Source organism: Halobacteriovorax sp. JY17, assembly GCF_002753895.1.
GTDB lineage: Bacteria > Bdellovibrionota > Bacteriovoracia > Bacteriovoracales > Bacteriovoracaceae > Halobacteriovorax.
In genome coordinates this window covers 922,741-980,411 of the sequence record NZ_NJER01000001.1, presented here as the reverse complement: position 1 = coordinate 980,411, position 57,671 = coordinate 922,741, and the positions used below count along the sequence as shown (strand labels likewise).

Genomic DNA, 57,671 nt, shown 5'->3' with positions numbered 1-57,671 from the left:
TTTTGAGAGATAATTCTTATAGAGCTCACCTAAGAAGTTTTCATTATAGATATGATTTAGCATATGCTCTTTATAGAGTTTTAAACTATAAGTCGGAGCAACTCCCATCCATTCTTTAATCAGCGTTTCATTGTGATCTTGAGTAAGCCATTTAAAAATACAGGCCTGTCTTAGAGCCTTAGGAGTCAGAGTAATTTGAAGCTTCTTTCTATAATCTTCAAAGATAACCTCTAGTCCTCTAGGGCTTAGTGAACCAGAGAGAATACGATAAGGGTTAGCGTTAAAGAGAAGCTCATCAAAGTTTGTGGCAGACTTTATTTTCATGTCGCTTAGTTTTAATAAGTACTCTTCTAAAACGGTCTTAAAAATAGGTGGAAGAGGAATTGTATAAGGGTCTCTCTTTGGATGATTAATAAGCACTCTTGGAGAGTCCCCATCTAGAAAGATATTACTTGTTTTGAGTTTACTTAAGTCTGAAACTTTTAATCCCGCTCCGTAAATAAGAAGCATCACGATTTGATTTCTTCTTGCAATCAGAGCGAGCATTTCGTTCTTAGAAGTCGATTCCTCTAGAAGAGAGACCCATAGAGTTTTTACATCAATGAATGGAGTAGGTCTTGGTATATCTAGAAACTTAGGAGATGTTGGAAGCTTTCTCACAGGGTTTGATTCAAATAAGTTTTGCTCGACTAAGTAGTCAAAGAAAATTCTTAGGGCCTGAACGCGTCTTCTTCTTGAGTTATCAGAATTATACTTTTCTTCAAGATAGGTTCCATAGAGTTGTACTTGGGCCATATTGAAATTTGTAATATCAGTGTCTTTATCATTCTTTAATAGGTAGTGATTGAAGCAATCGAGATCAGTCTTATAATTTTTGAGAGTATTTTGACTTCTTCCCATGGACTTTAGCTTTAAAAAGAAATCTCTTTGGAGCTCATTTAAATCTAATTCATTATATGATCTATTCTTTTGCATATTCATTCCTATTTCTAAAAGACCTTTATTGTAGCGCTGGTAAATCTATCTTGTCCAATGACAGGGATGTATAAATTACAAAATATATTTACAATTTTCTGCATCGTGTTATTTTGCTGTTCACAGAACTAAGAGAGGAGTTTAAATGAAGAAGTTAATTCTAGGAATGGTAATTGCTACTATTTCAATTGGTGCCCAGGCCGGAAGATTTGATATTGATGTGAATATCAACGCTAACGATAGACTTAAGAATTGTCGTGAAAATGTTAGAACTTTAAAAGACGAAAACGTTACATTGAAGAGTATCCTCTCAACTACTGAGTCTCGTTTATCACAATGCCAAGTTGACTTGAGAAATCAGGGAAATAACGGTGAAGTGAGAAGATTGCAACAAGACCTAAATCAAGCGAATCAAGCAATTACTAGACTTGAAAATACAGTTGATAATAAGAACGCTAAGATTCAAGATTTAAAGCGTGAGATCCAAGAGCTTCAAGACCAACTTAATCCAAGAACTCCAAGATTTGATCTTGCTGATTCCATCAGAGCTTGTGGACTAATTAAGAATTCTTCTTACTCTTCATATTGCGCGGCAAATGCTCGTAAATATCAAGTTAGAGCAAAAGTTATTGAGAATTGTGCAAAAATCAATAACGCATACTACGCTTCTGAATGTGTAGAAGATGCAGGTGAATTTAATGCTAATGCTCGTCAAGTTGAAGAGTGTGCGAAAATTTCGAACACTTCTTATGCGGGTCAATGTGTTGTTTCTGCCGGTAAGGGAAAAGTTCCTGCTGACGTGATTGCAGCTTGTAGAGCTACTTCTAGTAATTCTTACTACCAGGCTCAATGTGTTGCAGACTCTGGAATACAGTAATAAGAATCTTGTCCTGACACCCACACCGTCAAATAAGATTTAATCACTATATGGCTCGACTTAAGTATTCAAAATTGCTTAAGTCGAGTTTTTTTGTTGGTGGCAGGATTCTGTCATCATCTATAAAAAGTTCACTCAGAATTAATAAAGGGTGAAATTAAGTTAATATTTTCAAAACTATTGAAATCAATCAGCTTATTTGCTATTTATAAGCCAAATTTGAATATGAGTGAGAAACCGATGACCTTTAATACGAACGAGACTTTGTCTGCTGTTTTTATGCACGATAATTCCAGCGAGAATTTTGATAAGTTTTCAGACTTAAGTGCTGTATTAGAGAGTCACCAATTACTTCTTACTCTTCAAGAAAATATCTCCCATAAATTTAAAAATCAATCATTACTTATAGAGGCCCTTGCTCATTCTTCATTTGGTCATGAAAAATTAGGCGACTCTACGAAGTCTTATGAGCGCTTAGAGTTTCTTGGAGACAGTGTCCTTGGACTAATTGTCACTGATTCTTTACAAGAAAAATTTCCAACTCTTGCTGAAGGACAACTTTCTAAGCTTAGAGCGTCCCTTGTTAATGAACAGAGTCTAGGGAATCTTGCGAGTAGTATTTCACTAGAGAAAATGATCCTTCTTGGAAAAGGTGAACTCCAAAATCAGGGCCATACGAGAAGCTCAATTCTCTGTGATGTTTTTGAAAGTATTATCGGAGCAATTTATAAAGACTCTTCTTTTGAACAGGCCAAGAAGAGTTTTAGCGAAATCATTTCAAAATTTGAAAAAAATAATAATACAAAATTCTTCGATCAAGAGAATTTATTCGACTTTGATGGAAAGACGAGACTTCAAGAATTAACGATGTCTCTCTATAAATGTCTCCCTGTATATAAGTCGACACAACTTTCAAATGGACACTTCGAAGTCGTCGCGACAGTGGAGGATAGATTCTCTGCCTCCGGAGAGTTCTCTTCGAAGAAAAAAGGTGAACAAAGTTTAGCAAAGAAATTAATAGAAGAAATAAATAAAAACGCGAAAAGGAGCACACATGTTAATTGAGCATCAACACCCAGACAATAAGACTATTATGGTTGCCGTTCTTGGGGCACCAAATGTTGGAAAGAGTTCGATAGTAAATTACTTACTAGGAATGGATCTTTCTGTTGTAACGAGCAAGGCTCAAACAACGAGAAATAAGATTCACTGTGTATTCACAGTTGATCGTACTGAAATTGTTTTAGTTGATACTCCGGGTCTGCATAAGACTAATCAAGAATTAAATAAGAGATTAAATGAGCAAGCGAGAGAAGGTGTTGATGGTGCTGATTTAAACTTACTTTTAATTGATTTAACAAGACCAGTTCTTGGACAGCTTCAAGACTTTAAAGACAATATGGAAAGTGAGAAATTTGAAAAGACATGGATCATTTTTAATAAGTGCGACCGTGTTGAGAATTACCAAGAGCTTCCTCTCTCACTTGTTATGGATAAGATGCAAGAGATCATGCCAGAGATTGAAAGAGGAATTGTTGTTTCAACTAAAGATGGAACAAATATGCACAAGCTTACAGGTCTCTTAGTAGATGAAGCTCAACCAGGTCCTCATTACTATGACGATGGTTCAGTATCTAATAAGAATCAAAGATTCTTTGCGACTGAATATATTAGAGAACAAGCGTTTGAATTACTCAATGCTGAACTTCCATATGAGCTTGCTGTAGTTATTGATGAATATAAAGACATGAAGCCTAAGCACGGTGAAGAGAATCCAAAGGTAAAGTCACATATCTCTGCTTCGATTCTTGTTAACCGCCCATCGCAAAGAGCAATCGTTGTTGGGACAAAAGGCGGAATGATAAAAGAAATTGGTACACGCTCAAGAAAGAAAATTGAAGCGATGGTCGGTGGACAAGTTCACTTGAATCTTCACGTTAAAGTTTCTCCTAAGTGGATGAAGAATAACCTTATCTTAGAAGAAATTGGTCTTCCAAGAGCGAAGGATTCTAACAGAGTATGGCGTAGTAGATAGGAAATTATTATGAAAAACAGATCAATGGTAGTGTCATTAATCGGTAGACCAAATGTGGGAAAGAGTTCGCTCTTTAACCGAATAATGCAAAAACAACATAAAGCGATCACTCATGATCAGCCAGGTGTAACTAGAGATAGACATTATGGGATCACAACAATTGATGATCTTCATGCTATTGCGCCGGCCGACGTTATCTTAGTTGATACAGGAGGTTTCTATCCTGAGAGAATCGATGAGAGAGGAAAGAATACTGAAGAGCAGAATGCAAATAAGTTCTTCAATATTATGACTGATCACGCTCGTATGGCGATTCAGGAATCAGACCTTGTTTTATTTGTAGTAGACGTTAGAGAGGGAGCACTTCCTTTTGATAGAACTATTGCAGATTATATTAGAACGACAAAGAAACCTTTCCTTGTAGTTGCTAATAAGTACGATACTGATAAGCAAATGGGTGAGGAAGTTGATTTCTATTCACTAGGAATTAATGGTGATGAACTCTTTACAACAAGTGCTACTCACGGACGTGGGGTAACACTTTTAAAAGAAAAAATTCAGACAATGTCACATGAATTTTCTAAAGAGAAGCTGAAGAATGCTCCTGAAATCTCTAAAGGTGTAACTCCAAGAGAAGAAGTTGTAGCAAAGATTGCTCTTATTGGTGCACCTAATGCAGGAAAATCAACTCTTTTAAATTTACTTGTTGGTTCAGAGAGAGCTCTCGTTAGTGATATTGCAGGAACAACAGTCGATCCAATTGAAGGGTTCTTTGATCTCTACTTTGGGCATGATGCTAAGATTCTTGAAGAAGATCAGGGCCTATCATCAAATGATGGAATGCTCTTTCGTCAGTACGAAGAGTTTAGAAGAAATAATGCAGATGTTTATCAACAAATGGTTGATGCTTATGCAATTGAAGAAGATGATGACAAGAATGTTGGAATGGAACACTTTGAGGTGGACTATGAACTTACAAGTCTTGTGACTGAAGAGCTTGAAAACCAAAAGAGCGAATCTTTTGAGAAGAACTTTGAACAAGTCTTTGCTGAAGAAGAAGAAGATTCTCTTGAAGCAGAAGAAGTTGAAAGCAATATTGAAGAAGACGAAGGAAGTTTTTGGCGTTCAATTCATATCGTTGATACGGCAGGGATAAGAAGACAGAAGACCGTTAGTGGATTTATCGAATCTCAATCAGTTTATCGCTCTCTAAGAAGTATCACAGAGTCTGATGTTGTCGTTGTGATGGTTGATGCAACAAACGGAATCGGTCACCAAGATAGACGTCTCATTGATATCTCTCTTGAAAAAGGGAAGTCTGTTGTCGTTGCTCTTAATAAAATGGATCTCATGAAAGCTGAGCTTCCAGATGAGAAAGCGAAGAGAGATTGGCTAGAAAATTTAAGACGTGATGTTCCTTGGTTAGATTTTTGTGATCTCATTACAATCTCAGCGAAGCAAAATAAAGGAATTAAGCAATTAAGAGAGTCTATTAAGAAGACCATCTTAGTTAGAAGTAAGAGTATTCCTACTGGTGAGCTAAATAGATACGTTTTTGATCTCGTTGAGAGAAATCCTGTTATTGCCAAGAGTCATGGGGCGAAGAGATTTAAGGTGAAGTATACTTCGATGATTAAATCTGGGCCTCCAACATTTCTTATGTTTACGAATAAGTCTCAAGGTATTCCTGAGCATTATAGAAGATACCTTGTCAATGCGATTAGGTCTGGGTTTAAGTTGTACAACACTCCTGTTCATTTAATTTTTAGAACGGGGAATGACTTAGCAGATAGAATGAAGAAGTCTAAAATGGCAATGGCATTAGACGATAGATAAATAAGGATAGGAAGACTATGAAATTATTATTGACGATTTTATTAATAGCAAATTTTAGTATTCAGGCGAAGACTCTCGTTATTTCAGATATCGATGATACTTTGAAGCGAACTAATGTTCTTGGATATTTTACTGGTGGAATTAGCGCAACTAATCCTTTCATCGGTCTTCCTGAGCTTTTTAATGATTTTCTTTGCAATGAAGAGCCGACTCAAGAAGCCGCCGACTATTGTAGAAAATTTAGAGGGCATAATCATTCGGCAAAGAGATCTCTTATCTACGTGACAGCGGCAAGTGGACGACTGCAGTTGTTTGGTCGTGAGTTTATCTCTAGATCAAATTTTCCTCAAGTAACTGTCGTGGGGAAAGATTCTGGTGAGGATACTCTGGAGTATAAAACTCGTACGGTTAAAGAAATCATCCAAGGTGGTGAATATGATGAAATTATCTTAATTGGAGATAATGGACAGCACGATGCTCGTGCTTATAAAGCGGTTTCAGACTTCTTTCCTAATAAGAAAATTACAACTTATATTCATCAAGTTTATAATCCTTATGGTTTTTATAAAGATGATGAGAAGAAAGGGGTTGAACTTGAAGAGGGGCAGATCGCATATTTTACTGCTAGTGACCTAGGCTTAGAATTTTTTTCTAAGGGATTAATTACTGAGAAGCAATTAATTTCTATTTCAAAAGAAGTCAGTAAATATATCTTATCTTCAAACGATGAACTTTACGAGCAAGTTATTCCGGAGTGGTCTAGCTGCAAGCCTTTTATTGCAAACTACCAAAGACCTAAGGTTGAAGTTTCTAAAGAGACGGCCATTATTTTAAATTCAATTGAAAAAAGAATGAAGAGGCTTTGTAGATAGCCTCTACCAATTCCAAATATAGGACAACATAGTGGTGAATGCATCACCACTTAAGTCTTCAATGACTGGTCTATAAGCGCCAGTATTCTTATCAAAGAAATTTACATTGTGATAGAGAACTTCAAGACCTAGGTAAGACTCTTTAAGTTTTATAGGAAACTCTAGCCCACCACCAAGGCCAACGCCAAGTCCTCCACCATTTCTATTTGGGATATTCTCGTTATCGATAAACTTATTTGTGGTGTACCAGTATTCAAGCCTTGCTGTCATATAAGGATTTGAGTAAGTAATGGCCGTTCCAAGGTTTGCTGTGTCTATATAGTACTTATAACCAGTGTAGACGCGAAGCTGACTCACTTGCACAAAGCTTGGAGCTTCTCCGTTAAATCCTTCAAGATTTGTTTGATCAAAGTACATATTATGTCTTGAGAAGCCAATTCCAATGGAGATAGCTGTTTGAAAATCTCTAAAGACACTTAATTGAATTCCATAACTAGGATGTTCGTTCTCGTAAACCACTCCTCTATTTCCTGTGAAAGAAGTGATTCCAAGGCTAAAAGAAAAAGTAAAGAACCTTCCATAACGATAAAATCTCTCATCTTCCATGACTTGATTACTTTCAATATCTTCATTAAAGTCAGAGAAGATATCTCCACCAATACTTAGGTCTTCCTCTTCAATACTAAAGCCATCGTTAACACCTGCTTGGGCAAAAGCGGCAAAAGATAGTGTGAAGCAAATTAAAATCTTTATTAAATTATTTAAAAACATCTCTTCCTTATAAGTAGAAGTGTGCAGCAGCTACGACAAAAGAGTCGCCAACTGTTTGTACTCTAAACTCATTCACCTTGTTAAAGGAAAGTCCAAATTCAAAACTAAAGCCAATACTTGCAAGGCCTGTAAAACTGAATTCACTTCCCATTGTTAAATCAAATTGAAATCCAGACTTTGAAACGCCAACTCCTTGCTTCTCATTTATAAGGCCTGCTAGAATAGCGCCATAGAAGTTAAGTTGAGGCTCTTCAAAAATATTTCTGTAAAGTTTAAAACCAGCTCCCCAGCCACCTGAATTTTCATCGGTATCAACGGCGACGAGGGCCCCGATAGCAGTTGACTTTGATTTCTGTATTTTAAAAGAAATTGCAGGTAGGTCAGTTTTAAATTGATTAGACATTCCAATTCCTAGTCTTCCGATGCGATCTAGCGCCATAGATGCCGTACTTCCCAGTAATAGAGTCGAAATTAGAATAACTTTATATACAATTGCTCTTCTCATTATGCTTCCTTGCACAAAACGTTGAAATTTTCTTATATTTTATCATAAACCATTCTTTCTATTTTTGACAACTTAGGGCAAGAATTCTAAAATTTCAAAGTATTAAAAAACGTAATAAATTTTGGCGGTGCGGCGCACCTGCCCAGACCATTAGGATAAGGAAGTAACTATGGCCACAGCAACAACACCACATAACCCTGTAGATGAAGCATTATATGAAACAGAGCTTGGAGCTTTCATTGCGAAAAATAAATCTTCTGTCATTGGCCTTGTTGTCTTAATCATTTTAGGAGTTTTCGCTTGGGGCGGATACGTTGCTTATAAGAGTAGTCAAAATGATAAATTAGGGGCTGTCGTTTATGAATTTAAAGCGAAGAGCTTTGATTCTCTTGTGACTAAGAAGATAGCGCCAGCTGATTATACAAAAGGTTATCTTGAAATGGCTTCCAAAGTTGGTAGCTTTGTAGGTTTAACTCCTCTTGCAATCAATAGTAGTGATGAATTAACAAAGCAGGGAGACTTGGAAGGTTCTTTAAAAGTTTTAGAGACTGTAAAAGACCAATCTAACCCGTATATTATTTACTTCATTCATTCAAGAATGGCGGTAAATCATGAAGACCTTGGCAATGTTGATAAGGCGATTGCTGATCTGGAAAAAATTGTTAAAGCAAATGTTAAAGTTATGGAGTCTAAGACTTACTTAGACCTTGGACGTCTCTATCTTAAGAAAGGTGAGAAAGCTAAGGCGAAGACTAATTTTCAATATGTCATTGATAATCTTGGACAAGCTGAATTTGTAAAACTTGCTAAGTTATACTTAGCTGGAATGGAGTCTTAGTGCATAAAATACTTTTAATCTCTATCGCTCTCTTTTTCGTTTCTTGCTCTTCTATAAAGAATTTAGAAATTGAGGGAGTGAAGGAAGAAGAAACTGCTTTTAGAGTGATGTGGAATAAGAATCAGGATCCAGTTCATCAAACGGGCAATCTTCCTATCGCTTTGAATTCACCACTTATTCATGATGGGATTCTCTACGTTGGTCATAACCAAGGTTATATGAAGGCCTATCAATTAGATAATGGTAAAGAAGTTTGGTCTAAGTATGATGATGGAGCTTATCACTCTAAGCCTGTGGTCTATAAAGATTGGGTTATTTATGGAAATGCGAAGGGGAGAGTTTTTGCTAGACATTCTCTGACAGGAAAAGCTGAGTATATGGTAGATCTTGATGCGGCCATTGAAACTCAAGGAGTTGTTTATAAAGATAGAATTATTTTTCATACAAGAAATCATAAAATTTTCTGTCTTGATGTAAATACGGGGAAAATCCTTTGGTCATATAAGAGATCAGTTCCATACTTGACAACAATTCAAAGGGCTTCTAAACCACTTGTTTATAAAGATAAGATTTACGTTGGTTTTTCTGACGGTCAAATCGGAGCCTTTAGCTTAGAAGAGGGAGTTATTCTTTGGGAGAGAAGATTATCAACTGGGAATAAGTTTGTTGATGTAGATTCGACACCGACTCTTTTTAAGTCAAGTATTCTAGCAGGCTCAATTAATGGTGATCTTGCTATGCTAGATCCAAACTCTGGAGAAATTCAAAGAAGGCTGCCATATAAAGTTTCAAGAGCTCCTATTCTTTATAAGGGACAACTTCTCGTTCCTACAATCTTTGGAGATATTGCTGTTCTTGATAAAGACTTAGTAGAAAAAGAGCTGATTAGCATTTCAAAAGTTCCTGTGAGTAGTATTACTCCTTGGAAAGGTGGATTAGCTGTAAGTTCTGTGGGAGGAGAAATCCTTCTCTTAGATGATGTTACTTTTAAAGTGAGAGATCACTTTCAACTTGGGCATGCCTATAGTGGTGTTCATGGTGAATTAGATAATTCAGATAGCTATCTTGCAGCATTAAGCTCAAGAAATAGATTGTACGTATTTAAGTAAGGTGTTTTTTATGAAGAAAATTTTATTACTTTGCCTTCTCTCTTTAGCTGCTTCTTGTGCAACGGCAACTAAGCAGGCCATAGAGTCTGATCGAGTAAAAGTTGGAAAAGTTAAAAATGAAAAAGATGTTGTTAAGAAGGCCAGAGAAGTTCTTGCGAAGTCTAAGATTTCAGAAAAACAGAAACAACAATTTGTAGACTTGTATAGAAGCCATAGAGCAGAAGCAGATTCTATTGAAGAGAAAATTAGAGAGTATAGGGTTGTTCTTCTAAAAACTCTTGTTGCAAAGAACTTTAGTCAGAGAAAATTTGATATCGTAGCAAATAAGATTAAGAAATTAGTTTTAAAGCGATATGATTTATCAATGAAGCAGTACAAAGAAGGAAAGAAAATTCTCGGTGTAGACGCTGGTAGCGTTTACGATGATCCTTGGTTTGAAATTATGCATAAATTCTAAAGAAAATGAGAAGAAGCTCTATGCTTCTTCTCTCTCGTTTCCTTTGATGAGCCTCGCTCCTCGTTGTTCCGTAATATAACTATAGACCCAGTCAAAGAAGATAAAGACTCTATTTCTAAATAGAACGAGAAAGAGTAGGTGGACTAAGCACCAAGCGCACCAAGCGATAAAACCTGAAATGCGAATTTTTCCAAGTTCTAGAATTGCTTTACTCTTACCAATTGTCGCCATTGAACCTTTATCAATATATTTAAAGGACTCTCTCTTTCCTTTAGGAAGTTTCTTGTTGATGAGTTGAGCGACATACTTCCCTTGTTGAGCGGCAACTGGAGCAAGTCCTGGAAGAAACCCTTCTCCTCGCTTAAAGGCCGAAGCATCGCCAATGACGAAAATATTGGGAAATCCTTCAATACTACAATCGCTTTCAACCATAGCTCTTCCCATTCGATCAAGACTTGTATCTAGTTTTAAAAGAATTGGGTTGGCCTTATTTCCTGCTGCCCAAACAATATTCTTCGTAGGAATAAACTCTTCGCCGACAGTTACACCTTCTTCAGTAATTTCTTTAACAAAGGAGTTTAGTTTGACTGTGACTCCAAGGGACTCTAGGTCGTCTTTTGATTTCTCTGATAATGAAGGATGAAAAGTACTTAAAACTCTTTGGCCACCTTCAATGAGATAAATTTTAGAAGACTTTGGATCAATATTGCTGAAGTTCTTTGCAAGTGTTTTAGTCGCAATCTCTGCAATGGCCCCCGCCATCTCAACACCGGTCGGTCCTGCTCCAATAACAACAAAAGTAGTGAGAGCTGAAATTTTCTTAAGATCAGTTTCAAGCTCACTTTTTTCAAAACTTCTTAGAACATTTTCTCGAATACTAAGAGCGTCGTCTAAACTTTTTAGGCCAGGGGCGAGTTTCTCCCATTGATCATTTCCAAAGTAAGAATGCCTTGCTCCAGTAGCTAGAATTAAGTTTTTAAAGGAGACTTGATTACCTGAACTTATAGTTACAGTAGAGTTCTCCTTAGATATTTCAATGACTTCGTCCATTATGATTGTAATAGACGAATATTTCTTTAGAATTTCTCTTATAGGTGTCGCAATATCAGCAGGGGATAAGCCTGCTGTTGCTACTTGATAGAGTAAGGGCTGAAAGAGATGGTGATTCGTTCTATCTATTAGAAGAACTTCTTTATTCTTCTTTCCTAGTTTTATAGCAGCATTTAATCCACCAAAACCACCACCAACAATTATTGTTTCAAATGTCTTCTTCACTTACTGATCCTAGATCAATTTAAACTTTCTTTACAGAAAGAGCGATCCCTTGTCCAACGCCAATACACATTGTCGCGAGTCCCTCTTTAAGGTCATCTCTATCTTTCATAATATGAATAAGTGTTGTGAGAATTCGAGCCCCTGAACAACCGAGAGGGTGCCCTAGTGAAATAGCACCACCATTAAGATTTACCTTACTCTCATCAATTCCAAGCTCTCTCATACAAGCGAGAGATTGAGCAGCGAAGGCCTCGTTGAGTTCAAAGACGTCGAAGTCTGAAACTTTCTTATTAAAGTCTTTGCAAAGCTTCTTTGTTGCTTCAATTGGGCCAAGTCCCATTACACTTGGATGAACTCCTCTTACGGCAGCTCCAGTTATTTCAACTAGAGGAGTAAGATTGTGCTTTTTTAGAAAATCTTCTGAAACAACAACTACAGCACTCGCGCCATCATTCATCTGGCTCGCGTTACCTGCTGTTACAGTTCCACCATCTCTAAAGACTGTTTTAAGTTTTCCAAGAACTTCTAGGTTTGTATCAGGTCTCGGACCTTCGTCTCTAGAAACTATATGTGAGCTCTTTCTAAGCTTTACTTCTATTGGAAGAACTTCTTGTGTAAATCTTCCTTCTTCCCAAGCACTATGGGCCTTTAGGTGAGAATTTAGAGCAAACTTATCTTGATCTTCTCTGGATATTTTATATTGCTCGGCCACTTCTTCTGCGGTCTCTCCCATGCCAAGAAGAGGGAAGAGCTCTTTCATTTTTGGATTTGGAAATCTCCAACCAAAAGTTGTGTCATACATTTTAGAGTCTCTACCAAAAGGAGTAGAGCCTTTTGAAATGACTAAAGGCGCCCTTGTCATACTCTCGGCACCACCAACTACAAAGCAATCTCCAAAGCCTGCGCTTATTCTCCCTACTGCGTCCATGACGGCATCTAGAGAAGAACCGCAGAGGCGGTTAATTGTTGTGGCCGGAACTTCAAATGGAAATTCTGCGAGTGTCGAGGCCATTCTCGCAAGGTTTCTATTGTCTTCCCCTGCTTGGTTGGCACAACCTGCGATCACATCATCAATTTCAGTTAAATCAAAGTTTGCCCAAGACTTAATATCTTTAAAGAGGTGAGCTAGCATGTCGTCAACTCTTACTTGAGAGAGTGCTCCGCCAAGTTTTCCAATAGGAGTTCTCTTTGCATAAACGATATAAGATTTTTTCATAAGTATCCTTAAAGTAAATTCGCTTCTAGACGAAGTTTTTGACTAGGTCTGTAGCGAGGATCGGCTGTCTCTTTATAGAGTTCTTCTAAGAGGCGAAGAATATTCTTGTGGCCAATTTTTGCTGCCCATTCAAATGGCCCGAGAGGGTAGTTCACACCAAATTTCATGGCCGTATCAATGTCTTTTGGACGAGCGAGATTATCTTCTAAAGAAAAGTAGGCTTCATTAATTATCATTGAAACCACTCTAGGATAGGTAAATCCAATTCCTGGTGTATCAACTCTTAGACCTTCAACTTCTATCATCTTAAAGAACTCTAGAAGACCTTCGTTAGTTCTCTCATCAATAGCGTAGTATTCGTAGCAATTTGTTGGAGAAGGGAAGTTAAAAGAGAGTGCTCCTCTAAGTCCCGAAACTTTTTCAATGAAAAGCTCTCCCCAGTAAGTTGAGAGGTCACTAACAATAGGAAAATCAAATTGAATATTTAGGTGTTTTAAGAGCTGTAATTTCTTTTCTGGTTCAATAACAGTAAAGTCTAGAACGAGGTCGCATTCCATATAATGAGACCACTTCTCTTCAAAGGGAGCGTGGGACTCTAAATCATAGAAAATAACATCTAGTTCTTTTAACTTTGAGTAGAATGGATGATTCTTAGTCGCAAGAACGAGGAACTTCTTACTCGTAGTCATAGAAGCCTCCCTTTGTCTTTCTTCCAAGTCGTCCACAGTCCACCATTTTTTTCTGTAATTGGTGTGGAGCAAATCTTGGTTCATTGTAGAAACTATTCCAAACAGATTCTGTGACGGAGTAGTTAATATCAATTCCAATGAGATCCATTAATTCAAATGGCCCCATTTTAAAACCGCCGCATTTCTTTAGAACATTATCAACTTCTTTCATTTTATCAACGTTGTAACTGGAAACAATTCGAAGAGATTCTCCGTAGAAATTTCTGGCCACTCGGTTGACGATAAAACCGGGCGAATCATTGCAGATTGCGACTTCTTTCTTTCGCTCTGTGAACCATTTATCAAAATCAGTAATGATTTCTTCTCTTGTCCAATGACCTTTTATGATTTCGACTAATTTCATAATAGGTGCAGGATTGAAGAAGTGAAGTCCAAGAAACTTCTCTCTTCTAAACTCTGGAAGAGTTTTTGCTAAGCTTGAGATTGGAATTGAACTTGTGTTGGAAGCAAAGATTGTTTCTTTTCCACATATTCCATCTAATTTATTAAAAACATCAGTCTTTATGTCAAGATTTTCAATGATCGCTTCCACTACTAGAGTTGTATCAGCTCTTATATTGTCCCAGTCGACAGCTTCAATAGAAGCTTTAAAGGTTTGAACTTCTTCTTTTGAAAACTTATTTTTCGCCTGAAGCTTTTCCCACGACTGATGAATATTAGATATTGCAGATTTTGCAACATCTGGATTTCCATCTAGTAGTTGTACACTGACTGATTGTTGAGCAAACCACTGAGCAATTCCTTGCCCCATGGTTCCTGCGCCAACAACTAGTACTGAACTAAGAGTCATATAATTCCTTAGTCTCTTGCAGGCTGATCTTCTTCTCTATACTCAGGTATAACAAGACCAACTTCATCACATAGTACTTGAATTTCTTTTACGAAAGCATCTCTTACTTCACCATTAGTTCTAGCTTTAAGACCAAGGTTTACATAGAGATCATTCGCTGCACCTCTTGCTGAACCAAAGACGTTCATCACTCTTGGCCACCAAAGGTTTAGTCTCTCTTGAAGAAACTTCTTGTCTTCAGTTTCCTGAGCAAGAATCTTTACCCACTTATCCCCGTGAGTTAAGTGCATGACTTCTTCTTTATAAATTCCTTCAATCCCTTTCTTCCAAGGAAGGTAACTTGATTGGAGGGTATCTTCTAGTTGATGTCCAGCAGCTCTATCCATTAGAAAGTTAAATAGAATAAAGTCTGTCCAATGATTAATGTTATAGTAGAAGATGTTCACTCTATAATCATCTTTGATTCTCTTGAAACCAATATTGATTTCATCTTCTTCTAATTTATACTCAAGTTGAGTCTTTTCAACGTGAGACATTGTATCGTGACCTAGATCATCTAGGATTTTATAAATAACTGAAGCATGTCTCATTTCATCTTTAACGATTTGAGCAACAATAACTTTCTCTCTTAGAGTAGGAGCTTTCTCAATCCAAGGCATATATCCCATGGCCCCAGAATATTCTGAATCACCTTGCATCCATAGAAGATTTGTAAGGTGCTTTCTATAGAACTCTGGAAGTTCTTCACCTTTTTCAAAAGTTCTACCATTTTTAATTTCTTCAAAAAGAGCTTTTTGCTCAGGAGTGTATTCTCTTGCTGTTGTCATAATCTCTTCCTAGTTTCCTTTAAAGTTTGGTGCTCGTTTTTCAAAGAATGCAGAAAGACCTTCTTTATAGTCTTCTGAATTCCCAAGAAACCTCTGAGCATATATTTCGTTATTAATACTTTCTTTAAATGTACTCTCTGCCGCAAATTGAATATTCTTCTTAATCAATTCTACACAATGCGGGGCCATGGCATTTATTTTCTTGCTCACTTCTTTAGCTGATTCTATTAGTTCAGACGAAACAGAATTAATCAGTCCTGAGCTTGCTAATTCCTCAGAAGTGAGTGGCTCATTAAAGAGAAAAAAGTCTAGAGTTCTCTTTGAACCTAACGCTCTTGTGAAAGTGAAAGAACTTCCCGCATCAGGTGCCAGACCTAGTTTTGAAAATCCTGAAATAAATTTTACTCCAGGGGCCGCTATAATATAGTCACATGCTAGGGCGACTGAAAGTCCAGCTCCTGCACTGACACCATTAATGGCGCCGATAATAATTTTCTTAGAATCTCTTATGCTTTGTACTAAAGGATTCCATTCAGTTTCTAAAGTATTTCCAAGATCGACTGGTTTTTCCCCTGCTTGGACACTTCTATCATTAAGATCTTGTCCGGTGCAAAAGGCCTTTCCCTTAGCTGTTAGAATAATAGATCTAACTTCTGTGTCTTTATTTGCCGCTCTGACTGCTTTGACTATCTCATATTTAGCATCAGCGTTTAGCGCATTGTAAACTTCTTCACGGTTTATAGTAATAAACGCGGTTTGGTCTTCGACTTCATAATTTATAAAAGAGTAGTCACTCATTTAATTTCCTTTGTATTCGGGAGATCTCTTTTCTAAGAAAGCATTCATCCCTTCTTTTTGATCAGCGGAAGCAAATGTTAAATAGAAGTTACGTCTCTCGTATTCAATCCCATCTCGAAGCGACATTTCTTGAGATTTATTAATAGAGTCTTTTATCAATTTTGCTGCAATAGGGGATTTGTCTGCAATCTTCTTGGCCACTTCAAAAGTTTCTTGTAAGAGAGCTACCTCTGGAACGACCTTTGCTATTAAATTACAAGCAAGAGCTTCACGAGCTGTAAGCATTTCACCAGTAAGGGCGAGCATCATTGCTTTACTCTTTCCGATTGCTCTGGTTAGCCTTTGCGTACCACCGGCTCCAGGTGTTGTTCCAATATTTATTTCTGGTTGTCCAAATTTAGCAGTATCTCCTGCAATGACAAAGTCACAGGCCATAGAAAGCTCGTGCCCACCACCAAGAGCGAATCCATTGACGGCTGCAATGATAGGTTTGGTAATCATGGCAAATTCTTTCCAAAGACGAAGTCTCTTATCATTGAGTTGATCCATCGCTGTAGACTCTGCCATCTTCATAATATCTGCACCGGCAGCAAAAGCTCTGTCATCACCAGTAATGATAATACATCTCACTTCTGGAAGCTCCTCAAGTCTTTGAAGTTCACTTACAATCTCTTGAAGAAGATCCGTCGTTAGCGCATTTAAAACTTTTGGTCTATTAAGTTTTAAAAGAGCAACTCGAAGGTCATTGTTAAATGGGTGTGTTGTTATTAATTCGCTCATATTATTCCAGATATCCTCTTGCTACTTGATCTCTTTCGATTGCATCAAATAGAGCTTGGAAGTTTCCTTCTCCAAAACCGTCATTATTCTTTCTCTGAATAAACTCAAAGAAGAGTGGCCCTACATATGTTTGTGTGAAGTTTTGAATAAGGTATCCATCAGCATCTCCATCAACAAGAAGTTTGGCAGACTCTAGGTCTTTTAAATCTTCTTCTACGTTAATTCCACGTGATGGAATCATTTCATAGTAAGAACTAGGAATATCTAGGAATGTAATATCTCTCTTAATGAGTTCTGGAACAGTTCCAAGAATTTTTCCACAAGTAAGAGCAATGTGCTGAACCCCTGGACCTTTGTGAATGTCTAGGAATTCTTGAATTTGTGACTTACCACCTTCAACTTCTGGTTCATTAATTGGTATAATGACGGAGCTATTTTCAAGCTGAACAACCTTTGAATTCAGACCTGTCTTAGCCCCTTTTATGTCGAAGTATCTTGTTTGAACCATTCCATAGATATCTTGGTAGAATTTTACCCACTTTTCCATCTCGCCTTTAGGAACGTTATTAGTTAGGTGGTCAATTCTTGCGACTCTATTAGTAAGAGGTTGCGCCTTAGCGTCACTTTCTAATTTCTTATAGCCTGGGCGAAAGTGTGAATTTGGTCTTTCAACGAATTCATTAATCACATCACCAAAACCTTTTATTGAAGCAGTTAGAAATGTTCCCTCTTCACACTCAACAACTTTAGTGTCAGAGATCATTTCAGCACCTCTTTCAACTGCAGTTTTAATGGCATGCTTACAATCTTCAACTAGAAAAGAAATTGTTGAAACTCCCTCTCCATGTTCTTTAAAGTAAGTTGTTGTATGTGATGTTGGATTATTGTCTGAGACGAGTAGGAAGCGCACTTGACCTTGAGAAAATAACTCTGAATGAAGCTCAGTATTCTCATAAGTTTTAGAAAAACCAAATTTATAGAAGAGGTCTTTAGTTGGAGTTTCTAAAGTTCCACAAGTAAATTCTAGGTGATCTATTGCTAAGATTCCTAATGGGTTCTTTTCACCTATTTTAGAATGAGTATTAGACACTATGCGCCCCTTTTTAAGAGTTAATTTTTTATGGGTTATTTTGGTATAGATTTAATGGAGTTTCAAGGTGCGTTGAGGTGAAATGACGCACTTTTCTCTTTTATTGTGAAAACTATTTGCGTGTGCGCTATGACACGACCAGATATTTACAAGAAGTGACAGATTACCTCCTTTTTTCTTATACTATGCTCAAAAAAACACTGATTTAGGAAAGATATATGTCTATTGAAATATTAAACGGCAATGAACTCATTGTTCAAGGCGGACTTGAAGCTGGATTCAATCTCTATACGGGCTATCCAGGCTCTCCCTTGGCCGACTATTTTAATATTCTCTATAAAAGAAAAGATGAATTTCATAGACGAGGAATCAGAGTTTCTATTGCAAACTCCGAGGCCAATGCGGCGGCCATGGCCTCTGGTTCTAAACAGGCAGGAAAAGATTGTTTAGTGGCCATGAAGTCCATGGGACTTCACGTGGCATCAGATGCACTTTCAGTTGGAAACTTTGCAAACCCTGGTGCTGTGAAAATTGATCCTATTACTGGTGAAGAAATTTACCCAGGTGTGGTTATTGTTGTTGGTGATGATCCTTGGTCCATGTCAACTTCAACTCCGGCGGACTCAAGATACTTGTACAAGCATTTACATATTCCTTTTCTGGAGCCATCGACGCCACAAGAATTAAAAGATTGGATGAAGATAGCTCTTGAAATCTCTAAGAGAACTTCAGTTTATCAAGGATTACTTCTTACTACTTATATGGCCGAAGGCGGGGGGCGTGTTGAAGTTGGTGAGGCCAAAGAAATTGACGGAGAGATCGTCACTCTTGACCCTTCAACATTTGACCTTTCTAAGAACGTCATGGTTCCGCCAAATTCACTAAAGGCCGATGTCTCGATGATAAATGAGCGTTTTCCTAAAGTAGAAAAAGTTTTAGCAGAACTTTCACTTGATGAAATTTTTGGAAAGACAGATTCAAAGGTTGGATTTATTTCAACTGGTGTCGTCTTTGAAACATTGAAACAAGTCTTAGAAGAGGGCGCTCTGATAGATCACTTTAGTCTTTATAAAGTGGCCTGCTCATACCCTTTAATTACGAAGCAGCTTCTACCTTACTTGCAAGGACTAGATACTCTTATTGTTGTTGAAGAGAAAAGAGGTTTTCTAGAAAATGAACTTAAATCATTCTGTGTAGAGCACGGTGTGAATATAAAAATTCATGGAAAGAAATTCAATGAAGGAGAGGGATTTCCTGCTCACGGCGGCCTTAGCTTTGAAATTGTAAGAGATAAGACAAAGGTCTTACTAGACCTTCTTGATATCAATATGTGTAAGGATTTAAAGCACTCAAGCATTTCACTTGGGCTCGATCTGCCAAGAAGACTTCCAACATTTTGTCCAGGCTGTCCCCATAGGGAAACGCTTTCTCTCTTAAAAGATTTAAGAGAAGTTTTAAAAGATCAGGAAGGGTTAAACCTTCTCTCTCACGGAGATGTTGGTTGTTACTCTCTCTCATTTCTTCCTCCGTTTAAGGAGATGCATAATCTCTCTGCCATGGGACAAGGTGGAGCCCTTGGGGCGGGAGTCGATATATTTGCTGATAACCCTTCAGTTGTTTTAATGGGAGATTCAACATTCTTTCATTCGGGATTAACTGATATTTCGAACTCATTACAAATCGGTCACGATATAACTTATATTCTATTAGATAATGATAATACCGCGATGACTGGGCACCAAATGTCTCCGGCTTCAGGAATTTCTGTTGAGGGAATTAAGAGAACGAGACAGAGCATGCTCTCTGTTGTGAAAGGTCTCGGTGTGACTGAGGCCATAGATGTGAATCCAAGTGATCGCTACTTCTATAAGAATCTCTTGACGGATTATATCCATAAAAAAGGGGTGAAGGTTATTGTTTCTAATAAAGAATGCGGCCTTACTTATCACGGTCGTATGAAAGCGAAAGAGAGAAAACTCACAGGAACTGGTAAGACGATTGAGATGAAGTCTTTCTATCAAATCAATACTTCCGTGTGTGAAGATTGCAGAGCGTGTGTTGAGAATACTGGTTGTCCAGGGCTTACTCAAATTCACGATGCCTACGGTTCTAAAGTTTCAATTGACCCTCAGATTTGTGTGGCCGATAGCTATTGTACAAAAATAAAAGCCTGTCCAAGTTTTGAATTGGTGGAAGTCTTAGATTATCACCCAACAAAGTATAAGAATAATAAGGAAATTTCCTTTGATGACTCTTCAATTGAGCTTCCAAATACTATTAAATCTTTTGAAGATATAGCAAGTGGTAAAGACTGGCGTATGGTTGTGACAGGTGTAGGTGGCTCTGGAGTGACGACAATTTCTAGAGTGCTTTCTCACGCGGCAAAATCAATGAATGGAAGAGATGATTTAGATTTTAAATTCATGGACCAAAAAGGACTTGCCCAGAGAAATGGAAATGTAACAGGACATCTCTCTATTTATAAGAAGGGTTTATCTAGAGGAGCGGTAACACCTCTCGCTAGTGCTGATCTCCTTGTTTCTCCAGACCTCTTAGATGCAAGTGGACAGCTTCACTTTCTAGGAGACGATGGACTTGCTATTATAGATAAGAAATTTCAAATCCCACTTTCAATTCTCTTAGATAACGGAGAGGTTGCCGAGACTCTCACAGAGGCCGAGCTTCGAGAGAGTTTAAAGAATAATTTAGGGGAGAGAGTTTCACTCTCTGCGATGAAAGATCTCTGCAATGATATCTTAGGAAAGAGTGTTTACGCGTCGGCGATGATTCTAGGAGTTGCCTTCCAAAGTGGGAGACTGCCATTTACTCTTGAAAATATGAAGGAAGCTTTTTCGAGCGCCATTAAAAAAGGCGAAGCTGAAACAAATTGGCTGGCCTTTAATCTTGGAAGAAAAGTATTCTTAAATGGAGACCAATCTGTTCGCGATCAGTATTTTCAAAAGAAGAAGTCAAAGTTTAATCACTTTGCACTTCTAGAAGAAAGTCTTAGAGCTTCATTCTTACCATGGCAGAATAAAGAGACCTTTGTTGAACTCTTTAATCAGAATTACTCAAAGCTTTCAAAAATGTTTCCAAATATTAATAGCAATCACATAGCAACCTATCTCCATGATATGTATATCTACAATAGAGGAATGGAGGTTCAAAACTTTATTCAAAATGCTCTTCTCATAAGAGAAAGTGTTGAAGAGAGTGAACAAGCTATGGCCCTTAGGACTCTTGCTCGAACTTATTGGGTTAAAGATGAGGTGTATGTGGCGCATCTCATGGTGAGCCCAATGCAGAGAGAGACCGACCAATTGGCCTACGGAAATATTGGGAAGAAGTTTAAGAAAGTCTTTATCAATCGACCAGGCTTTGATCTCTTTGGTAAGAAGATTGAATTTGATATTAGCCCAAAACCTTGGATGTTAAAATCTATGAGGCATTTAAGAATTTTAAGAATGCTCATGCCTGCGTGGCATAGAACTGAAAGGGCGATCAATGCAGAAGTGAGAGAGAAATTAATCAAAGAAACTGCGGCAGATATTCCAAGTTATTCAAAGATGAAGAAGTTAGAAAATATTAAAGGCTATAGAGAAGTTCGTTATAAGAAGGCCAATGAGAAATTGGGAGCGAGTTACTAGTGATGCGAGAATCGATTAGTGCTATTTTTACAAGTGGTGAAGATATTTTCTCCATTAGAAGACAGAATTATCTAAAGGCCTTCCCTGGTTATACGGCTTTTCCCGGTGGAAAAGTTGATAAAGAAGATAGAGAGAGTAATATCACAGTCCCTTCTGTATTTGGTGATCTTCCTAGTCACTTATATAGTGCGCTTTCAAGAGAGATGAAAGAAGAGTTGAATTTTGATCTCTGCTCTAATTTAGAAAGTATTATCTCCATTGAAGATGTGGGGGTTGCAATCACCCCTGAATTTAATCCCTATAGATTTAAAACTCATTTTCTTAGAATTGAATTAAAGTCTCCCGTTAAGTTTGAAGTTGATAGTGGGGAGGCCATGAGTTTTGGCTGGGAAAGTGCGACTAGCATTTTAGAAACTTATAAGAGAGGAGAAATTCTCGCTGTTCCTCCTACGGTAAAACTCTTAGAAAACTTAGCTCTTGATATACACTTTAAGGAAGTTCTTGATCTCTCCCTAGAACATAACCCTGAGACGGAAGTTCCAATGATCGAGAGTATCTACGGAGTGAAACAATTTCTTCCGCTCTCTCATACATTTCCTCCGGCCAATAGAACAAATTGCTTTCTTATAGGTGAGGAGTATTCTGTTCTAATTGATCCATCTCCAAGAGATGAAGCTGAACTTTCAAAATTAGTAACTCATTTAAAGAAGTATAAAGTTAATGAGGTTTTCCTTACTCATCATCACCCTGATCATCATGAATATGCAGTTGAGCTTGCTAAACTCTACAATGTCGAAATTGGTCTAAGTCGTGATACTCATTCTCGAATTCTTTCAAAGCATGGGAAAGACTACTTTCAAGATCTCTCTCTTAAATATTATAAAGAAGGTGATATTCTAACGAAGTCTCTTGGGAGTGAAGTCCAAATCTTTGAAGTTCCTGGTCACGATGAAGGGCAACTTGCACTGGCCCCTAAGAATCTTAATTGGTTCCTTGTTGGTGATCTCATTCAGACAGTAGGTACTGTAGTTATTGGTGCCCCCGAAGGGGATATGGCCAAGTATTATAATTCTCTAAAGAGAGTGATTGATCTCTCGCCAACATTTGTTATTCCTTCCCACGGAATTGCTATTGGTGGAGTTAATAAACTGGAGACAACTCTTAAGCACAGAATGATGAGAGAGAAGAAAATCTCTGAATTACTGGAGAGCGGTTGCAGCGAAGATGAGATTCTAGGAATTGTTTACGAAGGACTCGATGAGAGATTGAAGCTCTACGCTCTTAAGACTATTAGGGCACATATAACAAAGATACTTGCAGAAAGAACGTAAAATCAGTTAGTTGTAAAGATAAAGTTTATTGGAAAAATAACCGATAGAAATAGTATGAAAATACTTTCTTATCTTATTCTCTTTGCACTTTCTTCTTATTCGTATGGATTTACGCTCCCGCGTTTTAGTCAGCAGAAAGTTAATATTCATCATATCAGAATGGTGAAGAATGCCTTTATCGATTTTTCAAAAGATATTGAAAAGAATAATAAGTATGAAGAATCTAGCTTCGTTATGATTCAGAAATTATTTATTTCTAATGCTTACGCGGCTGGAGAGAAGTGTTTCTTCGGAGGATGGCCTAGTCGAATGGAAGGAGATATTTGCAAGTCTCCTAAGTATCATGGTGATTCAACTTGGGCATCAAATGTAAAATGTAAATTAAATAAGAATTCTACTCCTAAGAGTTGTAACCGAGTTATAAACTTTAGTTACGATTCATGTGGTGGAGATAGATTTAGATGTAATCCACTTCTCTTTGGTGCAAATGAATCAGGTAAGGGAAAGTGTATTGAAACTGGTGGAACTTATAAGAAGCTTACACAGAAGTGTGTTGATAGAACAAAAGGAACTAAAGAACTCAGAGATGGAGAGCAATTTCTAAAAGATAATCCTGCTCTTCTTGATGAGTATATCAAGAGTGTTGAAAAGTTCTGTTCTGATACTTACCGTGAAGGTGAGGACTATGATCATAATTACACTTGCGACGCTCTAAGAGAGAGATTGAATGCGATTGGAAAAGATGTTGTTGTAGAAGAGAAAGAAGTTGTTGAAGCACAGAAGGTCGCAGTCAAAAGTGCAAATAAGGCACTAGGGATTTTAGATAGATGTCAAAGAGAGTACACAGCATCTAAAGATGGAGCTTTTTCAAAATTCTTTGCTAGTAGACGAAACTCTATAGATCAGATGGTTGATTACGGAAAATGTTCTTCAGAAGAAATCGATACAAGTATAAGTTCAATACAGCTAGATCAACTCTTGTCTGAATTTGATAATGTTTCAAAGGAAATATTTCCAAAACAAATATTGAATGACTCTGTAAATGCTGGAGTGGAATTAACATTGAAGAACTTGCTCTTTACTATGAATCAATTTGGAGAAGAGATAAATATAAATACTGTCTTATCTCGGTATCCAAGACTTAAGGCCGCTCCTTATAAGCAGAATATTGACAAGGCCATAGAGGACTTTAAAAAAGCAAAAGACAAAGGGAATTTAGATAATTCAAAAATTGATAAGGGAAAAATTGTAGAAAACTTGAATAGCTTCTCTGATAAAATAAATGGCCTCTGCCAAAGAATAAATACGGACTATACAAAGAGAGTTAAGTCGAATGATCCAAGCATTAAAATTGATGCGGGAACATTTGTAAACTCTGATTCTGAAGAAGCTTACTATCAAGATAAACAAGTTGAAATGACTAATATGTATCAGGAATTCTTAGATTCAGATCAAATGAATCTCTCTAGGATTATGGCCACAGATCATTTTAAGAGCGATATTTTTCCTTTTAGCAATGGGCTGGCCGAAAAGTGTGCTGAAGGTAAAATTGATAATATTGCTTTCACTCCTGTTGGAAGAAAAGATATTGATGAAGCAATGGATGATTACAAAGAACTTATGCTCGACGAGTTGAGTGACTATCATTCTATGGTTAGAAATAAGAATGATAGTGATATTGAAGATGGTATTCACGATCTAATTAAGTATAGACCATATCTTCTTGGAAATTTTCTAAAGAACGAGAGGTCTAACCCTGAATTACAAAGTATTTATGCAACTTATCTCTGCAAGGAATCGTTAGATGTTTATTCGAGCGATGAATTTTGGAGAATAGGTGAAGTGACGGCGGGTGGCGCGGGACTAGTTGTCTCTGCGGCGCTAATTGCAACAGGTGTTGGTTCTCCTTTAGGTGTTGGTCTTGCAGCTGCTTCTGGGACATTAGTTGCTGCAGAAGGTGCAATGGCCGTGAGTAATTATGTCGATGCTGATAAAGTCAGCGACGCTTCTAGTGGGAGTTTTGCAACAGAATCAATTTCACTACAGCAGCATACTGACAATAGTGATAACGCTGACTCGGCCAAGAATGAAGCCTTAATCGCCGGAGGAGTTGCACTTATTCAACCTTTGGCCTTTGTGGCAAAATCTGCTAAGAGTGCAAAGACCGGTGTCGCTCTTTATACAAATACATCGAATACTACTAAGGCGGCCAATGCGACTAAAAGTTCTACAGAGCTTCTTGAGTCAGCAGAGACGACACTTAAAATTACAAAAGAAACTCCTCCAACTAGTACCGCTGTGGCTAAAGTTAGAAGCACTTCTTCAACACCTGTTAAGAGATCTAATAATGGGAGCTTTAATAGACGTGCCCAAAGAAGTAAATCTACTAAGGCCAAGGCCGAAGCTAAGCCTAAGAGTGGGCCAGAACAGAGTTTTTCCAGAAGTAATAATCGTGCGCAAAATAGAAGAAAAGCCGCTTCTCGTAATGAAAAAAAGGAAGCTCCAAAAAAAGAAGCTCCTAAAAAAGAAACCGGGCAAAGTACTAATACATTTAATACTAAAGACGATGTTTCAGGATTTGTTTTGAAGAACTATACTCTAGTTAAGAAGCTCCCTTCTGAAGCCGTGAAAGGTTACACCTATAAATCTATTGCAGGTGTAAAGAATGTTTTAAAACAAATTACAGGAAAGGATTATACAAATTTCACTGCTAAAGAAATAAAAAGTGAAATTAAGAGACTCTCATTTATCTTCCATGGAGATAAACACTTTGCGAAGAATGATTTCTTTAAGAAGGTAATGACTGATGAGATGGCGATTATCAATGAGCTTAAAGCAGCACTATAAAGGCATGTATGGTTAAAGTACTTTTAAAAATTATTCTCTGCTTGGGGCTTTGCTTAAATACTTTTTCTAAAGGAAGCTTCATTGATTACTCTGAGGCCTTTGACGTCTTTCAGATTGTCGATGGCATTTCAAATTGGAAGGAAGGAACACCTAAAGAATACCGTGATTACTACGAGAAGACCTTCCAGCTAACAAGCGCCGATAAAGATATGCTTGAGAAGTATAAAGCTATAAGACTTAAATATTATAAAGAATATCCTAAAGCGCAAAATTCAATCTTTTCTGAATCAACAATCTCTGCTGATATTTTATCGAGAACTTTTGCAAGAGTTAAGTCACTTGATCAAGGACTTCTTCTTTTAAAAAAGAAGAAGTACATAGAGATTGATGATTTAAAAGAATTGGTGAGTGTTTATAAACATTTTAAGAAGAATATTTCGGTGATTGTAAAAGAGAGTACGATTCTCTCCTCTGAGGCGAAGAGGCTTGAGAGGATTCTTAAGAAATCAAAAATGACTTCAAATATTAAAAAGCTAGATAAATTCTTTGATCTTCCAACTAGTAAAATCATAGGGGGAAGAATAAAGCTTGTATGGTGGCCACAAACTGAGAGGCCTTCTATTGCATTTCAAGGTGGAAGAGTGATTCTCCGAGTGAACCCAATAAAGCATGCAGAAATGTTAGATGAGGAATTTCTCACTCAAGTTGTGGTGCACTCTTTAATCATAAGTCAGAGTAAAACTATAAAAGAGAATTTATCCAAAGTTTTCTTAGATACTTGTCCTGGAATTAGAGAGAAAGGAATTGCGAAGGATCTTTGGTTTGAAGTTCCTCTTATCGAGGCGCTTTCAAGATATTATATGGTTTCTCAGAAGTTGAAGAAGAAATTCAATCCTTACAATATTAAAACGGAGAGTGTTTGGGTGGATGTGTACTCAAAATATCTCTTTGGTTTGACTCAGTATTCCGTAGCTAGAAAGAGCAAGTTTGATAGGGAATTTATCTCTATTTCGGCCAATTATTGCCAAAATCTCTTAAAACTCTAGAAATCCTTAATTTTTTCCAAATGCGCCCAGGGTCATTGACCCTGCTTGCCTTGTCACAATCGTTCATATCTTATTAAAATGATAAGACTTTCTTATCATAAATTAGGATTAAATATGGATGTATTAAACTCCCAAATTGACACAAACAGTGCCGACTTCAAAGAAAACCAAGAATTTCATTTAAAACTTAGAAACGAGTTCTTAGAACATATCGATCAAGTGAAAAAAGGTGGAGGCGAGAAGTACGTCACTCGTCATCATGAAAGAGGAAAACTTCTCCCAAGGGAGAGAATTGATAGAATTCTAGATGAGGGTTCTCCCTTTATTGAACTTTCAAGTCTTGCGGCCAACGGTATGTATGAGACTGATGTTCCAAGTGCTGGTGTTGTTTGTGGAATTGGTCGAGTTCACGGCGTTGAGTGTATGTTTGTGGCCAACGACGCTACAGTAAAGGGTGGAACATACTTTCCAATGACCGTTAAGAAGCATTTAAGAGCACAAGAGATTGCGCTAGAAAATAGATTGCCTTGTATTTATCTTGTTGATTCGGGAGGAGCATTTCTTCCAATGCAAGATGAAGTCTTTCCCGATAGAGATCACTTTGGAAGAATTTTCTATAATCAAGCACAAATGTCTTCTAAGGGGATTCCACAAATTGCAGTGGTTCTTGGATCTTGTACTGCCGGTGGAGCCTACGTTCCTGCAATGGCCGACGAGTCGGTGATTGTAAAAGGAAATGGAACTATCTTTCTTGGTGGGCCACCGCTTGTAAAAGCCGCAACTGGCGAAGAAGTTACGGCGGAAGACTTAGGGGGCGCTTACGTTCACACTCATGAATCTGGAGTGGCCGACCACTACGCAGAAGATGAAGAAGAGGCGCTGATTATTACGAGAAATATTGTAGAGAATTTAAACTACACTTCTCTAGGTGCTCTGGCAGGTCAAAAAGAAACAAAAGAATATAGCGCTCCTGTAAAGAGCATGGAAGAGATCTACGGAATTCTTCCTCACGATACAAAGAAGCCTTTTGATATTAGAGAAATTATCGCGAGAATTGTTGACGGCTCAGAGTTTCATGAATTCAAAGAGAAGTATGGAACAACTCTAGTCACTGGCTTTGCTCGCATTCATGGGCATCAAGTAGGAATTGTCGCCAATAATGGAATTCTCTTCAGCGAAAGTGCTCAAAAAGGGGCTCACTTTATTGAACTTTGTGGGCAGAGAAAAATTCCTCTGGTTTTTCTACAAAATATTACGGGCTTCATGGTCGGTAAGCAATATGAGAGTGAAGGAATTGCTAAGCACGGTGCTAAGATGGTTACGGCGGTTTCTACTGTGGAGGTTCCTAAGTTCACTGTCATTATTGGTGGATCTTTTGGAGCGGGAAATTATGGAATGTGTGGAAGAGCGTATCAACCAAGATTTCTATGGATGTGGCCTAACGCTAGAATTTCCGTCATGGGCGGTGAGCAAGCGGCAGGAGTTCTTTCAACGGTGAGACAAGACGGTCTTAGGGCCCGCGGTAAGAGTGAAATGTCCGCAGCAGAAATTGCAGAATTTGAAAAACCAATTTTAGACAAATATGAAAAAGAGGGAAGTGCTTATTACTCAACAGCGAGACTTTGGGATGATGGAATAATTGATCCGGCCCACACTAGAGATATTCTTGGTCTTGCCATCAGCTCTTCTTTAAACGCTCCAATCGCCGACACTAAGTTTGGCGTCTTTAGAATGTAGGAAATGAGTATGAGTGAATTATATCTATATGAATGTGATGATCGTGGTGTGGCCACGATTACTTTAAATAGAGCAGAGATCCACAATGCGTTTAATGATGAGCTTATCCTAGGGCTGACAAGTCGGTTTCAAGCGATGAACGAAGACTCAGAAGTTCAGTTAGTTGTTCTTACTGGAGCGGGTAAGTCTTTCTGTGCAGGAGCAGATCTTAATTGGATGAAGTCTATGATCGACTACTCTGAAGAGGAAAATATTAAAGACAGTCAGGCGCTCTCTGATCTCTTTCAAACAATTAATAGTTTTTCAAAGCCAGTCATTGGGAAAATCAATGGAGCTTCTCTTGGTGGTGGTGCGGGCCTAGTTGCTGTGTGTGACTACGTTATCGCTAGTGAAAAAGCACTCTTTGGTTTTACGGAAGTTCTACTTGGACTTGTTCCGGCAGTAATCTCTCCTTTTGTTATAGCAAAAATCGGAGAATCAAATGCGAGAGCAACTTTTCTAACTGGTGAGAGATTTGATGCTGCCAAAGCTATGTCACTTGGGCTTGTTCATCAAGTAAGTCTTGAGAGACATTTTCACAATGACACAGAAGAGTTGGTTAAGAAATTTCTAAAGGCCGCTCCAGGTGCTCAAGTCGCAGCTAAGAGTTTAATTAGTAATGTTGTGGCCCTTTCAAATACAAGTTATGAGCAATTATCAAAGTATACTTGCGAAACGATTGCCAAGAGGCGAGTTAGCGCCGAAGGCCAAGAAGGGATGAATGCTCTTCTTGAAAAGAGACGTCCTAATTGGAAGAAGGATTCCTAATGAGTAATGAGATCTTAAAGAAAATTGATAAAATTTTAATCGCTAATCGTGGAGAGATTGCTCTTAGAGTAATGAAGAGCTGTAAAGAGATGGGAATTAAGTCTGTCTCTATTTATACAGAGTCTGAAAAATCTTATCCACACACATTCTTAAGTGATGAGAGCTTCTCTCTTGGAATGGGGCCACTTAGTGAGACTTACCTTAATCATGAGAAGATCATTGAGATTGCAAAGGTTAGTGGAGCTAAGGCCATTCACCCTGGTTATGGTTTTCTCTCGGAGAACTCTGTGTTTGCTAAGAAGGTCACTGATGCTGGACTTATTTTCATTGGGCCTACTCCTGAGAGCATGGAGATTATGGGTGATAAGAAAACATCTAAAGTAGAAATGGGAAAAATTAAAATCCCTCTGATTCCAGGATACCATGGTGACGATCAGACGGAAGCTACTCTAAAAGCAGCAGCAGTTGAGATTGGTTTTCCAGTTCTTGTGAAAGCTTCTGCTGGTGGTGGTGGAAAGGGGATGAGAGTTGTCTGGAAAGAAGAAGAATTTAGTGATGCTCTAGCTTCTGCTAAGAGAGAGGCCTTGAATTCATTTGGTGATGATATTGTTCTCATTGAAAAATTTATTCAAAATCCAAGACATATAGAAGTTCAAGTCATGAGTGATACTCATGGAAATCACTTACATTTCTTTGAAAGAGAGTGCTCTATTCAAAGACGTCATCAAAAAGTTGTTGAGGAAACGCCAAGTCCTGCCCTTGATGAAAATCTAAGAAGATCAATCTGTGAAACAGCAGTGGCGATTTCTTCCGGAATTAATTACAAAGGTGCAGGAACTGTAGAGTTCATTATGGACGCTGACGGAAAGTTTTTCTTTTTAGAGATGAATACACGTCTACAAGTAGAGCATCCAATTACTGAGATGGTGACTAATAGTGATCTGGTTAGGCTTCAAATTCTTGTGGCCGCAGGTCTGCCACTTCCAATGAAACAAGAAGAAATCACTCAGAGTGGTCATGCTATTGAAGTGAGAATTTATTCAGAAGACCCTGACAATAACTTCATGCCGGCCATTGGTAAGATTGGTCATGTTGGCGCTCCAACGTTAAATGGTGTTCGTCTTGATAGTGGTTATATTGACGGTAACGAAGTCACTATTGATTTTGATCCAATGCTCGCCAAATTGATTTGTTGGGGAGTGGATAGAGATAGTGCCATTAGTAAAACTCTACATTCTTTAGATGAGGTCATATTTCTTGGAGTGAAAACAAATAGAGACTACTTAAAGAGAATCGTTGATACAAAGCCTTTTAGAGAAGGTGATACATTTACTCATTTTATTGAAACTTATAGTGAATTATTAAGACCAGTTGATTTAGAAGATAGAGAAGTCGCGGCTGCAATTGCTGCTTTCTTGGCCGACTCTCAGACTGAGAATAGAGTTAGTTTAACTGGAGATTCATCGTGGAGCAGATTACAAGGATTTAGAAATATATGAAAAAGAAATTAATCGTAAATTCTAAGGAAGTTGAAATTGATCTCTCTCTAAATAGAGATGGGAGAGTTGAATTTACTTTCAATGGAGAGCACTACTCATTTTCTAATAGAAGAGTAGATGATGTTAAGAGCTATATTTCTGGAGATTTGAATACTCTTGTTTCTCACTTTGAGAATAACTTCGTTGTTGCTGGTAAAGAGTTAATAATTGAGTCGCCACTTAGAAGTAGATCGAAGACTAGTTCTGGGGGCGCTGGACATATGCAGTCTCCAATGCCAGGGAAAATTCTCCAAGTCTTAGTTAAGGTTGGTGATAGTGTTAAAGAAGGGGATTCTTTAATTGTTATGGAGGCCATGAAAATGGAGCATACAATTAAGGCCAATTCTGATGGAAAGATTTCGGCCATTCACTTCTCTGAAGGACAGCAATGTGCCGGAGGCGTTGATCTCGTTGATCTAGATCAAGAGGAAAAATAAATGTTTAATAAATTACCAAAGAGCGCACGTATTATTGAAGTAGGACCTAGAGATGGACTACAAAATGAAAAAGTTATTTTAGAGTGTGCTCAAAAAGAGAAATTTATTGATATGCTGGTAGATGCTGGACTTTCAACAATTGAAATTACCAGCTTTGTTAGAGCAGACAAAATTCCTCAAATGGGTGATGCCTCAGAGTTATTTAATACTATTAAGGGGAAACCTTACTTTGGGAAAATTAATTCCCCATGTCTCGTTCCTAATGAGAAGGGAATGGAGATTGCTATTAAAAATGGTGTAGCTGAAATTGCCATTTTTACTGCAACGTCTGATTCATTTAATCAGAAGAATATAAATGCAACGACGAAAGAATCCCTTGAACGTTTCATTCCAGTTGTTAAGCTTGCAAAAGAGAATGGAATTAAGGTCCGTGGCTATATTTCAACTGTCTTTGGTTGTCCTTATGAAGGAGAAACCTCTGTTGAAGTTTTGATGGACACATTGAAAGCTCTTAAAGAGATGGGGTGTTATGAAATCTCTCTTGGGGACACAATTGGAGTGGCCAATCCTCTACAAGTAAAAAATATTCTAGAGCGTGTCTTTAAAGATTATTCACCAAGTGAAATTTCAATGCACTTTCATGATACTCGTGGTCTTGCTCTGGCGAATATTTTGGCCTCTCTTGAAATGGGAGCGATCAACTTTGATAGTTCTGCCGCTGGTCTTGGTGGCTGTCCTTATGCAAAAGGAGCAACTGGAAATGTTGCAACTGAAGATGTGGTTTATATGCTTGAGAGTATGGGAGTATCAACAGGTGTCGATATGAAGAAGCTCGCTGAAGCGTCAAGATATATACTTCAGGAACTTAATAAGACGACGGCATCTAAATATCTCACCGCTTATCTCGCATCAGGAAAGTAATATGTACTCTAAAGAATTTAAAGATCTCATTGTTGAAAAAGAAAATCACACACTGATTTTAACTCTAGATAATATCTCTATGGCCAACGCTATTACAGATGAGATGATTGATTCTTTAGAGGAGGTGCTATCTCTTGCTGATGATGATGATTCTATTCGTTGTATTATCTTAACTGGAGCAGGGAAATTCTTCTGTGCAGGAGGAGATATAAAGGCGATGGAATCAAAGAGCGGAATGTTCGCTGGAGAGTCTAACGAGCTTAGAAAGAGATATACTAGAGGTATACAAAGAATTCCTCGCGCCATCGAATCTCTAAGCACTCCTATCATTGCGATGGTTAATGGGGCGGCCATTGGAGCAGGTTGTGATCTTGCGATGATGTGTGACTTGCGAGTTTCAAGTGAGTATTCAAAATTTGGAGAAACTTTCTCTAAGCTCTCTCTTGTCCCAGGTGATGGTGGAACATTCTTTCTTCAAAGAGTTATTGGTTATACTCGTGCTATGGAAATGTTTCTAACTGGTGATATTTATAGCGGTGAACAGATTAAGGAAATGGGACTTAGTAATTATCAAGTTGAAAGCTCTAAACTACTAGAGTTTACAAAGAGCTTGGCCTCTAAAATCTCAAGTAATGGTCCTGTTGCTATTTCACTTACAAAACTTGCCCTTAAGTCTGGACGAACTTCAGGTCTCAATGAGCAGTTAGAACTTCTAAGTACTATGCAGGGAATCTCTCAAAGAACTGAAGATCACTTCGAAGGGGTTAAGGCCTTTAAAGAGAAGAGAGATCCTAAATTCTTAGGAAGATAAGCTAGAGTTGACAGAGAAGTTTTAAAATTCAACAATAGATTGTAACCACAAAAAACTGGAATCTATGAAAAGAAGTACAACTCTATTTATTTTCTCTCTGTGCTTTCAATTCGTTTCATGTTCTCAAATCCATTATACTTCAGCTGGAAATATTAATGCTTATATTGCTCCTCAAAAAGGGCATAATCGCAAGGCTTCAAATCTAGGAAAGAGAAACTTCTATCTTTGGGGAATGCTTCCTGCAATTCATACTGTAAATGTTGATAACGAACTCGCCGATGATGGAGTTTTCTCTGCGGCCAGAGTTGAAGTTCGTGAGTATCAGGAATTTATGGATGTCTTTTGGACATATGCAACGCTTGGTCTTTATAAACCTGTTCGTTTTGAAATTAAAGGTTATGGAGTGAGAGAGTGAAGTATCTTCTTATTTTATTCTTACTTACAAGTTGCTCCCATTCTCTAACCTTAAATCCCAAGGGATGCTACTCCAAGGGTCTTGTTAAGGAACATGAGAGCGAAAGTCTTATCCTCAAAGATACAATCATTAGTTTTGGTTCTGAGAGTGAGAAGTATCTAGAGAAGATTTTAGAAAAAAAGAAGATCGACTGTAAGAAGGTTAAGAATATGAATTATACATTTAAGCAGGGACCGTTTGATTCTCTTATAAGTATTCTTCCTCTGGTTAGTGTTAGGACATTGATTATAAATTATACGTTAGAATAAAAAATAGGGCCCCAAGGATGGGATGCTTCTAGCTTCGGCGAAATGGCCATGGATGGCCATTTTTAATAAATCGAATCGTCATCAAGACCATCAATTAGATTGGCAAAGAAACCTTTCTTATAATCATCGGCTTCTTCTTCGGTCATATGTCCAAAAGTCGTTCTGTCTTGATGGACGCAGAATCCATCTTTATCTAGATCATTTATAAAGCGACTAACGAAGCGGGGAGTTTCCTTTCCGTAAATCTTTCTTTCTTTGCAGTAGGTCATAATAAGCTTTTGCTGTGCTCTTGTAATTCCCACATAGCAGAGACGTCTTTCTTCTGAGATATCTTCGCCATTTTTAATTGTATTCTTGTGAGGAAGACTTTCTTCTTCAACTCCCACCATGTAGACGGTGTCGAATTCAAGCCCTTTAGAAGAGTGAAAGGTCATCATAGTGACTTCATTCTTTCTGATATCGTCATCTTCATCTTCTTCTGTATCTTGATTATCTTGTAAGAGAAGCTTTTCAACAAAGTTCTTAAGCGTGGCATGGTTACCATTATACTTAACAAAACGCTCCGCCGATTCAATGAAGAAATTGACGTCATTTCTTCTTCTCTCTACTTGCTTGGCGCTGTCATAAGACTTCTCAATGAATTGATAGAAGTTTATATCTTCAACGAGTTTACTAATTGCCTGTGGAAGAGGATGTTGCTCGAATACTTCCTTGAACTTTGTGATAGTTGCGGTAAATTCACTAATTCTAGTTGCTCGATTAGGGTCCACGTCAGGATACTTGTAGAGAGTATCGTAGAGAGAGAGACCTTCGGCCTCTGACTTTTCTAAGTACTTCTCTAAAGTTCTTGAGCCAATACCTCTATTTGGAACATTTAAAATTCTTCTTAGCTGGAGTTGATCTTTAGGATTTAAAATAACCGTGAGGTAGGCCATGAGATCTTTAACTTCCTTCTTTTCATAGAATTTCTGTCCACCAATAATGGTGTAGGGAATTTGATTCATGCGAAAGATTTCTTCAAATGGCTGGGCCTGAGTATTGGATCTATAGAGAACTGCAATATCTCCTAAGTGACCACCTCTTGATTGATGCTTTGAAATTTCATCAGCAATCACTTCGGCTTCATGTTCTGTATTGGCCATAGACCACAAGAGAGGTTTATCAGGACTCTGCCTCTGAGACCAGAGAGTCTTATCTCTTCTATTGGTATTTTCTTTAATAACTTTATTGGCAAGCTCTAAGATAGGGCTAACTGAGCGGTAATTTTCTTCTAACTTAACAACTTTTGCACCAGGAAACATTCTCTCAAAACTTAGAATATTTGTGATATCAGCACCTCTAAAAGAGTAAATTGCTTGATCATCATCTCCCACCACACAGAGGTTATTGTGAGTTGAGGTTAAGCCTGAAATTAAATCAAATTGAAGAGAGTTTGTATCTTGGTATTCATCGACCATGATATACTTAAATTGTTCGGAGTACTCTTTTGCTACTTCTGGAAAGTCTGTAAAAAGCTTTACAGTGAGAAAGAGGATATCGTCAAAATCAATGGCATTATAAAACTTCAATTTGTCTTGGTAGAATTCATAGACATAGAGAGTTGCGTGGTCATATGGGTCTTCGTCATCAAAGTATTCGCTATTAGCGTAGTCGTCGGGACCAATACCTTGATTTTTAAGTTTTCCAATTTTAGACATAATTATTTTCTGATCAAATTGCTTTCCTGCCTTAAAGCTCTTTAAGGCCTCTCTCATAATTGAAGATTGGTCAGCTGAATCATAAATAGAGAAGTTTTTGTGATAACCGAGTTTAGCAATTTCTTTTTTTAGAATCTTCACTCCAAGGGAGTGGAAGGTTGCCATTGTAAGGCCACGGGCCTTTCTCTTTCCAAGAAGTCCGATAATACGTTCACGCATTTCTTTGGCGGCCTTATTGGTGAAACTTACTGCTAAGATTGATTTTTGATTGATGGCAAGGTTATCCACCATATGGGCAATTCTATAGGTAATTGTTCGTGTTTTTCCACTACCAGCGCCGGCCAGAATTAGTACTGGTCCCTCAATTGTATCGGCTGCTTGTCTCTGTGCAGCATTTAAACCACTTAGTGAAATCATAAGCTACACAATAGCCGAAATGGGAACCTTCGCCAATGACAAAGTAAGAATATAACTAGGCAATAACTAAGGCCATTGTTATACTTTTCGCAAACTGAAATTGCTTAAAATTACATAAACTCAATAAATTATAGAGAAGAGGAGTCTGACCTATGGCAAAGAAGAAAGTGGCCAAGAAATCTACTAAGAAAACGGCTAAGAAATCTACTAAGAAAGTTGGGAAAAAGACAGCTAAGAAAACGACTAAGAAAGTCGCTAAAAAAGTAGCAAAGAAAGTAACTAAGAAAAAAGTCGCAAAGAAAGTAACGAAGAAGAAATCAACTTCCGCCGTTAAAAAGAAAACAACAGCTAAGAAAATAGTTAAGAAGGCCATTAATCCTGATAAGGTTCTCTTCGATTCAATGCTAGAGTTAATCAGAATTACATCTGCAGAAATTCCAGACGATATTCAAAAAGTTGTTCTTGAAGCTCTCGCTAGAGAAGAGAAGAATACTACTGCTGAATATGCCATGGGTATTATTAAAGCAAATATTGAACTTGCTAAAAGAAAGTCGCAGCCACTTTGTCAGGATACAGGAACAATTCTCTTCTATATTTCTCACCCTGCTGGATTCAATCAAACGAAGTTTACTAAAGTTGTTCATAAGGCCGTTGTTAAAGCAACCGAAGTTGGTTACCTAAGACAAAACTCTGTTGATTCACTTACAGGGAAGAACGAGACCATGAATATTGGTCCAGGTCATCCTGATATGCACTTCCATGAGCATTCAAAGAATACTGTTGAAGTTAAGCTCATGCTTAAAGGTGGAGGTTGTGAGAATGTTGGTGCTCAATACTCTCTACCAAATACTGCTCTTGAAGCGGGACGTGACCTTGATGGGGTGAGAAAAGTTATCCTCGATGCTATTGTTAAGGCACAGGGAAAAGGTTGTGGACCAGGAGTCCTTGGAGTCACAATTGGTGGTGATAGAGGAGCGGGATATGTCTTCTCAAAAGAACAACTTCTAAGAAAATTAGATGACACAAATTCAGTTCCTGAATTAGCAGCACTTGAAAAAGATATTGTTGAAACGGCTAATAAGCTTGGTATTGGTCCAATGGGTTTTGGTGGAAAGACAACTCTTCTTGGCTGCAAAGTTGGAGCGCTCAATAGACTTCCTGCAAGTTTCTTTGTTTCTGTGTCGTATATGTGTTGGGCCTACCGTAGACAAGGTGTAGCGCTTGATAAGTCTAATAAAATTAAAAGCTGGCTTTACTAAGAGGTAATAATGAAAAGAATAGATTATCCATTTAATAAAGAACAAATTAGAGAGCTTCGTGTCGGCGATATGGTTCTCATTTCTGGAAAAATGTATACTGGAAGAGACGCCGTTCATAAGAGATTACACGAAGGTGTAAAACCTCCTGTGGATTTTAATAATCAAATTATTTATCACTGCGGTCCCGTTGTTATTCAAGATAAGAAGTCTGGAAAGTATGAGGTTAAAGCAGCTGGGCCTACGACTTCAATTAGAGAAGAGCCGTACCAGTGGGAAGTCATGAGAGATCATGGAATTCTTGGTGTCATCGGCAAAGGTGGCATGGGTCCGAAAACTCTTCAAGGGTGTATGGACTATGGCTGTGTTTACTTTCACGCGATAGGCGGAGCAGCTCAAGTTTTAGCAGAGAAGATTGAATCAGTTGATGATGTATTCTGGCAAGATCTTGGTTCACCAGAGGCGATTTGGGAATTAACAGTTAAAGACTTTCCAGTTGTTGTGACAATGGACTCTCATGGAGGATCACTGCACGCAGAAGTAGAGAAGAGTAGCTCAGAGAAGTTAAAAGAATTTCTTTAAAGAAGAGGTTAGTATGAAAGGTTTAAATAAAGTTGTTAATACTTATGAAGAAGCCCTAGAAGGGCTTGCTAACGATCAACTTCTGATGGTTGGTGGTTTTGGTCTTTGTGGAATTCCTGAAGGTCTTATAGATAAAGTCGCTGACTCAGGAGTTACTGGACTTACTTGTATTTCCAATAATGCAGGTGTTGATGGTTTTGGTCTTGGAAAACTTTTAGAGAAGAGACAAATTAAAACGATGATTGGATCATACGTTGGTGAAAACAAGCTCTTTGAAGAATTATTCTTAAGTGGGCAAATGGAAGTTATTCTGACTCCTCAGGGAACTCTTGCTGAAAAAATTAGAGCAACTGGAGCTGGGATTCCTGGTTTCTATACTGCCACTGGCTACGGTACTCAAGTGGCAGAAGGCAAAGAGACAAAGGAATTTAACGGTAGAATGTATGTTCTGGAAGAGGCCTACCCAAAAGCAGACTTTGCACTGGTAAAAGCTTGGAAGGCAGATACTCAAGGGAATTTAATTTTTAGAAAGACTGCTAGAAACTTTAATTCAATGATTGCTACGGCAGGAAAAATTACCGTCGTTGAAGTTGAAGAGATTGTTGAAGCAGGTGAGCTTGATCCAAATGAAATTCAAGTTCCAGGTATCTACGTTAACCGCGTGATCAAAGGGAAATTTGAAAAGAGAATTGAGCAAAGAACAGTAAAACAATAATTTAAGTAGGTGATGATATGGCATTAAGTAAAGAGCAAATCGCGCAAAGAATTGCGAGAGAATTAAAAGACGGATTCTATGTAAACTTAGGAATTGGAATTCCAACTCTTGTTGCTAACTATGTTCCATCTGACATTGAGATTATGCTTCAATCAGAGAATGGACTTCTTGGTATGGGAGAATTTCCTACTGAAGAAAATGTAGATGCAGATTTAATCAATGCAGGTAAGCAAACTGTTACTTGTGCAAAGGGAGCATCATTCTTTGACTCGGCCGATAGCTTTGCAATGATTCGTGGAGGACATGTTGACCTGACGGTTCTAGGAGCTTTTGAAGTTGATCAAAGTGGAAATATTGCTTCTTGGATGATTCCTGGAAAATTAGTTAAAGGAATGGGCGGAGCAATGGATCTTGTTGCTGGCGCTGAAAATATAATCGTAGCAATGACTCATGCAAATAAGCATGGTGTTTCAAAAATTCTTAAAGAATGCTCTCTTCCTCTCACTGGTGTTCAGTGCGTGAAGAAAGTTGTCTCTGATCTTGCAGTTCTTGAACTCATTGATGGAAAGTTTCACCTTCTTGAAAGAGCTCCTGGAGTATCTGTAGAAGAAATTATTGAAAAGACTGAAGCTGAACTTGTTGTTAATGGTGATATTCCTGAGATGACTTTTCAGTAAAGAAAAAATATACCCGGCTCTAAGGTTTCTTTGAACCGGGTTATATTGAGAGAGACTTATTTGCTATAGATCACCACAAGACTCTTCAATAGATTTATCTCGATCAAATCTCTTCGTCTCAAAATTATATACATAAGAAGTTTTCCACTCAATACAGTGAAGTGGTTCTGCAAAATTTATATCCGTTGGTCCTAGCTCTCTTGGGATTTCTGTTGTTTTATAAATACATGTTTTAAAAGCAAGGTTTGTATTCTTTGCTTCATTACCAACATGGAATGAAGTTGATGGAAGATCTGAAACGTAGAGCTTTGGGTAAGTAGGGTATTCTCTTAACAAGTAGTGCTCATTATTTTCACTAAATGAATTAGGGTTCTCATTCCAGCGATAGTATTCGTGACGACTATCGTTTACAATTGAGCTATTATAAATAGGGTCCTTATCGATGGAGTCGATTTCCCAATCTGAGTGAATGAATGGTGCGTATGAATCAAAGAATTTTCTAGATATTCCTCTTCGTTTTACTCTCTTTCCATTCTTATCAATACTTTCATTGTACACACATCCTTTGATAAATTGAACAACGGCGTAGTCTTCGAGATGTTTAACACTTTCCGTTTCATAAGAGATATAGGCATTGGTTCCAAAGTTTTGTTCTTTGTTTCGAGTAACTACATAGTCTGAAATTTGAACACTGAACTTCTTTAAGCTACAGGAGTTATTTCTTTGGCAATTTGTATTTGATATTTCTCTGTCTAGAACAATACTTCTTTGAACACCGGCGCTAATATTTACGCTCATTAAGATTAACATTAGGGATAATGAATTCTTCATTTGTGCTCTCCTCTTACTTAATTTATGGAGGAGTATAGCTGGAATAATACGAAAGATGACGCATTGTGTAAAGATTTCAAGAAAGAGCATTTCCCTGGAATTACTGGTAAAATCCCTCTGAACTTAAAAGATTCAGACTTAGGACTACTAATGATTAAGGCCATTTTTTCAATATTTCTAGTTACTTCCACTATGGCATCAACAAATGATGTAGAGAAGATTATTAGTAGTAATTCTCTCCTAATAAATGATTTTAAATATGTGAGATCTCTAAATATTAAAAAGAAAATTAAAATCGCAGTTATTGGAGATTACGTTCATCCCGAAGAATTTGAAAGTATAAGGGCTAATTTAGATGAGGTCGAAAATAATGGAATCGATGATGATGGGAATGGTTACATCGATGATTTCTATGGTTACGACTTGAACTCTAGAAATGGAAAACTTAGAACTCCGGTTGTTGGTGGTCATGAAAATGGTATCGTCTCTATAATGGATGCAATCATTTCTGAATATAACTTAATTGATAAGGTCGAAATTATTCCAGTCAATATTTATTCATTTGATGGAAAATTCGACGACTTTAGGTTTAAGAAATTGGCCGATTCAATTGACTATTCTCTGGCCCGTGGAGCGAAGATTATTTCAATTAGTCAGGGAGTATCTCTCTATAATAAGTATTCTTTTAGATTCATCGATAATGATTATGAAAAGTCTTTGAATTATGTTCAAGCAGCCGTTGAAAGAGCGAGAAAGAAAGGTGCCATTATTGTAGGTTCTATTTCTAACGACAACTCTAGAGATCATGTGAAAGAGCCTTCAATCCCTGGAAATTTAGAAAATGTTCTATCGGTAGCAAATGTTGATGCTCATGGAGTAATCCAAAGTGGATATGGTAAGAATGTTGAGATCGCTTATTACGGGACAGATATCTTTGTATGGGAAGGGCGTTGTGAGGAATTTATAAAGGGATTTAAAGGCGAATGTACTGAACTCAAGAAAACAAATGGTTTTAAGAGTGTTACAGGAAGTTCTCTTTCGACTCCAATCGTTGCTCTATCTCTTGGGATATTGAGTGCCACTGGAGTGGAGATTGAGATGAATGATGAATTTAAAAATCGTCTTCAGAGCTCTTGCTCAAGAAGTATTAAAGCGAATCGCAATGTGAAGTCGAAGTGTATTTTCTCTCCGGGAAAATTCACAGAATCTTACTTGAAATAAAATACTCGGTTGTATTATTTACAACTGTTACAGTCTCAAATATTACCTATATGGAGAAAATATGAAGTCTTCTATTTTAGCTTTAACGATACTTTCAATTAGTCATTCTTCCATGGGGGCAAGTGTTACTAATATGGTAGATTGGTTTAATAAGTATGAACGTGGAAAAAATCAAGTTGTTAATTATGAGTGCTTACATAAGACCGTTTACCGTAACGAATCTGGAGAATGGACCGAGATTCATGGAAGTTCTTCTGGTAAATCGAGCATCAATTGGAGTGAAGAAGGTTTAAGATCTATCCGTAGTAGTTCAGCAACCTTCTATCCTCGGAGATCACTATTTGAAGATAAAATTGAAGTTGAGTATGTACCACTTTCAAATGGAAACTTATTACATAAGGTTATAGGTGAATTGTCTCTTCAGCCTGAGAGTGGAGAAGAAATTAAGGAAAAGTATACTTTGGAAGATGAGTATAAATATGAAGAGGGAGTTATTTCGCTCGTTTCTAGTATTTACAATGGTAAAGAAGATAACATTTCTAAAGAAGAAACGGTCTACTTTAAGGATCCTTTTCAGACTAAGTGGAGTATTGCAAAGAAGAATTCATTTACTGAAAAAGATGAGAATGGAGTTGATAAAAAAACCACTCAATATAAGAATTGCTCTTACTTTATTGAAGGAGTGAAAGATTATTCAGAACTCATTCCAAGTATAATCATTGGTAAGTGGAGAGGGCATTTTTCAACTGAGAGTGTTAGTATTTCTTCATTAAACTTTAAAAGCTCAAAAGATATTGAAGTTGAATTAAATGACGGTAGTATTGTTAAGGGTTCATATTTAATTACTAAGAATAGATTAGATCTTCTGCTAGAGAATAGTAAAAAGATCTTAAAGTTAGATATTGAGTTTGAAGATAGAGGAGAGTTTTCAATATTAAAGAAAGAGGGATCTAGTCAGTACATTAATTTTAGTTTATTCAAGAAAATTAGTGATGATGAAGTTAACTAGATATCTATCAAAAACTCAATAACTTGGCACTGGGGACTGTCATAAGTACCTAAAATTTAAATATAAATTTCTTTGTATTAGGATAGGGAGAACCTTTGGAGTTTTCCCTATGTCGAGTCTCGTCTCTATTAAAGACCTTAGTTATAAATACCCCATGGGTGGAGAGATTTTTGAGTCCACAAACTTTAATATTTCAAAAGGAGAGTTCAATGTTCTTCTTGGAAAGAATGGTTGTGGAAAGAGTACTCTTATTCACTTGCTCTTAGGTCATCGAACACCTACACAGGGAGAAATTAAAGTCTTAGGCCTTAATCCAAAAAACAATAAAATAGAGGTTAGAAAGAACTTATACTTCATGTCCCATCTTATAAACTATGATAAGAACGCATCGATTCACTTCATTTTAAATCTCTATAAACTTCTCTACCCAGGCTATAGTTTAGAGAAAGAAGAAAAACTTCTTGATCTCTTTGAGCTTAGTAGAAGCACTTGTGTAAGTGAACTCTCTCTTGGTCAAGCTTGCCGAATCCAACTTGTTGCAGGGGTAAGTTCAAATGCTGAACTCTTATTGATAGATGAGGTTACTGCTGTATTAGATCCCTTATGCCGAAAAGATTTTACAAATGTCTTAATTGAGGAGGCAAGAGAGGGGAGAGGTATTTTAATGGCCACGAATATTCCTGACGAATCTGAAATCAACGCTGACAATGTTTACTGCGTAAAGAATAAAGAGATTAAAACTTATGAACCGTAATCTAGTAAGAAATATTATTCTTGAAAGACTTAGAGATAATAAGAGGGTCTATCTAGATAGATTTATATTATTTCTTGGTTCATTGATTTTATTTACTCCTTTTATGTTCTTCTTTGGTTCAACGTTCTTTGGAATTTGGGTTATATTATTTCTTATTCTTGATCTAGCTGTAATTGCGAAGTCTTCAAGGATTTTCTTGTTTAAAATTAATGGAATCCCCCCCCTGGTCGTTGATAGTTTTCCATTAACTAGTTTAGAGAAGTTTTCCATTAGCTTTGTTTTTAATCTTATTGATTACTCCCTAATTATTGCTGCTGTGTCGGCGGTCGCAAATATTTTTCTTTTTGAGGTAACTTCTGCGCTTGAATTAATGGCGTATATCCCGCTACTATTTCTTCAGTTAGTATTTCTCTTATCTATTCCGTATGCCTATAAAGTTATTGATATTGATCTAAGAAGATTTGAGTCACCTTTGAAGTCACTGCTTAAAAAGATATTAGTGTTGGTTTTATTTTTAATATTTATTTTTTCAATAATTATTACTTTATCTTCTGCTTTAGTATTTCTCTTAAATAAAGAAACCTTGGTTCAAATTACAAGTTTTATAGACTCACCAGCCTTCTTTATTGGAATATTTCTTTCCATAGATATTTTCTTTCTTAGAAAATATATTTTAAATGAGATGACCTTTGATGAGCACGAATCGGGGAAGATTGTTCATGGTCAACTTGAAATGAATATTCTTCCCTTATTGAAAGGTGTCCTCATATTTCTACCTCTTGCAGTCGTAACAGTTTATCTCTCTTATTTAAATAGCTCTAATAATTATAATTCTTATCTCATCTATGAAAGACTTGTAGGACATGAGAATTCTATTAATAAGCTTTATAAAAGTGAGAATACTAAAGAGAGTATTGAGAAAATTAGGAGTCGTGATTATATAGAGGCCAAAATGAATTGGTTTACTGATAAAATGTTGGTCTCTTGGACAGTTGAAAGTGATAAATTAGAAATTTTAAAAGGAATCACTGCTTCTAATAGGGAAGAGATGACTTCTGAGATTTGCAAGAGGGTCTTAAAAGATAAGAGTGAGTGTGGTTATTTCGAAGTGTCAAAGCTTGCTACTTACTATGGAGCTAGATCACTCATGGAATACTTTAATAGCTCTTTGAATAATGAAGAGAGAAGGAAACTTCTCGTGGGCTCAATAGAAAATTGTAAGATTGAAGGGGTTCAGTTCTATGCTAATAAGCTCAATATTTCTCTTGTTGATAAGAAGTATGATGGGAAGAGTATCCTAGGGAAACTCTTCTCCTTAAATGGTAAGAATTGTCGAAAGAAGGTGGAAAATATTCTACTCTAATTCTTATCACTACTCACAAAGCTCAGGAAAAGGAGCAACTGGAAGTGAGTTACTTGGTACGCATTGACCTTCCCAGATGGCCTCTCCTGTTTGTGGGTTACCGATATATGTTGAGTAGCCCATAAACCATGTGACGACTTTTTCATGTCCTGTAAGTTCTAATTCATTCATAAGAAGCTCTGGAACTTGTCCATCGACAGAGTAGCACCAACCGTGTGAGCGCATAAGTGTGTCGCTTAAGATCTCCATGGCGTCTAATCCAATAGGAGAGTTCATAAGTTGTGAGATTCCATAATCACTTGAGAGATTTTGTATATTATTTTTTGCAAGGACTTCTAAACTTAATTTACCTACTGTCGGGTAACTATCTGTAACTATTGTTTCAAATACAGGCTTCTTTGAACAAGAATCAATTATTTCAAATTTCAGAGCATTTGTATTAAGACTTAATAATAGGGATAAGCTAACTAAGTACTTCATTTTATTTCCTTTCTATAGATATTTCTGTGATTTATACTATAATGGATAAAGATTGTTCACTAATTGAAGAATTTACAAATGACTCAATTAGATTGAAGTTATTTGTCATAATAAACACAAAAGGTCCACGGTTTGGACCAGTAAATAATTTATGGAGGATATATGAAAAATATCAAAATTATTTCCCTTTTTTCCTTACTACTTTTTACATCACAATCATTTGCAGGCGTTCTCGTTGAACCATTTCTTGGCTTTGGTATCGGTTCTGGTGAGTATGTATCTGGTGCTCAGACTGCTGACAATAAGTACACAGGCCCTCAATTTGGAGCAAGGCTTGGTTATACGGCGCTTGGGTTCATGGGTGGACTAGAATATAGAAAGACTTCTGGATCTCTTAGTTACGATAAGCACTCCGGTGGTGGAGTATGGGCCAATAGTGGAACTGATCAAGATTATTCAGGAACTGAAATTGGCGCTTTCATTGGTTATGAACTGCCAATTTTACTAAGAGCTTACGTTGGTTATACTTTTAATACAAAGTGGGAATTGGATAAGAATGGTACTTGGATTGGTGCTGCTAATGATGAGCTAAGTGGTAATACAACAACTCTAGGTGTTGGTTTCACAGGGCTTCCATTTGTAAGTTTAAATGTTGAATTTAGAATGATTGAACTTGATAAATATAAGAATGTTAGTGCTGGAACTGAAACATCGGCCGACTATAGTTCAAATGAAGTTGTGCTTGGTGTGTCTCTACCTCTTGATCTATAATTTTATTTCACAGCTAGACCCTTATGGGTCTAGTTTCTTTTTAATCGAAAAACCATTCCCACCATATTCAAAGTTCGTTCTATTCCAAACGGATAATTGCTTACCTGTCTGAGCATCAACTTGTGCTTCAAAACTATTTGGTGGAGAGTCTTTATCCTTTTGAATACTTACTTGAACTTGCTCTATATAGGTAGCTTTACCTGCAATGACTCTTATCATTCCACTATTCTTTTTTATGAGAACTTTACTATCAGGATCTAACTTACTTAGAAGATCATTTGCATAAAGTCTCTTCCAATCTGTATTTGGTCTATTTAAGTAGATTGTATTCTTAGTAATCTTTCCAAGAATAATTCTATTAGTTTTAGAGTCTTTAGGCCTTGGTATTGAAGCAGGTGTTCTTTGATTCTTAGGTTCAACTTCTGCAACGATACGAGCTTTCTTCTTTTCTCTATTTGTTGTTCTATGAACATTGACTCCTTGAGGGGATTTATAATAAGTCTGCCAATTCTTATCTTCATTATGAGTCATGAATTTAACAGTTAAATACACTGGGACAGAGAAGATTGTAATAAAGAGAATAATTTTAAAAATTTTCATTAATCAATTACCGTAAATTGGAAGTTAATAATTTTAAATGGATCAGCTCCAGAATATTTATAGTCTTTATACTCGTCTCCAACTTGTTCAAATGGAGTGTTTACATTTGGAGAGTAGGTATTTCCTGTATCCTCAGTTCCTTTGTTGTGACAGTCTTCACAATTTGTGAAAGCGACTCTTAGTCTACAATTCACTGTTGTTCCTGGAGGAACAGAAGGGCTAACTTCTAGGAAGAAGATATTGCTGGCCTTAAATTCATTGTCTCCATCGCTATCGACTAGAGACTCGGCCCATGTCTTCTTTGGATCAAGTCTTGAGTACCAAGCAACGTCAGCACCTTTTGGCGCTCTGATTAGGCAGTCTTTTGTTTCACTTGAACCACCTAAGCACTCAGTTGCCTCAATAGCTTTTGAATTCATAAAAGTTTCTTGGTTTACCCAAACGGCAGCATCATCTTGAGTATCTTGAAAGAAGCAAACAGGTTCGACTGTTTGATTATCTAAAACACCGACTCCATTATCTAGTGCTTCTTGGGCGCAACCAGGGTGAGTAGAAGGAGTGACTCCTCCTTGGCTTGTGCTAGGAAAATTATCACTTAAATTATTACAAGGCTTACCATCTTGCATGTGATCCCAGTCGTTGGCGAGAATTCTAAGTCCTGCCATTGTACTATTGGAATTATTGTAGAGATTTAGTAATACTCCGACGAGTTCTCCCGGACTAATTTGTCCATTACCATTATTATATTTTAAGTTTCCATTTTCAAAAATAGTATTACTTAGCGAACCGTCAATAAAGCCATTTGTTAAACTCTTGGCCGCAGCGTTCATATCTGTATAGCTATCAAAGATAAAGGCGGTGGATTTTCCAGCTCTATTGTCTACAATCACTTGATTCTTTTTTATAAGAACTGATTTTTGTCTATTGAGTTCTTCTACTTTTTGTAAGGATTCAGCAAGTGATCTACTTCCGTTAATGTCATAATTCTTAAAGAGAAGGAGTCCGTAGTCATCTAGTAATTGCTCTAATCTTTGAATATTGTAAGAGTTGAAATTACATAGAGCAGAGTCTGTGGCCACTGAAGTTTTTACGAAGCGAGCAAATGTTTGAGCAAATCTTCTAAAAGTAACTGGCTTGTTCTTTTGAAGCCATTCTTTCGCATTCTCAGGCGTATGATTAACACCATAGCTTCCTGCGCCTTCTATTCCATATGAAGAAAAGTCTCCAAGATAGGCCATTGTTTCCATGAGGAGTCTGAAAGTAAAACTTCTTGCATGACTATTATCAAATGAGCATGCGTTTTGAAGATCTTTTGTAAACGCCACAAGAAAGTGTGACATGATCTGTCCTGCGTAGTGTATTTCTTCAGCATTTTCTTCAGGGTTATTTGGATCGTAACTTAAGTATGTCGGATATGAAAGTCTTCCTTCTGATGTTTCACTAACTCCTGTTGCGTGGAGGTCATCACTTTCACTCATTGGGCGACTTAATTTTAAAAACCTACCCATGGCCCATTCTCCAATGTGCGCACGTCCTGTCATATAGTAACTAAAGAAGTCGGCCAGACCTTCGTTGATTGCCTTACCTTCGTCATAGGCAAAGTAGCCAAGATTTGATTCGATAGCAACAGTTCCACTTGCTCTTGTTCTAAAGTTCATCGCATTGTGAACAAGAGCATGTCCTAGTTCATGATAGAGCGTTGTAGGGTCTTGAACAAATTTTACATTCGTATAGAGATCATCAAACCCTAAGCAAATAGAGTAAGTTGATGGACTAAAGAAGGCGTTATTTGGAAGGTCATCACAGAGGGCATATCCTCTAAGTGGTGAGGAGTCCCAAGTCGCTCCACTATTAAATAAACTCATTGGTATTGATGTTGGAAGCCCAGTAGCTCCAGGTCCATAATAAGAAGAGTAGGTTGTTCCTAAGTCTAGATTGTACTTTGAAATCATCCAGTCCATATGAGTAAACATTTGAACTTGATCAAACTCAACTGTGCTTGCATCAAAGGCCCATTTCTGACTCGTCGATTGGTAGAGTGGTGAGATATTATCTTTTTTCACTTCAAAGCATTGAGGATCATTAATACAGGACTTTTGTAAGTACTGAGCGTTGATTACTTTATCTTGTTGAGTCTTAAGAAGACTATTTAAGTTTACTGTGTGATCAAGAGCGGGGTTTCCTGAAAGAATGATAGGGTTGTCGTGGAGAACACGTCCAAAACCTATATTCACCGAAGCTGGAGTATTAGCAACACCTGCTGCTCCAGCAGATCTCTTGCCTCCACCACTTTGGCTTGGAACACAAGAAGTTAGAAGTAGTGTAAAAACGACAAGAGCAGACAAATTAAATGTCCGCTTACTTGTTTTTAAATTGAAAGTTCCGTTTCTTTTTAAATCATCCATGTATTTTCCGTTAACGTACTATTTTCCAAAGCCAAGTTGACCACTAAAGTCAGCTCCTCCGATATTTTGCATTTGTTGAAATAGACCTTCTGCACTTCTTTGACTTGCATCGGCCGCTTGGCACTGTGAATTCGCAGTGACTTCTCCAATTTTCTTCCACTCTGCATCTAGAGAGTTATCTGTAATACTTGCGATTGCTCTATCTGCACTCTTTGTCGAATCTTGCATTGCTTGACGGTGATAATCGAGTTTCTTATTAAAACAAGACGACTTGTCATCGCTCTTACAATCTTTTACTGCTGCTAGGATTGCTTCATTTTCATGAGCATTACAAAAGTTCTTTTTAGAGTCTGTTACTTTATCTAGGATATCTTCTAGTTTCTCCTTAACACTTCCTGTTGCTCCACCTGTGACTTTAAGATCATCTTTATTAAGTTTTCCAGAAAGTCCAAGATTTCCAATAAGACCTTTTTCTGCAATGGAGGATAAGAGGGCCCTGTCATCAGTAAGAGTAAAAACATTCTTACATTTAGTTCCTTCTTCTCCCTCAAGTCCGTCACAGTTTGTTTGATTGTCTCTTGCTATTTTTGCATATTCCGCTACTTTATCGTCAGAGATTGTCTTTCCCTGTATAGCTTGACGAATACTAGTTTTAAACTCTTCTTGAGATTCAAAATCATCTTTCGATGTGATCTTTGCTAGGGGAGCAAGTACTTTCTTAAAGTAGTTAGACTTTTTAACAGCACTGCTTAAACTATCATCATCATTTGATTGAAGAAATTTCTCAATCTTACTTTTTTGATTAGCAAATTCACTAGGAAGAGAAGAGATTGCTTTCTTCGATAAGTCTTCAATGACTTCTTCAGTGTCATTATTATTCTCATTACAAGCTTCCGCTAGTTGAGAAATTCTCTTTGGCCTATCTTCATCATCATCGTCCTCAGTACCTCTTTCTCTCTCATTATTTGCTCTCGCACATAGCTTTCTATATTCAGCGATTCCGTACTCAGCTTCACTTGAGATATGGTTTGCAACTCCACCTACTGTTTCGTAGAGAGATTTTGCAGAGTAGTCTGATTCGTCACAACCGGCCGCTGGGTTTAGGTTTCCAAGTTGTTCGTACTTTTGACAGAATTCACCAACTTCACCCATTTTTTCTTGTTGCGTCTGTTGCTGTTGAGCATTTTGTGCATTAACAAAGTCTCTATATCCATTTTCTGCATTAGAGCAATTTGAAGCAAGGGCTTCCCATTTTCCTTTTTGAGTATCCATTGCTCCCTTTTGAGCAGCAATATAATCATTTACAACACCAGTAATTTCTCCTGATTGTTCTTTTAACGTTTCTTTAAGTTTTGCAATTTGATCTGGAAGATTTGCTAGGAAATCTAGTGATCCACCACCTAGAAGATCAACACCAAATTCACTCTCAGAGTTTTCTGGCATTTTAATAAATAGACCTTCTGGGAAATTAAAGTTTGCTCCAGGGAAGTACTTCTTTAAGTAATCAGCATCAGCAAGAACTTGTGCTTTTACTTGAGCAAGATAGGCTTCTTGTCTAGCTACAAGGGCCGTTACATTCTTATTATAAGTTGCTTGGTAAGATTTAATTTTAGCTTTCTTTGCTTCTACAAGAGTATTAGCTTCTGAGAAACATGATTGAACACGTCCAGAACAAGTCGTCGCATGCTTTACACAAAAAGCATCACTACCTTGGTCAAAAATACCTTCAGCAGAACATGTATTTGTCTTCTCTGTTCTACCTGAACAGTTAATGACTGATTCATAGATTTGATTTCCAATTGTTGCTGCAAAAGTAGACTCAAGTTCTTTAAGATCATTAAGATACTTCTTTGCTCTTGAAACTTGTTTTGCCTGTGATACTTGTCCAGACTGACCGGCAGAGAAAGTGTCGTCTTGTGTGTATCTTTGCTCACACTGAGAAACAGTTTCTCTAAAGAGTCCGTATGGAGTTGTTGTAATTGTTTGAGCTCCACTATTCTTATATTGAATAGAGATGTCAGAGTTACTATATCTATTGTCTAGAGCTTGAATTTGAGCAAGCTTATCTTCTATGAAAGCATCAGAATCTAAAATATTTTGAAGAGCTGTCTTATAGTTGTTGAGAGCGACACTTCTATCTCCATTACCACCAACTCTAAGAGATTTTAGAATTTGGTCTGGAGAGATGGCAACGCCTTTGTCTGCCATTGTGACACACTCATTGATATACTTCTTTTTAAAGTAGTTATCAGCATCTTTTGTAAAGTTAGCAAAATCTACTCTAAAGTTACTATCCATTGTTGGAATGTCGTAACCAGGAACAATTTTTGCTAATTCTGATTTAATATTACTTACTTTATTATTCATTCTTGAAATTTCAGTACTAATAACTCCAATCATTGGCTTGGCAACACCCATTCTCGCTAAGTCTGCTCCATTAATTGATTGCTCACCAGCAGATACATCTTTTCTCCACTGATCAATACCTTGTGATTCAATTTGATTTTTAATTTTCTGAATTTGTGAATTCACATCACTTTCAATTTGTGACTTATTTGTGACGAAATTAGCCGCACTCTTATTAGCACCGCTAAGGCCCACTTTAATTCCATTTAATCCTGCTTTTGCAGCACTTGCTAATTTGTCTTGCCCAATAATATTTTGACAAGCAGGTGAGAAGTAAGTTGAGAAGTCTCTAGTCTTCGCATCAACATCTCCGCTTCCACCACCAAAGAGTTCTTGGTGTGAATCTTCCATATCAGTTAGAAGCTTCTTATTTTCATCTCTAAAGAATTGAGATTCTTTTTCAATTTTTCCTTTTAAAGCTTCAAGTGAATTTAATCTATCTTGAAGACTTGTAACCATTCCTTTCTTTGCATCTTCTAAACATTGTAGTCCTACTGGAAAAGAACTATTTTGAGCAGGGGATAGAAGTTGCTCATACATACTTGAGTAAGTTCTAGCTAAATTCTTATATTGCATAGCTTGATTTAATGCGTTTGGATCTGTGATTGTTGCCTTACAAACATCTTCTGGGAATGCAGAACGAGCCTGAGAAATTTTACAATGTGGAAAGAACTTTGAAGGAATTACTTGTGGCTGTAGTGCACTCATTTGTGCGGCCATCTGATTGTTCATCATTGTCTGTTGCATAGACTGTTGCATTGTCTGTAGAGCGCTATCCATTATCTTTACGCCCTGATCTACCCAAGTTGGCTCTTGCGCCGAAAAACTTAATGGTGAGTAAATAAGAGCGCATATTGAAATAGTGGCGGAGGCTTGTCTTAACAGGCCTTTCTTATTTCTCATTTGGGTTTTTTGAGTCTTCATTTTCATTCCCTTAGATTTCTTCAGTGTTCTTTGCACTTACATTTCACTGTCTTATCGGATTTTTGAGTGAAATAATTAAGTTTCTACTTACTATTTTAAGGGTATATTGCGACGCGCCCAAGTAATCTTCCTCTAAGAGCAATATTCTTGGCTTTATGGCCATTTCCTGTAAAATATAGGTAATAATTTTAATAACTTCTGCTTTTAGCTAAGAAACCATAAAGAGAGTCTATTTAACTCATCTTTGCCAAGAATTTGTGGTCATTTTATTCTTCTTATCTAATAACAGTCAGTTACAGGATAAACCAGTAATGAAGGCAACTATCTAATAATATGAAAGTTTTAATAAATCGCTTGATTGCATGGTTTTTAGATTTCTTAATTTCAATTGTTTTCTTCAACTACTTACTTTCTTTTGATGTCTTTGTTGGAATACGAGAAGAGATAATTCAAAAGTTCATTGATCTTTCTTTTTCAGAGACCAATTCAAATATCTTTTCCAATATATGCTTAATTTATCTTCTGACTACCTCTCTCAGGTTTTATAGTTGTCTCATTCTTGGAAGATCTCTTTCACAAATGGTTGTTGGAATTAAGGCAAGGGATGGTTTGCTCTGGTCAAGAATAGGGGGAGGACTTCGCTGTTTCTTAGAACTTCTAATTCCAATGAGTTTAGTTGATGTAGCTTTTCTATTAAGAGGTCAAAAGACTTTGAAGGAAACAATTTCAGGAACAGTATTAATCGATAAATCAAATTTATTCTTTAGATTGGCCACTGTGGCCTATACGCTTTTTATTTTGTTCTTTGCAATAGGCTCTCCGCTCCTTCAAAATATGACTTTTGTTGATGGAGTGAATATTGCGTTTTCAAAAGTAAAGCTAGAGAAAATAGATAATAGGACTGACTTTTCAAAATTTAAGCACTATCCAAGTGAGAGTTTTAAGATGAGCTCTTTTAGCTCCATTAAGGATAGCCATTTAATTTTCATCCCTTCATTTGAAATTACTAGAGAGAAGAATAAGAAGAGAATTCGTCCTTATTTAGTTATTCATGATGTAGAGAGACAGGTCCAAGGAGATCTTAAACTTCAGAGACGATTTTCGCTATTAAAAGTAATTCAAATTGCTAGTAAGTATGATCCTCTCTTTGATTTCTATTATCCAGAGCTTTCAAAAGTTATGAAGCGGCCAGTGGATTACTATTCGATTAAGAAGTACGATTCTTCTTTTGGTGACAACAAGCTTTTGAATCCAATCGCAAGAAAAGAGATTCAAGAACTCATTCAAGCTTCTTTTGAATTATCGTTTAAAAACCTTGGTCATAGCATAGCGAAGAATGGTCCTTTTATCTCGGGTCATATTAAAGTTAGAAATCTTCTTCTGTCATTGGTGGACTCGACAGTAGCTCCAACAGTAGATTTAGTGAAACTTGGAAATTACAATTTTCTACGTTTTAAACAAAGTTTTGAAGATATTAATGATGGAAAGAGAAATTATAGAGAATCTTATATCCCAATAGAAACATTAAATAGTAGCGTTATAACTATGGAATGGGGAACTGGTATGAAGGAGGCTCTTGCCCGTAAAGACTTTAAGAGTAAATTCTTAGGAGCGAGTAAGTGGTTCTTCGATTATAGTTCTGTTTTTAAAATCTCTTTAGATGAAGATAAATTTAGTGCTTTTACTGTTCTAGATCATTTCTCTGACAATTCACTGGACGCAGCAACAAGAGAGGCGTTAGAGAAGTACACCTTTACTTACTTCTATGATCTTTCTGCAAGTAGTATGAAAGAGGAAGATGAAACACTGAGAAACTCTTTGATTGCGAGTATTAATAGATTGATACTCTTAAATAACTACGCAAGAGTTAAAAGCAAAGATAAGAGTAAAGAAGTTTTTAGTGTGAAATTTTCTCGTTTAATGAGTAATTTAAAGAACGCACTAAAAACTAAGAATAAGAATTTCTTTGAGGTTAAGTAGATGAGTTATATAGATGCAATTATTTATGGAATTATTCAGGGATTAACAGAGTTTCTTCCCGTTTCAAGTAGTGGCCATCTTGCTCTTCTCCCAAGTCTTTTAACGATTAAAGATCCTGGGGTTAGCTTTGATCTCGCAATGCATATTGGAACGGCCCTAGCTATAATGTGCTACTTTTACAAAGATATCATTTCTCTTTTAAAGAATGCTTTTCTCTTATTAGATTTCAAGGCGGAGTTAAACAATGAAAAGAGACGTTCGCTACATATGATAATTGCAACTTTTTCAACAGGGGTTATTGCCCTATGTTTAAAAGACTTTGCCGAGCACTATGGTAGAAGTAATTCTTTCATTGCTTGTAATCTTGTTTTCTTTGGACTTCTTATGTGGTTTAGCGATGCAAAATTTAAAGAGTCTGAAGAAGAAGTTTTGATTGAAAAGGGAAGTTGGAAGAAAGCATTACTTATTGGACTGTTTCAATCTCTCGCTCTCTTTCCTGGGGTTTCTAGGTCTGGCATTACACTTACGACTGCACGATTTCTAAGTATCTCAAGAAATGAAGCCTCAAAGTTTTCATTCTTGCTTTCCCTTCCTCTTATTGTAGGAGGAGCAGCTCTAAAGTTTCCTGAAATTATAAGAGGCAATGGAGCTTTTGATCTTTCAAGTTGCTTAGTCGGAGTTGTAATAAGCTTTCTGGTAGGGCTTCTAACAATTCACTTCTTTCTTAAATTTATAAAGAAAATAGGGCTTCTTCCATTTGCAGTTTACCGCTTTATCATGGCTGGGCTGGTCTTAGCTCTACTTTAGTTTTGACCGCAGTCAAAAATTTGTAGGACATCACCACTAGATTGTGCAAGCTCTTCAGGAATACAGTAGACTTGATTATTCCATCTAAGTCCTTCGTTAAAGATCTTTGCTTTTCCGTTGAAGTCATTACTTAGGTCATTACCATCGATGAATCTCTTTACTTGCTTATCACTCGACTCATGGCCTGGAACTTTTAAGTCAGTGTGAGCTATACCGTAACCAACAAACCCAGAAGCACAAGCTTCTTTTTGACAAGCAAGTTGCTGAACAGTTGAAGCGTTCTTAATGTAACCAGTCTCTTCATCAATTAAATTATCAGCTAAGGCCTTCCCTTCAGAAGAAATATATCGATTAAAGTAAACGGATAGGTTCGTGTAATTTTTAAGAGCACATTTATTTGTATCGGGATTAATATTTCCAGAGCAGCAGTAGCTAGGGTCTGATCCGTCTGGCATTTCAGTTCCTAGAGGCTGACAGCAAGTGAATTCATCTTGTGAGAAGACCTGCTTCTTATTGACGAGCTTATCTGCTTGGTTTGCCGCAAATTTATCTCCATCATACTCTGTAGTGGCAGCTCCTGATGGCACAAATCCTGGAACAATAGTTCCTGAACCAGATGCACTTGAGTTACTAGGGTTTACAGAGCATGAGAGGCTTGCTGTAGTTCTATCTTGAATTGCAATTTGGCCAACACCAGTTAGTTCAAATTTTGAGAACCATTCTAAGTAAATATTAGCTTCCGAACTAGAGATTGATCTCATATTACAGTCTGGATCGTCAGGTTCATCAGTAGAAGCGCAAGTGAAGTTTGTTTGAACTCCTGGTGCCCAGTTGAGACATTGAAAGTTTGTCTTATCAATATTCTGCATTTTACTAGGGGACCATGTGTGTCCACCACCAGAGTTTGTACTGTCGAAATTTCGCACCCAATTGGCACTACAACAAGTTCTCTGAGCGACTTCGTTTAGAGTATTATACTGTTTTCTTAAAGCATTTGAATCTCTATTATTTCCGTCTCTCTCCGCTATTCTCAATTGAGGGTAGTTCGTTGGATTGATATTCATATCATCTATGGCCGGAGTAATAGCAGTGTATCTTCTTGGATCATTGATTGGAATATCTACTCCTGCTATTTCACTTGTTTTTGGAGAACCAGCATCATTAAATACTTCATTGGCAACAGTGATTTTATTTCCAACTAATCTACAGCATCTATTATCTTTTGGATTAAAGGCTGGGTCTGTCTTTGGTGTTTCCTGTGAACAAACTAATGTACTCTTCCAGAAAGTTAGCTCGGCATCTAGAATCCCAACATCAGATCCATTTGAAATTGAAAGAGTCTTATCTGTAATAAACTTATTAGCCGCGCATTCAAAGTTATTGTTACAACTTGCTCCTGGTGCTCTTAAGCATCTATTCTTTTGGAGAGATTTTGTGTCGATGAAGTTTAGATCAAAATCTTTTGCAAGTTCTGTTACAGCGTTAAATGTCTCTAATACATTAGTGGAAACATTCTGGCTTCCTGCAAGAGTTGTAATACTACTGTCAGTGTTAGGTAGAGCTGCAAGAGAGGAGTGCTGAATATAATTTCCACTCTGATCCATTACAGGACAAGAGCTGAGGTAGCTCGGTTGTGCTAAGTTGATTTCGGAACTTGTCATACCGATTCCGTTGACCTTATCACCCATATGAATAATACTAGGCAGAGTTGAATTTTGATTTTCAACAATTTGTGCATCAACATTCTTTCCAGGTAGGCAAAGCCCAGCAACATTTAGTTGCTCCACGTTTGTAAGAACTTGATCAGTGATAACACCAGTTCCATTGTACTCATACGGTCTTCCTAGAATCTTCGTGGAAAGACCAAATGTATCCTCGTCTTCTGAACTAAGAATTTCCGAGGCGATTAGATTCTTTGCTGACTTTCCATATCTAGAAATTCTCGTATTAAATTTATCTTTCTTTTCTGGGTCAGTGAAAGGTTGGCAGTAGGTATTTGCTGAACAAGAGAAGAGTCTTGAATTATCAGTCTTATTAAATGTATCTGCAGCGTTGGCAATACCATTATAATTTTCTTGGCAGGCCGATCCTCTACCTCTATAGACGCATCTCTTACTTGGACCGTTTGTCGCTCCATTGATGGCGATAAGCCTTAAGAAGTTTACTTGACCTGGTATTTCTTTTCCGTTTTGATCAAAGACTGGCCATGGTGTTTGCATCGAATTCACATTGGCACAAGCATACTCAAAGCCAAGAGTAGAGGCGCAATCAGAATCCGTGTTACAAGCGTGATATTTCTGACATTCGGCTCCATCGCTATCATAATCAGTTTGTACGAATGAACCAGAGCTTGGAGTAGTGGAAGCATCACTAACATCTACACTATAGCTACTCTCTAAAGTAATATCTCCGTAGTAAGCATTAATCGCTAGGTAGAGGCGATTAGTCGTGGCCTTGATTCTTCTTTGATTACCGACAGAGAACCACGTTACTCCATCGAATGAACCGATAACCGAACCATAGTCAAAACCATACCAATCTCTTTGGTATCCGTTGGCAAAGTAGAAGTGCTGTGTCGCCATTCTATCTTGTCTTTGTAGTTGTCTATCGGCCTTTGCGACATGAGCGAAAGGAAGCATTGTGGCCGGAACAAAGCAGGCACGTCCAAATTTCAAATCGTGCGCTCTCATTTCCGAAGTCTCAGGATTTGTTGCAAAAGGATCTGGGAAGTATCCGCCACCTTTGAAAATAAAGTTGCTTGGAAATATTTTGGCGAGATTACTAAAGTAATCTGTTCCACAATAATAGCAGCTAGAGAAAGTTCCACTATTAACAAAAATATCGTAGGTCTTTCCTTTTTTTACAATAACTTCTTTCGACTCTTTCGCTGCACCAACTTTTCCACTTATGCTTCCATAAATTTCATTAAAGCCTACAGGAGAGTCTATATTATTTGGTTTTGTTAAATCACCATTAATATATTCAAATGGAAGTCCTTCTTGCACAGGTGTTTCTGTTGAAACATTTTGATGTTCTACTCCACCGTCTTGATCGAAGAATCTTACTGGAACAGTTTTAGAACTTAGAATCACTGTCTGTTGAAGAGGTGGTGCTGGTACATCTGGCTGTGG

At 37.3% G+C, this 57,671-nt stretch carries 47 protein-coding genes and 1 pseudogene (2 of these 48 only partly in view); 30 read left to right on the top strand and 18 right to left on the bottom strand.

Features of this window, described 5'->3' with window-relative positions:
- Window positions 1-975: the 5' portion of a site-specific integrase gene (locus tag CES88_RS04380; RefSeq protein ID WP_290731483.1), read on the bottom strand. It extends 6 nt beyond the left edge of the window; 975 of the gene's 981 nt are visible here — the first part of the coding sequence; the start codon lies at window positions 973-975; its stop codon lies beyond the left edge, outside the window.
- A 145-nt stretch (window positions 976-1,120) separates the two neighbouring features.
- Between CES88_RS04380 and CES88_RS04375 the strand changes: the two genes are divergently transcribed.
- The 5 genes from CES88_RS04375 to CES88_RS04355 all read left to right on the top strand — a co-directional run bounded on the left by CES88_RS04375 (window position 1,121) and on the right by CES88_RS04355 (window position 6,595).
- A complete protein-coding gene (locus CES88_RS04375) occupies window positions 1,121-1,852 on the top strand; it encodes a hypothetical protein (protein WP_290731480.1) in 732 nt (243 codons plus the stop codon).
- 225 nt (window positions 1,853-2,077) lie between these two features.
- Window positions 2,078-2,917, top strand: coding sequence for a ribonuclease III (gene rnc, locus CES88_RS04370; RefSeq protein ID WP_290731477.1), 840 nt, complete (start codon window positions 2,078-2,080; stop codon window positions 2,915-2,917).
- Window positions 2,907-3,887, top strand: a complete 981-nt coding sequence (era, locus tag CES88_RS04365) for a GTPase Era (RefSeq protein WP_290731474.1) — start codon at window positions 2,907-2,909, stop codon at window positions 3,885-3,887. Before rnc ends, era begins: the two co-directional genes overlap by 11 nt.
- A 9-nt stretch (window positions 3,888-3,896) precedes the next feature.
- On the top strand, window positions 3,897-5,723 hold the full coding sequence (locus CES88_RS04360) for a GTPase (protein WP_290731471.1): 1,827 nt from the start codon (window positions 3,897-3,899) through the stop codon (window positions 5,721-5,723).
- A 17-nt stretch (window positions 5,724-5,740) separates the two neighbouring features.
- Window positions 5,741-6,595, top strand: a complete 855-nt coding sequence (locus tag CES88_RS04355) for a phosphatase domain-containing protein (RefSeq protein WP_290731467.1) — start codon at window positions 5,741-5,743, stop codon at window positions 6,593-6,595.
- A gap of 3 nt (window positions 6,596-6,598) precedes the next feature.
- Here the strand turns inward: CES88_RS04355 and CES88_RS04350 are convergent, their stop codons facing one another.
- A complete protein-coding gene (locus tag CES88_RS04350; RefSeq protein WP_290731464.1) occupies window positions 6,599-7,366 on the bottom strand; it encodes a hypothetical protein in 768 nt (255 codons plus the stop codon).
- 7 nt (window positions 7,367-7,373) lie between these two features.
- Complete coding sequence (locus CES88_RS04345; protein WP_290731461.1) at window positions 7,374-7,871, bottom strand: hypothetical protein; 498 nt, start codon at window positions 7,869-7,871, stop codon at window positions 7,374-7,376.
- A gap of 169 nt (window positions 7,872-8,040) precedes the next feature.
- Here CES88_RS04345 and CES88_RS04340 point away from each other — a divergent pair, with 169 nt between their 5' ends.
- Genes CES88_RS04340 through CES88_RS04330 form a run of 3 tightly spaced genes read left to right on the top strand, consistent with a single transcriptional unit; the run spans window position 8,041 to window position 10,275 of the window.
- Window positions 8,041-8,709, top strand: a complete 669-nt coding sequence (locus tag CES88_RS04340; protein ID WP_290731458.1) for a tetratricopeptide repeat protein — start codon at window positions 8,041-8,043, stop codon at window positions 8,707-8,709.
- Complete coding sequence (locus CES88_RS04335) at window positions 8,709-9,818, top strand: PQQ-binding-like beta-propeller repeat protein (RefSeq protein WP_290731456.1); 1,110 nt, start codon at window positions 8,709-8,711, stop codon at window positions 9,816-9,818. The genes CES88_RS04340 and CES88_RS04335 overlap by 1 nt, the downstream gene beginning before the upstream one ends.
- 10 nt (window positions 9,819-9,828) lie before the next feature.
- Complete coding sequence (locus tag CES88_RS04330; protein WP_290731453.1) at window positions 9,829-10,275, top strand: hypothetical protein; 447 nt, start codon at window positions 9,829-9,831, stop codon at window positions 10,273-10,275.
- Between the two features lie 18 nt (window positions 10,276-10,293).
- Here the strand turns inward: CES88_RS04330 and CES88_RS04325 are convergent, their stop codons facing one another.
- From CES88_RS04325 to hppD, 8 genes are read right to left on the bottom strand one after another with little or no spacing between them, the layout of a single operon-like run.
- Window positions 10,294-11,550: an NAD(P)/FAD-dependent oxidoreductase gene (locus CES88_RS04325; RefSeq protein ID WP_290731450.1), complete on the bottom strand. Its 1,257-nt coding sequence runs from the start codon at window positions 11,548-11,550 to the stop codon at window positions 10,294-10,296.
- A 19-nt stretch (window positions 11,551-11,569) separates the two neighbouring features.
- Window positions 11,570-12,766: a thiolase family protein gene (locus CES88_RS04320; RefSeq protein WP_290731448.1), complete on the bottom strand. Its 1,197-nt coding sequence runs from the start codon at window positions 12,764-12,766 to the stop codon at window positions 11,570-11,572.
- A gap of 8 nt (window positions 12,767-12,774) precedes the next feature.
- Window positions 12,775-13,455 (bottom strand): 3-hydroxyacyl-CoA dehydrogenase family protein, encoded by a 681-nt coding sequence (locus tag CES88_RS04315; RefSeq protein ID WP_290731445.1) that lies wholly within the window; start codon window positions 13,453-13,455, stop codon window positions 12,775-12,777.
- Window positions 13,442-14,305, bottom strand: a complete 864-nt coding sequence (locus tag CES88_RS04310; protein WP_290731443.1) for a 3-hydroxyacyl-CoA dehydrogenase NAD-binding domain-containing protein — start codon at window positions 14,303-14,305, stop codon at window positions 13,442-13,444. The genes CES88_RS04315 and CES88_RS04310 overlap by 14 nt, the downstream gene beginning before the upstream one ends.
- 8 nt (window positions 14,306-14,313) lie before the next feature.
- Window positions 14,314-15,132, bottom strand: a complete 819-nt coding sequence (locus tag CES88_RS04305) for a Phenylacetic acid catabolic protein (protein ID WP_290731440.1) — start codon at window positions 15,130-15,132, stop codon at window positions 14,314-14,316.
- Window positions 15,133-15,141: 9 nt separating this feature from the next.
- Window positions 15,142-15,930: an enoyl-CoA hydratase-related protein gene (locus tag CES88_RS04300; RefSeq protein ID WP_290731436.1), complete on the bottom strand. Its 789-nt coding sequence runs from the start codon at window positions 15,928-15,930 to the stop codon at window positions 15,142-15,144.
- A complete protein-coding gene (locus CES88_RS04295; RefSeq protein ID WP_290731433.1) occupies window positions 15,931-16,710 on the bottom strand; it encodes an enoyl-CoA hydratase-related protein in 780 nt (259 codons plus the stop codon).
- Window position 16,711: 1 nt separating this feature from the next.
- Window positions 16,712-17,800, bottom strand: coding sequence for a 4-hydroxyphenylpyruvate dioxygenase (hppD, locus tag CES88_RS04290; RefSeq protein ID WP_290731430.1), 1,089 nt, complete (start codon window positions 17,798-17,800; stop codon window positions 16,712-16,714).
- Window positions 17,801-18,018: 218 nt separating this feature from the next.
- Between hppD and CES88_RS04285 the strand changes: the two genes are divergently transcribed.
- The 12 genes from CES88_RS04285 to CES88_RS04230 all read left to right on the top strand — a co-directional run bounded on the left by CES88_RS04285 (window position 18,019) and on the right by CES88_RS04230 (window position 33,645).
- On the top strand, window positions 18,019-21,447 hold the full coding sequence (locus CES88_RS04285) for a thiamine pyrophosphate-dependent enzyme (RefSeq protein WP_290731427.1): 3,429 nt from the start codon (window positions 18,019-18,021) through the stop codon (window positions 21,445-21,447).
- Between the two features lie 2 nt (window positions 21,448-21,449).
- Entirely contained in the window at window positions 21,450-22,778 is a 1,329-nt protein-coding gene (locus CES88_RS04280; protein ID WP_290731424.1) for an MBL fold metallo-hydrolase, read from the top strand.
- A 54-nt stretch (window positions 22,779-22,832) separates the two neighbouring features.
- A complete protein-coding gene (locus tag CES88_RS04275) occupies window positions 22,833-25,625 on the top strand; it encodes a hypothetical protein (protein WP_290731422.1) in 2,793 nt (930 codons plus the stop codon).
- A gap of 8 nt (window positions 25,626-25,633) precedes the next feature.
- Entirely contained in the window at window positions 25,634-26,671 is a 1,038-nt protein-coding gene (locus CES88_RS04270) for a hypothetical protein (RefSeq protein WP_290731420.1), read from the top strand.
- 114 nt (window positions 26,672-26,785) lie between these two features.
- Window positions 26,786-28,408 carry a carboxyl transferase domain-containing protein gene (locus CES88_RS04265; RefSeq protein ID WP_290731418.1) on the top strand — a complete coding sequence of 541 codons (1,623 nt, stop codon included), beginning with the start codon at window positions 26,786-26,788 and terminating at the stop codon, window positions 28,406-28,408.
- A gap of 9 nt (window positions 28,409-28,417) precedes the next feature.
- Entirely contained in the window at window positions 28,418-29,215 is a 798-nt protein-coding gene (locus CES88_RS04260) for an enoyl-CoA hydratase-related protein (protein ID WP_290731416.1), read from the top strand.
- Complete coding sequence (locus tag CES88_RS04255) at window positions 29,215-30,714, top strand: biotin carboxylase N-terminal domain-containing protein (RefSeq protein ID WP_290731414.1); 1,500 nt, start codon at window positions 29,215-29,217, stop codon at window positions 30,712-30,714. Before CES88_RS04260 ends, CES88_RS04255 begins: the two co-directional genes overlap by 1 nt.
- Window positions 30,711-31,190: an acetyl-CoA carboxylase biotin carboxyl carrier protein subunit gene (locus CES88_RS04250; RefSeq protein WP_290731412.1), complete on the top strand. Its 480-nt coding sequence runs from the start codon at window positions 30,711-30,713 to the stop codon at window positions 31,188-31,190. The genes CES88_RS04255 and CES88_RS04250 overlap by 4 nt, the downstream gene beginning before the upstream one ends.
- A complete protein-coding gene (locus tag CES88_RS04245; RefSeq protein ID WP_290731410.1) occupies window positions 31,191-32,111 on the top strand; it encodes a hydroxymethylglutaryl-CoA lyase in 921 nt (306 codons plus the stop codon).
- A 1-nt stretch (window position 32,112) separates the two neighbouring features.
- Complete coding sequence (locus CES88_RS04240) at window positions 32,113-32,922, top strand: enoyl-CoA hydratase-related protein (RefSeq protein ID WP_290731407.1); 810 nt, start codon at window positions 32,113-32,115, stop codon at window positions 32,920-32,922.
- A gap of 64 nt (window positions 32,923-32,986) precedes the next feature.
- Window positions 32,987-33,337 carry a hypothetical protein gene (locus CES88_RS04235; RefSeq protein ID WP_290731405.1) on the top strand — a complete coding sequence of 117 codons (351 nt, stop codon included), beginning with the start codon at window positions 32,987-32,989 and terminating at the stop codon, window positions 33,335-33,337.
- Window positions 33,334-33,645: a hypothetical protein gene (locus CES88_RS04230; RefSeq protein ID WP_290731402.1), complete on the top strand. Its 312-nt coding sequence runs from the start codon at window positions 33,334-33,336 to the stop codon at window positions 33,643-33,645. Before CES88_RS04235 ends, CES88_RS04230 begins: the two co-directional genes overlap by 4 nt.
- 62 nt (window positions 33,646-33,707) lie before the next feature.
- Here the strand turns inward: CES88_RS04230 and CES88_RS04225 are convergent, their stop codons facing one another.
- Window positions 33,708-35,759 carry a UvrD-helicase domain-containing protein gene (locus CES88_RS04225; protein ID WP_290731399.1) on the bottom strand — a complete coding sequence of 684 codons (2,052 nt, stop codon included), beginning with the start codon at window positions 35,757-35,759 and terminating at the stop codon, window positions 33,708-33,710.
- Window positions 35,760-36,160: 401 nt separating this feature from the next.
- Between CES88_RS04225 and CES88_RS16645 the strand changes: the two are divergent.
- From CES88_RS16645 to CES88_RS04205, 3 genes and pseudogenes are all read left to right on the top strand, one after another.
- Window positions 36,161-37,597: pseudogene (locus CES88_RS16645) on the top strand (FumA C-terminus/TtdB family hydratase beta subunit).
- A gap of 13 nt (window positions 37,598-37,610) precedes the next feature.
- Window positions 37,611-38,312 carry a CoA transferase subunit A gene (locus CES88_RS04210; RefSeq protein WP_290731390.1) on the top strand — a complete coding sequence of 234 codons (702 nt, stop codon included), beginning with the start codon at window positions 37,611-37,613 and terminating at the stop codon, window positions 38,310-38,312.
- 17 nt (window positions 38,313-38,329) lie between these two features.
- On the top strand, window positions 38,330-38,989 hold the full coding sequence (locus tag CES88_RS04205; protein ID WP_290731387.1) for a CoA transferase subunit B: 660 nt from the start codon (window positions 38,330-38,332) through the stop codon (window positions 38,987-38,989).
- A 63-nt stretch (window positions 38,990-39,052) separates the two neighbouring features.
- On the opposite strand, the gene CES88_RS04200 is transcribed toward CES88_RS04205, so the two are convergent.
- Window positions 39,053-39,820 carry a hypothetical protein gene (locus tag CES88_RS04200; RefSeq protein ID WP_290731385.1) on the bottom strand — a complete coding sequence of 256 codons (768 nt, stop codon included), beginning with the start codon at window positions 39,818-39,820 and terminating at the stop codon, window positions 39,053-39,055.
- A gap of 63 nt (window positions 39,821-39,883) precedes the next feature.
- On the opposite strand from CES88_RS04200, the gene CES88_RS04195 reads away from it, so the two are divergent.
- From CES88_RS04195 to CES88_RS04180, 4 genes are all read left to right on the top strand, one after another.
- Window positions 39,884-41,041, top strand: coding sequence for a S8 family serine peptidase (locus CES88_RS04195; RefSeq protein WP_290731382.1), 1,158 nt, complete (start codon window positions 39,884-39,886; stop codon window positions 41,039-41,041).
- A 61-nt stretch (window positions 41,042-41,102) separates the two neighbouring features.
- A complete protein-coding gene (locus CES88_RS04190; RefSeq protein ID WP_290731380.1) occupies window positions 41,103-42,050 on the top strand; it encodes a hypothetical protein in 948 nt (315 codons plus the stop codon).
- Between the two features lie 109 nt (window positions 42,051-42,159).
- On the top strand, window positions 42,160-42,804 hold the full coding sequence (locus tag CES88_RS04185) for an ABC transporter ATP-binding protein (protein ID WP_290731377.1): 645 nt from the start codon (window positions 42,160-42,162) through the stop codon (window positions 42,802-42,804).
- A complete protein-coding gene (locus CES88_RS04180; protein ID WP_290731374.1) occupies window positions 42,794-44,167 on the top strand; it encodes a hypothetical protein in 1,374 nt (457 codons plus the stop codon). The genes CES88_RS04185 and CES88_RS04180 overlap by 11 nt, the downstream gene beginning before the upstream one ends.
- Before the next feature lie 9 nt (window positions 44,168-44,176).
- Here CES88_RS04180 and CES88_RS04175 read toward each other — a convergent pair whose 3' ends face one another.
- Entirely contained in the window at window positions 44,177-44,647 is a 471-nt protein-coding gene (locus CES88_RS04175; protein ID WP_290731371.1) for a hypothetical protein, read from the bottom strand.
- Between the two features lie 162 nt (window positions 44,648-44,809).
- Here CES88_RS04175 and CES88_RS04170 point away from each other — a divergent pair, with 162 nt between their 5' ends.
- Window positions 44,810-45,418, top strand: a complete 609-nt coding sequence (locus tag CES88_RS04170) for an outer membrane beta-barrel protein (RefSeq protein ID WP_290731368.1) — start codon at window positions 44,810-44,812, stop codon at window positions 45,416-45,418.
- A 21-nt stretch (window positions 45,419-45,439) separates the two neighbouring features.
- Here CES88_RS04170 and CES88_RS04165 read toward each other — a convergent pair whose 3' ends face one another.
- Genes CES88_RS04165 through CES88_RS04155 form a run of 3 tightly spaced genes read right to left on the bottom strand, consistent with a single transcriptional unit; the run spans window position 45,440 to window position 51,753 of the window.
- Window positions 45,440-46,018 (bottom strand): hypothetical protein, encoded by a 579-nt coding sequence (locus tag CES88_RS04165; protein ID WP_290731365.1) that lies wholly within the window; start codon window positions 46,016-46,018, stop codon window positions 45,440-45,442.
- Window positions 46,018-48,423: a hypothetical protein gene (locus CES88_RS04160; RefSeq protein WP_290731362.1), complete on the bottom strand. Its 2,406-nt coding sequence runs from the start codon at window positions 48,421-48,423 to the stop codon at window positions 46,018-46,020. Before CES88_RS04160 ends, CES88_RS04165 begins: the two co-directional genes overlap by 1 nt.
- A gap of 18 nt (window positions 48,424-48,441) precedes the next feature.
- Complete coding sequence (locus CES88_RS04155) at window positions 48,442-51,753, bottom strand: hypothetical protein (protein WP_290731358.1); 3,312 nt, start codon at window positions 51,751-51,753, stop codon at window positions 48,442-48,444.
- Between the two features lie 333 nt (window positions 51,754-52,086).
- Here CES88_RS04155 and CES88_RS04150 point away from each other — a divergent pair, with 333 nt between their 5' ends.
- Window positions 52,087-53,733, top strand: a complete 1,647-nt coding sequence (locus CES88_RS04150; RefSeq protein ID WP_290731355.1) for a hypothetical protein — start codon at window positions 52,087-52,089, stop codon at window positions 53,731-53,733.
- On the top strand, window positions 53,734-54,540 hold the full coding sequence (uppP, locus tag CES88_RS04145; protein ID WP_290731353.1) for an undecaprenyl-diphosphatase UppP: 807 nt from the start codon (window positions 53,734-53,736) through the stop codon (window positions 54,538-54,540).
- Here uppP and CES88_RS04140 read toward each other — a convergent pair.
- Window positions 54,537-57,671: the 3' portion of a hypothetical protein gene (locus tag CES88_RS04140; protein WP_290731350.1), read on the bottom strand. 1,716 nt of this gene lie beyond the right edge of the window; the window shows 3,135 of its 4,851 coding nt (coding positions 1,717-4,851); the start codon falls outside the window, past its right edge — the gene reads right to left on this strand; the stop codon is at window positions 54,537-54,539. The genes uppP and CES88_RS04140 overlap by 4 nt on opposite strands.

What these genes read in the sequence shown, in the direction of transcription:
- CES88_RS04205 (WP_290731387.1), top strand. Translation starts at nt 38,330, where the DNA reads ATGGCATTAAGTAAAGAGCAAATCGCGCAAAGAATTGCGAGAGAATTA.
- CES88_RS04240 (WP_290731407.1), top strand. Translation starts at nt 32,113, where the DNA reads ATGTACTCTAAAGAATTTAAAGATCTCATTGTTGAAAAAGAAAATCAC.
- CES88_RS04260 (WP_290731416.1), top strand. Translation starts at nt 28,418, where the DNA reads ATGAGTGAATTATATCTATATGAATGTGATGATCGTGGTGTGGCCACG.
- CES88_RS04295 (WP_290731433.1), bottom strand. Translation starts at nt 16,710, where the DNA reads ATGAGCGAATTAATAACAACACACCCATTTAACAATGACCTTCGAGTT.
- CES88_RS04330 (WP_290731453.1), top strand. Translation starts at nt 9,829, where the DNA reads ATGAAGAAAATTTTATTACTTTGCCTTCTCTCTTTAGCTGCTTCTTGT.
- CES88_RS04345 (WP_290731461.1), bottom strand. Translation starts at nt 7,871, where the DNA reads ATGAGAAGAGCAATTGTATATAAAGTTATTCTAATTTCGACTCTATTA.
- CES88_RS04375 (WP_290731480.1), top strand. Translation starts at nt 1,121, where the DNA reads ATGAAGAAGTTAATTCTAGGAATGGTAATTGCTACTATTTCAATTGGT.
- CES88_RS04285 (WP_290731427.1), top strand. Translation starts at nt 18,019, where the DNA reads ATGTCTATTGAAATATTAAACGGCAATGAACTCATTGTTCAAGGCGGA.
- CES88_RS04265 (WP_290731418.1), top strand. Translation starts at nt 26,786, where the DNA reads ATGGATGTATTAAACTCCCAAATTGACACAAACAGTGCCGACTTCAAA.
- CES88_RS04155 (WP_290731358.1), bottom strand. Translation starts at nt 51,753, where the DNA reads ATGAAGACTCAAAAAACCCAAATGAGAAATAAGAAAGGCCTGTTAAGA.
- CES88_RS04310 (WP_290731443.1), bottom strand. Translation starts at nt 14,305, where the DNA reads ATGACTCTTAGTTCAGTACTAGTTGTTGGCGCAGGAACCATGGGGCAA.
- CES88_RS04175 (WP_290731371.1), bottom strand. Translation starts at nt 44,647, where the DNA reads ATGAAGTACTTAGTTAGCTTATCCCTATTATTAAGTCTTAATACAAAT.
- CES88_RS04360 (WP_290731471.1), top strand. Translation starts at nt 3,897, where the DNA reads ATGAAAAACAGATCAATGGTAGTGTCATTAATCGGTAGACCAAATGTG.
- CES88_RS04250 (WP_290731412.1), top strand. Translation starts at nt 30,711, where the DNA reads ATGAAAAAGAAATTAATCGTAAATTCTAAGGAAGTTGAAATTGATCTC.
- CES88_RS04200 (WP_290731385.1), bottom strand. Translation starts at nt 39,820, where the DNA reads ATGAAGAATTCATTATCCCTAATGTTAATCTTAATGAGCGTAAATATT.
- CES88_RS04170 (WP_290731368.1), top strand. Translation starts at nt 44,810, where the DNA reads ATGAAAAATATCAAAATTATTTCCCTTTTTTCCTTACTACTTTTTACA.
- rnc (WP_290731477.1), top strand. Translation starts at nt 2,078, where the DNA reads ATGAGTGAGAAACCGATGACCTTTAATACGAACGAGACTTTGTCTGCT.
- CES88_RS04160 (WP_290731362.1), bottom strand. Translation starts at nt 48,423, where the DNA reads ATGGATGATTTAAAAAGAAACGGAACTTTCAATTTAAAAACAAGTAAG.
- CES88_RS04350 (WP_290731464.1), bottom strand. Translation starts at nt 7,366, where the DNA reads ATGTTTTTAAATAATTTAATAAAGATTTTAATTTGCTTCACACTATCT.
- CES88_RS04320 (WP_290731448.1), bottom strand. Translation starts at nt 12,766, where the DNA reads ATGAAAAAATCTTATATCGTTTATGCAAAGAGAACTCCTATTGGAAAA.
- CES88_RS04150 (WP_290731355.1), top strand. Translation starts at nt 52,087, where the DNA reads ATGAAAGTTTTAATAAATCGCTTGATTGCATGGTTTTTAGATTTCTTA.
- CES88_RS04180 (WP_290731374.1), top strand. Translation starts at nt 42,794, where the DNA reads ATGAACCGTAATCTAGTAAGAAATATTATTCTTGAAAGACTTAGAGAT.
- CES88_RS04165 (WP_290731365.1), bottom strand. Translation starts at nt 46,018, where the DNA reads ATGAAAATTTTTAAAATTATTCTCTTTATTACAATCTTCTCTGTCCCA.
- CES88_RS04340 (WP_290731458.1), top strand. Translation starts at nt 8,041, where the DNA reads ATGGCCACAGCAACAACACCACATAACCCTGTAGATGAAGCATTATAT.
- CES88_RS04280 (WP_290731424.1), top strand. Translation starts at nt 21,450, where the DNA reads ATGCGAGAATCGATTAGTGCTATTTTTACAAGTGGTGAAGATATTTTC.
- CES88_RS04190 (WP_290731380.1), top strand. Translation starts at nt 41,103, where the DNA reads ATGAAGTCTTCTATTTTAGCTTTAACGATACTTTCAATTAGTCATTCT.
- CES88_RS04315 (WP_290731445.1), bottom strand. Translation starts at nt 13,455, where the DNA reads ATGACTACGAGTAAGAAGTTCCTCGTTCTTGCGACTAAGAATCATCCA.
- CES88_RS04185 (WP_290731377.1), top strand. Translation starts at nt 42,160, where the DNA reads ATGTCGAGTCTCGTCTCTATTAAAGACCTTAGTTATAAATACCCCATG.
- CES88_RS04270 (WP_290731420.1), top strand. Translation starts at nt 25,634, where the DNA reads ATGGTTAAAGTACTTTTAAAAATTATTCTCTGCTTGGGGCTTTGCTTA.
- CES88_RS04305 (WP_290731440.1), bottom strand. Translation starts at nt 15,132, where the DNA reads ATGACAACAGCAAGAGAATACACTCCTGAGCAAAAAGCTCTTTTTGAA.
- uppP (WP_290731353.1), top strand. Translation starts at nt 53,734, where the DNA reads ATGAGTTATATAGATGCAATTATTTATGGAATTATTCAGGGATTAACA.
- CES88_RS04225 (WP_290731399.1), bottom strand. Translation starts at nt 35,759, where the DNA reads ATGATTTCACTAAGTGGTTTAAATGCTGCACAGAGACAAGCAGCCGAT.
- CES88_RS04300 (WP_290731436.1), bottom strand. Translation starts at nt 15,930, where the DNA reads ATGAGTGACTACTCTTTTATAAATTATGAAGTCGAAGACCAAACCGCG.
- era (WP_290731474.1), top strand. Translation starts at nt 2,907, where the DNA reads ATGTTAATTGAGCATCAACACCCAGACAATAAGACTATTATGGTTGCC.
- CES88_RS04255 (WP_290731414.1), top strand. Translation starts at nt 29,215, where the DNA reads ATGAGTAATGAGATCTTAAAGAAAATTGATAAAATTTTAATCGCTAAT.
- CES88_RS04355 (WP_290731467.1), top strand. Translation starts at nt 5,741, where the DNA reads ATGAAATTATTATTGACGATTTTATTAATAGCAAATTTTAGTATTCAG.
- CES88_RS04210 (WP_290731390.1), top strand. Translation starts at nt 37,611, where the DNA reads ATGAAAGGTTTAAATAAAGTTGTTAATACTTATGAAGAAGCCCTAGAA.
- CES88_RS04245 (WP_290731410.1), top strand. Translation starts at nt 31,191, where the DNA reads ATGTTTAATAAATTACCAAAGAGCGCACGTATTATTGAAGTAGGACCT.
- CES88_RS04235 (WP_290731405.1), top strand. Translation starts at nt 32,987, where the DNA reads ATGAAAAGAAGTACAACTCTATTTATTTTCTCTCTGTGCTTTCAATTC.
- CES88_RS04275 (WP_290731422.1), top strand. Translation starts at nt 22,833, where the DNA reads ATGAAAATACTTTCTTATCTTATTCTCTTTGCACTTTCTTCTTATTCG.